47 protein-coding genes (1 of these 47 running past the window's edge) are annotated in these 57,671 nt (G+C 61.7%); 36 read left to right on the forward strand and 11 right to left on the reverse strand.

Translation table 11 applies throughout. The features are described 5' to 3' along the window. Positions 1 to 549: 549 nt before the first annotated feature. Positions 550 to 1,707, reverse strand: a complete 1,158-nt coding sequence (locus H7B90_RS12670) for an acyl-CoA dehydrogenase family protein (protein WP_185136251.1) — start codon at positions 1,705 to 1,707, stop codon at positions 550 to 552. Between the two features lie 133 nt (positions 1,708 to 1,840). Between H7B90_RS12670 and H7B90_RS12675 the strand changes: the two genes are divergently transcribed. From H7B90_RS12675 to H7B90_RS12715, 9 genes are all read left to right on the forward strand, one after another. Continuing rightward, positions 1,841 to 2,629 (forward strand): glycerophosphodiester phosphodiesterase, encoded by a 789-nt coding sequence (locus H7B90_RS12675; RefSeq protein WP_376701731.1) that lies wholly within the window; start codon positions 1,841 to 1,843, stop codon positions 2,627 to 2,629. Beyond that, positions 2,626 to 3,825 carry an SLC45 family MFS transporter gene (locus tag H7B90_RS12680; protein WP_185136252.1) on the forward strand — a complete coding sequence of 400 codons (1,200 nt, stop codon included), beginning with the start codon at positions 2,626 to 2,628 and terminating at the stop codon, positions 3,823 to 3,825. Before H7B90_RS12675 ends, H7B90_RS12680 begins: the two co-directional genes overlap by 4 nt. A gap of 253 nt (positions 3,826 to 4,078) precedes the next feature. Beyond that, on the forward strand, positions 4,079 to 5,473 hold the full coding sequence (locus H7B90_RS12685; protein WP_311772724.1) for a spore germination protein: 1,395 nt from the start codon (positions 4,079 to 4,081) through the stop codon (positions 5,471 to 5,473). Continuing rightward, on the forward strand, positions 5,466 to 6,557 hold the full coding sequence (locus tag H7B90_RS12690) for a GerAB/ArcD/ProY family transporter (protein WP_185136253.1): 1,092 nt from the start codon (positions 5,466 to 5,468) through the stop codon (positions 6,555 to 6,557). Before H7B90_RS12685 ends, H7B90_RS12690 begins: the two co-directional genes overlap by 8 nt. Then, positions 6,541 to 7,602: a Ger(x)C family spore germination protein gene (locus H7B90_RS12695; protein ID WP_185136254.1), complete on the forward strand. Its 1,062-nt coding sequence runs from the start codon at positions 6,541 to 6,543 to the stop codon at positions 7,600 to 7,602. Before H7B90_RS12690 ends, H7B90_RS12695 begins: the two co-directional genes overlap by 17 nt. Positions 7,603 to 7,765: 163 nt before the next feature. After that, positions 7,766 to 8,347 (forward strand): TetR/AcrR family transcriptional regulator, encoded by a 582-nt coding sequence (locus tag H7B90_RS12700; protein WP_185136255.1) that lies wholly within the window; start codon positions 7,766 to 7,768, stop codon positions 8,345 to 8,347. Between the two features lie 113 nt (positions 8,348 to 8,460). After that, a complete protein-coding gene (locus H7B90_RS12705) occupies positions 8,461 to 10,212 on the forward strand; it encodes an ABC transporter ATP-binding protein (RefSeq protein ID WP_185136256.1) in 1,752 nt (583 codons plus the stop codon). Further along, a complete protein-coding gene (locus H7B90_RS12710; RefSeq protein ID WP_185136257.1) occupies positions 10,209 to 12,113 on the forward strand; it encodes an ABC transporter ATP-binding protein in 1,905 nt (634 codons plus the stop codon). Before H7B90_RS12705 ends, H7B90_RS12710 begins: the two co-directional genes overlap by 4 nt. 1,208 nt (positions 12,114 to 13,321) lie before the next feature. Continuing rightward, the gene (locus tag H7B90_RS12715) at positions 13,322 to 14,206 is read left to right on the forward strand and encodes a hypothetical protein (RefSeq protein WP_185136258.1); all 885 of its coding nucleotides are present in this window, start codon (positions 13,322 to 13,324) and stop codon (positions 14,204 to 14,206) included. 231 nt (positions 14,207 to 14,437) lie between these two features. Here the strand turns inward: H7B90_RS12715 and H7B90_RS12720 are convergent, their stop codons facing one another. Next, positions 14,438 to 15,301, reverse strand: a complete 864-nt coding sequence (locus H7B90_RS12720) for a helix-turn-helix domain-containing protein (protein WP_185136259.1) — start codon at positions 15,299 to 15,301, stop codon at positions 14,438 to 14,440. Positions 15,302 to 15,454: 153 nt separating this feature from the next. Here H7B90_RS12720 and H7B90_RS12725 point away from each other — a divergent pair, with 153 nt between their 5' ends. From H7B90_RS12725 to H7B90_RS12760, 8 genes are all read left to right on the forward strand, one after another. Beyond that, entirely contained in the window at positions 15,455 to 16,285 is an 831-nt protein-coding gene (locus H7B90_RS12725; RefSeq protein WP_185136260.1) for an amidohydrolase family protein, read from the forward strand. After that, positions 16,282 to 17,760, forward strand: coding sequence for a tagaturonate reductase (locus H7B90_RS12730; protein ID WP_185136261.1), 1,479 nt, complete (start codon positions 16,282 to 16,284; stop codon positions 17,758 to 17,760). The genes H7B90_RS12725 and H7B90_RS12730 overlap by 4 nt, the downstream gene beginning before the upstream one ends. Then, positions 17,753 to 19,246: a UxaA family hydrolase gene (locus tag H7B90_RS12735; protein ID WP_185136262.1), complete on the forward strand. Its 1,494-nt coding sequence runs from the start codon at positions 17,753 to 17,755 to the stop codon at positions 19,244 to 19,246. Before H7B90_RS12730 ends, H7B90_RS12735 begins: the two co-directional genes overlap by 8 nt. Before the next feature lies 1 nt (position 19,247). Beyond that, on the forward strand, positions 19,248 to 20,201 hold the full coding sequence (locus H7B90_RS12740) for an aldo/keto reductase (protein ID WP_185136263.1): 954 nt from the start codon (positions 19,248 to 19,250) through the stop codon (positions 20,199 to 20,201). Next, positions 20,198 to 21,217 (forward strand): zinc-binding alcohol dehydrogenase family protein, encoded by a 1,020-nt coding sequence (locus tag H7B90_RS12745; protein ID WP_185136264.1) that lies wholly within the window; start codon positions 20,198 to 20,200, stop codon positions 21,215 to 21,217. The genes H7B90_RS12740 and H7B90_RS12745 overlap by 4 nt, the downstream gene beginning before the upstream one ends. Before the next feature lie 34 nt (positions 21,218 to 21,251). Beyond that, on the forward strand, positions 21,252 to 21,890 hold the full coding sequence (locus H7B90_RS12750; protein WP_185136265.1) for a bifunctional 4-hydroxy-2-oxoglutarate aldolase/2-dehydro-3-deoxy-phosphogluconate aldolase: 639 nt from the start codon (positions 21,252 to 21,254) through the stop codon (positions 21,888 to 21,890). Continuing rightward, a complete protein-coding gene (locus H7B90_RS12755; protein ID WP_221482028.1) occupies positions 21,887 to 22,876 on the forward strand; it encodes a sugar kinase in 990 nt (329 codons plus the stop codon). Before H7B90_RS12750 ends, H7B90_RS12755 begins: the two co-directional genes overlap by 4 nt. Positions 22,877 to 23,097: 221 nt before the next feature. Continuing rightward, a complete protein-coding gene (locus H7B90_RS12760; RefSeq protein ID WP_185136266.1) occupies positions 23,098 to 23,748 on the forward strand; it encodes a hypothetical protein in 651 nt (216 codons plus the stop codon). 37 nt (positions 23,749 to 23,785) lie between these two features. On the opposite strand, the gene H7B90_RS12765 is transcribed toward H7B90_RS12760, so the two are convergent. Further along, a complete protein-coding gene (locus H7B90_RS12765) occupies positions 23,786 to 24,613 on the reverse strand; it encodes an AraC family transcriptional regulator (protein ID WP_185136267.1) in 828 nt (275 codons plus the stop codon). A gap of 118 nt (positions 24,614 to 24,731) precedes the next feature. Here H7B90_RS12765 and H7B90_RS12770 point away from each other — a divergent pair, with 118 nt between their 5' ends. Further along, positions 24,732 to 26,762, forward strand: a complete 2,031-nt coding sequence (locus H7B90_RS12770; RefSeq protein ID WP_185136268.1) for a beta-galactosidase — start codon at positions 24,732 to 24,734, stop codon at positions 26,760 to 26,762. A gap of 6 nt (positions 26,763 to 26,768) precedes the next feature. Continuing rightward, on the forward strand, positions 26,769 to 29,138 hold the full coding sequence (locus tag H7B90_RS12775; protein ID WP_185136269.1) for a glycoside hydrolase family 95 protein: 2,370 nt from the start codon (positions 26,769 to 26,771) through the stop codon (positions 29,136 to 29,138). A 1,146-nt stretch (positions 29,139 to 30,284) separates the two neighbouring features. On the opposite strand, the gene H7B90_RS12780 is transcribed toward H7B90_RS12775, so the two are convergent. Then, entirely contained in the window at positions 30,285 to 31,112 is an 828-nt protein-coding gene (locus H7B90_RS12780) for an AraC family transcriptional regulator (protein ID WP_185136270.1), read from the reverse strand. A gap of 114 nt (positions 31,113 to 31,226) precedes the next feature. On the opposite strand from H7B90_RS12780, the gene lacZ reads away from it, so the two are divergent. The 13 genes from lacZ to H7B90_RS12845 all read left to right on the forward strand — a co-directional run bounded on the left by lacZ (position 31,227) and on the right by H7B90_RS12845 (position 49,692). Then, positions 31,227 to 34,364, forward strand: a complete 3,138-nt coding sequence (gene lacZ, locus H7B90_RS12785) for a beta-galactosidase, LacZ type (protein ID WP_185136271.1) — start codon at positions 31,227 to 31,229, stop codon at positions 34,362 to 34,364. Between the two features lie 65 nt (positions 34,365 to 34,429). Next, complete coding sequence (locus H7B90_RS12790; protein WP_185136272.1) at positions 34,430 to 34,675, forward strand: DUF3892 domain-containing protein; 246 nt, start codon at positions 34,430 to 34,432, stop codon at positions 34,673 to 34,675. A 215-nt stretch (positions 34,676 to 34,890) separates the two neighbouring features. Beyond that, on the forward strand, positions 34,891 to 36,384 hold the full coding sequence (araA, locus tag H7B90_RS12795) for an L-arabinose isomerase (protein ID WP_185136273.1): 1,494 nt from the start codon (positions 34,891 to 34,893) through the stop codon (positions 36,382 to 36,384). Positions 36,385 to 36,603: 219 nt separating this feature from the next. Beyond that, positions 36,604 to 37,518, forward strand: coding sequence for an NAD(P)/FAD-dependent oxidoreductase (locus H7B90_RS12800; protein ID WP_185136274.1), 915 nt, complete (start codon positions 36,604 to 36,606; stop codon positions 37,516 to 37,518). A gap of 171 nt (positions 37,519 to 37,689) precedes the next feature. Continuing rightward, positions 37,690 to 38,961: a methyl-accepting chemotaxis protein gene (locus H7B90_RS12805; protein ID WP_185136275.1), complete on the forward strand. Its 1,272-nt coding sequence runs from the start codon at positions 37,690 to 37,692 to the stop codon at positions 38,959 to 38,961. Between the two features lie 268 nt (positions 38,962 to 39,229). After that, entirely contained in the window at positions 39,230 to 41,140 is a 1,911-nt protein-coding gene (gene glgB, locus H7B90_RS12810) for a 1,4-alpha-glucan branching protein GlgB (protein ID WP_185136276.1), read from the forward strand. A gap of 45 nt (positions 41,141 to 41,185) precedes the next feature. Next, a complete protein-coding gene (locus tag H7B90_RS12815; RefSeq protein WP_185136277.1) occupies positions 41,186 to 42,352 on the forward strand; it encodes a glucose-1-phosphate adenylyltransferase in 1,167 nt (388 codons plus the stop codon). Continuing rightward, positions 42,349 to 43,461 carry a glucose-1-phosphate adenylyltransferase subunit GlgD gene (gene glgD / locus H7B90_RS12820; protein WP_185136278.1) on the forward strand — a complete coding sequence of 371 codons (1,113 nt, stop codon included), beginning with the start codon at positions 42,349 to 42,351 and terminating at the stop codon, positions 43,459 to 43,461. Before H7B90_RS12815 ends, glgD begins: the two co-directional genes overlap by 4 nt. A gap of 165 nt (positions 43,462 to 43,626) precedes the next feature. Then, positions 43,627 to 45,063 carry a glycogen synthase GlgA gene (gene glgA, locus H7B90_RS12825; protein WP_185136279.1) on the forward strand — a complete coding sequence of 479 codons (1,437 nt, stop codon included), beginning with the start codon at positions 43,627 to 43,629 and terminating at the stop codon, positions 45,061 to 45,063. Positions 45,064 to 45,080: 17 nt separating this feature from the next. Next, positions 45,081 to 47,087 carry a glycoside hydrolase family 15 protein gene (locus tag H7B90_RS12830; protein WP_185136280.1) on the forward strand — a complete coding sequence of 669 codons (2,007 nt, stop codon included), beginning with the start codon at positions 45,081 to 45,083 and terminating at the stop codon, positions 47,085 to 47,087. A 22-nt stretch (positions 47,088 to 47,109) separates the two neighbouring features. After that, on the forward strand, positions 47,110 to 48,093 hold the full coding sequence (locus tag H7B90_RS12835; protein ID WP_185136281.1) for an aldo/keto reductase: 984 nt from the start codon (positions 47,110 to 47,112) through the stop codon (positions 48,091 to 48,093). A gap of 232 nt (positions 48,094 to 48,325) precedes the next feature. After that, positions 48,326 to 49,048, forward strand: coding sequence for a DUF1361 domain-containing protein (locus H7B90_RS12840; protein WP_185136282.1), 723 nt, complete (start codon positions 48,326 to 48,328; stop codon positions 49,046 to 49,048). 107 nt (positions 49,049 to 49,155) lie between these two features. After that, complete coding sequence (locus H7B90_RS12845) at positions 49,156 to 49,692, forward strand: zinc ribbon domain-containing protein (RefSeq protein ID WP_185136283.1); 537 nt, start codon at positions 49,156 to 49,158, stop codon at positions 49,690 to 49,692. Between the two features lie 869 nt (positions 49,693 to 50,561). Here the strand turns inward: H7B90_RS12845 and H7B90_RS12850 are convergent. Continuing rightward, positions 50,562 to 51,491 (reverse strand): transposase, encoded by a 930-nt coding sequence (locus tag H7B90_RS12850; protein ID WP_185136284.1) that lies wholly within the window; start codon positions 51,489 to 51,491, stop codon positions 50,562 to 50,564. Between the two features lie 800 nt (positions 51,492 to 52,291). On the opposite strand from H7B90_RS12850, the gene H7B90_RS12855 reads away from it, so the two are divergent. After that, positions 52,292 to 53,986, forward strand: a complete 1,695-nt coding sequence (locus H7B90_RS12855) for a PucR family transcriptional regulator (RefSeq protein WP_185136285.1) — start codon at positions 52,292 to 52,294, stop codon at positions 53,984 to 53,986. Between the two features lie 63 nt (positions 53,987 to 54,049). Here H7B90_RS12855 and H7B90_RS12860 read toward each other — a convergent pair whose 3' ends face one another. The 6 genes from H7B90_RS12860 to H7B90_RS12885 all read right to left on the reverse strand — a co-directional run bounded on the left by H7B90_RS12860 (position 54,050) and on the right by H7B90_RS12885 (position 56,177). Then, entirely contained in the window at positions 54,050 to 54,169 is a 120-nt protein-coding gene (locus H7B90_RS12860) for a sporulation protein YjcZ (protein ID WP_185136286.1), read from the reverse strand. Between the two features lie 101 nt (positions 54,170 to 54,270). Further along, complete coding sequence (locus H7B90_RS12865) at positions 54,271 to 54,672, reverse strand: spore germination protein GerPE (RefSeq protein ID WP_185136287.1); 402 nt, start codon at positions 54,670 to 54,672, stop codon at positions 54,271 to 54,273. Further along, positions 54,669 to 54,878 carry a spore germination protein GerPD gene (locus H7B90_RS12870; RefSeq protein WP_281421304.1) on the reverse strand — a complete coding sequence of 70 codons (210 nt, stop codon included), beginning with the start codon at positions 54,876 to 54,878 and terminating at the stop codon, positions 54,669 to 54,671. The genes H7B90_RS12865 and H7B90_RS12870 overlap by 4 nt, the downstream gene beginning before the upstream one ends. Beyond that, the gene (gene gerPC / locus H7B90_RS12875) at positions 54,875 to 55,672 is read right to left on the reverse strand and encodes a spore germination protein GerPC (protein WP_185136288.1); all 798 of its coding nucleotides are present in this window, start codon (positions 55,670 to 55,672) and stop codon (positions 54,875 to 54,877) included. Before gerPC ends, H7B90_RS12870 begins: the two co-directional genes overlap by 4 nt. 29 nt (positions 55,673 to 55,701) lie before the next feature. Next, a complete protein-coding gene (locus H7B90_RS12880) occupies positions 55,702 to 55,944 on the reverse strand; it encodes a spore germination protein GerPB (RefSeq protein ID WP_185136300.1) in 243 nt (80 codons plus the stop codon). Next, positions 55,944 to 56,177 carry a spore germination protein gene (locus H7B90_RS12885; protein ID WP_185136289.1) on the reverse strand — a complete coding sequence of 78 codons (234 nt, stop codon included), beginning with the start codon at positions 56,175 to 56,177 and terminating at the stop codon, positions 55,944 to 55,946. Before H7B90_RS12885 ends, H7B90_RS12880 begins: the two co-directional genes overlap by 1 nt. Positions 56,178 to 56,337: 160 nt before the next feature. Between H7B90_RS12885 and H7B90_RS12890 the strand changes: the two genes are divergently transcribed. From H7B90_RS12890 to H7B90_RS12900, 3 genes are all read left to right on the forward strand, one after another. Next, positions 56,338 to 56,796 (forward strand): hypothetical protein, encoded by a 459-nt coding sequence (locus H7B90_RS12890; RefSeq protein WP_185136290.1) that lies wholly within the window; start codon positions 56,338 to 56,340, stop codon positions 56,794 to 56,796. A gap of 79 nt (positions 56,797 to 56,875) precedes the next feature. Further along, on the forward strand, positions 56,876 to 57,076 hold the full coding sequence (locus H7B90_RS12895) for a hypothetical protein (protein WP_185136291.1): 201 nt from the start codon (positions 56,876 to 56,878) through the stop codon (positions 57,074 to 57,076). 227 nt (positions 57,077 to 57,303) lie between these two features. After that, on the forward strand, positions 57,304 to 57,671 hold the 5' portion of the coding sequence (locus tag H7B90_RS12900; RefSeq protein WP_185136292.1) for a stalk domain-containing protein. 1,585 nt of this gene lie beyond the right edge of the window; 368 of the gene's 1,953 nt are visible here — the first part of the coding sequence; it begins with the start codon at positions 57,304 to 57,306; the stop codon falls past the right edge of the window.

Genomic DNA, 57,671 nt, shown 5'->3' on the forward strand with positions numbered 1-57,671 from the left:
AAAAAGTAGAACAACAGCCCGCTAGAGAGCCTCAAACCTGTGGAGATACTCGAAAAAGTAGAACAACAGCCCACTAAAGAGCCTCAAATCGGTGGAGATACTCGAAAAAGTAGAACAACAGCCCACAGAGAGCCTCAAACCGTTGGAGATACTCGAAAAAGTAGAACAACAGCCCGCCGAAGAGCCTCAAACCGGTGGAGATACTCGAAAAAGTAGAACAACAGCCCACCAAAGAGCCTCAAACCGGTGGAGATACTCGAAAAAGTAGAACAACCGCTCGCCGAAGAGCCTCAAACGGCCAGTGTTGCTCGATGATCTAGAACTACGGACCCTTGAAGTCTCTATTCTCCTATAGCGATGCCCGTCCTGGAAGCCGGGACTCACTAAACGGGGATCTAGCTCAATCGCCCGACTCATTGCGGCGCGGCCAGACAATTCCGTTCTGACCAAAGTGCCGACGGGCGAACCTCTCCCCGCGCAGCGACGCTGGAGGCTTGCTCATGCTGCCGCGATGCTCCCTTCGCCGCACTGCCGCACCGCTCCCGACGATCAGGACCGCTCGCCGAGAGCATCGGAGGCCAGCATCTGGAGGACGGAGCTGTCCATCGGCGGGTTGTGCAGGCCGGCGCGCACGTCCCGGTAGTACCGCTCCAGCGGGTGCTTGCGCGACAGGCTGGCGCCTCCGACGACGCGCATCGCCAAGTCGACGACCCGAATCGCGCCGTTGGTCGCGACGTACTTGGCGAGGCCGAGCTCCGGCTTCATCGCGGCCCGGCCTTCCTCGTCGCGGTCCCAGCGTTCAGCCGCCGAATAGAGGATCGACCGGGCCGAGCGCAGCTCGACCTCGATCTCCCCGAACGTCTGCCGCACGGCGGGCAGCGACGCGATCGGCTCGGCGAGATGATTGGGCCGGTACCCGCGGGCATAATCAAGCGCGTAATCGCGCGCAGCCAAGGCGATGCCGAGATAGCACGCAGGGATGTGCAGCAGCCAGCCGCCGCCGTCGTCGATGCCTTGGCCGGCGGGCAGCCGCATCTCCTTCTCCGTCCAGGCGCCGTCCAGCACGACGTCGTGGCTGCCGGTCCCGCGCATGCCGAGGGAATCCCACGTCTCCTCGACGGCGACCCGGTCCGACTTCCGGACGAGGAAGTCGGCCGTGCAATCCTCCTCCGGGACGTAGGCCGACACGACGAACCGGTCCAGGATGGGCGACAGCGTGCTGAACGTCTTGCGCCCCGTGATCCGCCAGCCGCCGTCCGCGGCGACCGAGGTCGTCTCCGGCTTGCCGCCGCGGCTGGGGCTGCCGGAAGCCGCCTCGCTGGCGAACGTGTTGATCATCGCGCCCTCGCTTACAATGTCCCGGCATAAGCCGGCGAAGAGCTCCTCCGGCCACTTCCCCGCCGTCCGCAGATGCAGCACCTGCCCGACGTGCCAGCCGACGGCCAGCGCCGTCGAGCCGTCCCCGTACGCGATTCTCTCCTGCAGCTGGACGAGCTCGTACAGCGAGATCTCGTCGCCCCCGTAGCGGCGGGGGACGGTCAGCTTCAAGTACCCGGCCGCCTTCAATTCCTCGAAGTTCTCGAACGGGAACGACCCTTCCCGGTCGTGCTTGAACGCTCTCTCCGCGAAGCGGACGGCGAGGGCTTCCGCCCGGTCGGCCCGGTCCCGCTCCTCCGCGGTTCGAATGTATCGATCCAGAATACGCATGTCCACCGACTCCTTTCCATCCTCTGCATTATACCAAAGGTTCGGGCCCGAAGCCGCGCCGAATGCGGAGATTTCGCCGGACGGATTTTACAAATCTTGTACAATCGGCCGAACCTTCTAAGGTATAATGGGGATGTTCGCGATTTTATCTATCCCGCATAGGAGGCTGGCCGATCTGAATACCGTGCTGAATATCGCCCACAGAGGCGCGTCCGCTTATTGTCCGGAGAATACGATGGCGGCGTTCAAGCGCGGCCTGGAGCTTGGAGCGACGGCGATCGAGACCGACGCGCAGATGACCTCGGACGGCCATCTCGTCCTCATTCACGACGAATGGCTTACGAGGACGACCGGACTGAACAAGCTGGTCAAGGACGTGACGCTGGAAGAGCTTCGGCGGCTCGACGCCGGTTCTTGGTTCGATCCGGCGTTCGCGGGCGAGAAGGTGCCGACGCTTGCGGAACTGCTCGAACTGGCCAAGAGCGCGGGAATTCAAGTGAACGTCGAGTTGAAAAACGGGATCGTCCTCTATCCTAGAATAGAGGAAGCCGTCATCGAAGAGATCCGCCGGCACGGCATGGCGGACCGGGTCATCCTCTCCAGCTTCAACCATTACTCGCTGGCGAAGTGCAAGCAGCTGGCACCCGACATTCGGACGGGCATTCTGTACATGGAAGGCCTCTACGAGCCGTGGGAATACGCTTCGCGCATCCAAGCGGAGGCGCTTCATGCTTACCACTATGCCGTTCTTCCGGAATGGGTCGCCCAAGCGGCCGAACGCGGCGTCGTCTATCACCCGTTCACGGTCAACGAACCGGCCGAGATGCGAAGGCTGCTGAAGGCCGGCGTGGCGGGCATCATCACCGACTACCCGGACCGGCTCGGCGAATTGCTGAAGGAAGGGGAGGACTCGCGCGGATGAAGCGAACGTGGCTGCTGGGCTTCGGTTTTTTCAGCATCAGCATCACCTGGGCGCTGTACAACGCCTTCGTCCCGTTCTTCCTCGACTCCTTCGTGAGCAGCGCCGCCTTGATCGGCTTCATGATGACGATCGACAACTACTTCGCCCTGTTTCTGCAGCCGTGGATCGGCAACCGCAGCGACAAGACGTCGACCCGCTTCGGACGGCGCATGCCTTATCTGCTGATCGGCATGCCGCTCGCCGCCGTATTCGTCGTCCTTATTCCGTTCCATACGAGCTTCTTCACGCTGGTGCTCTTTATGGTGCTCATGAACCTCTCGATGAGTCTCTACCGATCCCCGACGATCGCGCTTATGCCCGACTTGACGCCGGAGAACAAGCGGACGAAGGCGAACGGCATCATCAACTTCATGGGCGGCATCGGCGGCATCTTGGCGTTCGGAGCGGGTTCGGCGCTGTACGACAGGCACCGCTCTCTACCGTTTCTGGCGGCCGCGGCGATCACGCTGCTCTCCCTGTTTATCTTGTTCCGGTTCATTCGGGAGAAGCGGGATTCGGTCGTTCCGATCGCCGAAGGGACTCCGAGAATCCGGCTGCGCGGGGAGCTGGACCGGACGACCGTCCTGCTCTTGCTCGCGATCTTCTGCTGGTTCGTCTCCTACCAAGGCGTCGAAGCGTTGTTCACGCTGTACGGCAAACACCATCTGGGGCTGAGCGAAGACGCAGCCGCGTTTTCTCTTACCTTTTTCTCTCTGTTCTTCGTGCTGTTCGCCATCCCGAGCGGCTGGCTCGGCAACCGATTCGGCAAGAAAACCGTCATTCTGATCGGCATCGGAGGTCTCTTCGCCGTCTTCGCCGCCGTTCCGTTCGTCGAGGCGCTGGTCGCGCTTCGGGTGCTGCTGGCGCTCGGCGGCATATTCTGGGCGTGCATCAACATCAACTCCTATCCGTTCGTCGTATCGACGGGGGAGGAGAGGAGCATCGGCACGCGGACGGGGTTGTACTACCTGGCTTCGTCTCTCGCTGCGATCACGTCGCCGCCTCTGCTCGGTCTGGTCATCGACCGCTTCGGGTACGGCTCGCTGTTCGTCTGCGCCGCCGGCGGCCTCGCGCTCGCGTTCCTGTTCCTGCTCCTCGTGAAGCACGCCGGCAAGACCGCGACCGTTCGGCCCGGCTCCGCCACGTTGAGAGGCTAAACGCGGGCGCCGCACCTCCAGCTCTCGATCCTATCGTCGCTGAGGCCGGGTCATCCGGCCTCTTTCGCGTATTTAGCGGCGTCGATTCCAGCTTTGACCAGGTATTTTCCGAAAACAAGATTTCCCGTGTCCAGAAACAACTTGGCCGTCATACTCGATTCTCCGACGAGGCGGATCTCTCCGTCGGGGCCTTGCTCGAATGCGATTCGCTCCAGAGGTTCTCTCGCGCTTGCGTTGCCGGGATCCGCCCTCCGTGTCGTATAAAAAAAGCGGCCAGGGCAAAAACTGGAACCAAATCACGGGGAAGGACGCGGCGCGGATGGAATCGTTGTTGGAGGAGCTTAAGCGCAAGCTGGGAAGCGACGCCGACTGGTACTGCGAGAACGACGAGCTGTCGGGCGAACCCGTCACGCTGCTCGGCCTCGGTTCGCTGATCGACGTCTTCGAGACGAAGGAATCGATCCGGAAATACTTGACGTCGGCTCCCGGCCGCGAACGGCCGGAGAACCGGTTCCTCGGATTCTCGGAGGAGGCGAGAACGGCCGAAGAGGCGATCGAGGCGATTCTGAGCGGCAAGCTGCTCGTCTTCCGCGCCCGAACCGGGGAATGCTGGATCGCGGAGCCGGTCGCGAAGCCGCTGATGCGCCAGATCGGCACGCCGAACATCGAGAACGTCGTGCCCGGGCCGGTCGCCGCCTTCACCGAGGACATCCGGTCCAATATCGGGATCGCCCGGCAATATCTCCAATCCGGGAATCTTCGGGTGGAGATGAAGGCGATAGGTGCCGCGCACCGCATCGATGTGGCCGTCCTGTATGTCGAAGGGCGGGCCGATACGGTCTTCCTCGGGAAGCTGAACGAGCGGCTGCAAGAGGGCAAGAACGGGGACGTCTCCACGCTGCAAGGCCTGATCCGGGTGCTCGGGTTCCCGATGCGGTCCATCGTCTCCCGTCTCCAGTCGACCGAGCTGCCGGCCGAGGCCGTCGGCGCCTTGAAGAAGGGCAGAGTCGTCTTGTTCGTCGACCGGATGCCGTACGCTCTCGTGCTTCCGACGCAGCTGTGGGACTTGTTCGCGCTGGAGAGCGATTTGAATTTTCCCCGCCCGATCATGTACGCCCTGCGCGCTCTGCGTCTGATCGGAGCGCTGATCACGATCCTTCTGCCCGCGCTCTATGTCGCTCTCGTCGCGGTCAACCCGGAGGCGCTTCGCATCCAGCTCGCGCTGTCCGTCGCCCAGAGCCGCGAAGGCGTTCCGTATCCGGCTCTGCTCGAGACGCTGCTCCTGCTTCTTATCATCGAGCTTATTCTCGAAGGCAGCATCCGACTGCCGAAAAGCGTCGGGCCGACCATCACGATGGTAGGAGGCATCGTTCTCGGCCAAGCGGTCGTTACCGCCAAGCTCGTCAGCAACCTGCTGATCATCATTCTGGCCGCCACGACGATCGCCAACTCCGCGATCGCGGGATTTCAGAATTCGTATACGATCCGTTCGTTGAAGTACGTCACGCTTTTGCTTGCCGCCGTTTTCGGCGTCTTGGGCATTTTCGCCGGCTTCCTTCTGATCTGCGCCTATTTCGCCAGCCAGCATACGTACGGAGTCTCTTACGTCCAATTGCGGTTCGCGAAGGATGAGCTGCCCCATGGCTAGAAGCCTGCATGTTCTGCTCGTTTACGTCGTCACCCATCTCGGGCTCATCTTCTTCATGTACCCCGAAGACATTATCGCCAGCGCGGACGAAGGTCACTGGGTTCCCATCCTGACCGGGTTCGCGTTCCATTTCGCGTTCCTGTGGATTTACATGAAGGGGTTAAGCCGCGGCGGGGGCAAGGACCTGACAAGCCTGTACCTCGAATTGGGCAAAGTCGCGGCGGCGCTCCTGCTGCTGCCCGTCTTCGTATATTTTCTGATGGTCAACATCATTACGATCCGGTCGTATTCGGAGATTATCACGATCGTCTTCCTGTCGAACACCCCCCTATGGGCGATCATGCTTCTCCTGTTCCTCATTCCCGCGTGGATGGCGTCTCTCGGCATTCGGACGATCTTCCGCGCGACGTTCCTCGTCGCCGCCGTCTGCTTGCCGCTTGTGCTCTTTATCTTCGTCTCTTCGTTCCAGAACGTCGATTGGCGGTACGTCTACCCGCTTCTGGACAAGCACTATACGTTCTGGAACCGGATCTCCTTCTACAAAAGCTTCTTCGCGTACGCGGGCAGCTTCCTGTTCCTGGGGTTCGTTCAACCGTACTTCTCCTACCGGATTCGCACCGTTCTGTGGACGGCCGTCGGGATACTGCCTCTGTTCCTGTTCTCCGTCTACGTTCCTCTGCTGACGTTCGGAGAATCGACGGCGTCGACGTTTTTTTTCCCTTACGTCGTCACGCTGGACATGATCCAGATCAACTGGCTCATGTTCGAGCGGATCACCGTTTTTTTCCTCATGAGCCTGATCATCTTCGTCATGCTGTTCGTCTCCCTGGTGCTCTGGCAATCCTCCCAGATCGTCGGCCGATTCTGGCCGAAGGCGAAGACGAACTGGATAATCGGAGGGCTGTTCGTCGTCATCTTCGCAGGCTGCCTGACGGTCCGAAGCTGGAACGAAGTCGAACGATTGTTTATATGGAACACGTGGATCCGATGGTACGTCCTGATCGTCGTTCCGCTCACGGTCTACGCGCTGGGGCGGCGCGCCGAACGGGACGCGGGAGGGGATCGCTATGCGGCAGGCCGTTAAATGGATCGTTCTGTTCGGCATCCTGACCGCGTCGTCCGGCTGCTGGGACAACAAGGACATCAACCATCGCTCCCTTCCGGTCGTCATGGGCATCGGCGACGCGGCGGGCGATTACGAGGTGTTCCTGCAAATTCCCGAACCGGTGGACAGCAAGATGAGAGTCAAGATCGTCTCCGAGAAGGACAAGACGATCACCAAGGCTGTCGACAAGATATCGGAAAATCTGGAGACCCAAGTGGATCTGCTTCATCTGAAGCTCATCCTGATCCATTCCCGGTGCGCGGAGCGCGGATTGGATAATTTATTCGATTTTTTCATGCGGGTTCGGGACATCTCTCCCAAGGCGCTTGTCGTCATCAGCGACGAGGAGCTGGGAAGCTTCTTCCGCAACGTCCAGAGGTCGATGAAGCCGACGGGTACGAACCTGAACGACTTCTTCGAGAAAAACGCCGGGTGGAATCCCCAGATCGCGCTCACCCGAATCTGGCAAGTGTACCGTAGCGTTCACTCGTTCACCCGCGACGTCGCCGTGCCGATCGTGAAGTCCGGCAAGTCGACGCTGATCGAGCATATGGGCTCCGGCGTCATCCGCAACGGGAAGCTCGTCGGCCGGATCGACCCGGACGAGACGCTGCTGTTCAACACCTTCACCGGGCAGAGCGGGCAGGGGAAGATCGAGGTGCTCAATCGCTCTAGCGTCATGATCGACCAAGTCCGCGTCCACCGGCGCAGCGGGATAATAGGGGGCGTCCCTTGGATGAACGTCCGGATGGACATTACGGTGAATCTTCTGGAGCTCCGGCAGGGCACGACGATCGAAGAAGTCAAGAAGGAGCTCGCCGAGCTGCTCGACCGCCGGTTCGAGCGGATGTTCGCCCGGGTCCAGGCGGAGCGGTCGGATATATTCGCCCTGGGGCAGCATTTCCGCAATCTGCTTCCGAGAGATCGTCTGCGGGAATGGAGAGATCGGGATTATCCGCGGCTGAAGGTCGACTTCAAAACCTATGTCGTCATCGAGGACTACGGCCACGTGAAGGCGAATTGATCCGCCGAACTGACGGGCAACTCCGATGAATACGAAGAGCTGGCCGGAAGGGTCAAGCTCTTTTTTTTAATTGGGGATATTGACGTAGTGAGTCCTCACTACATATAATAAGCGCATGGATACGAACAACTCGCAACCATCGAAGAGGAAGAGGGCTCCCGGCATGAACGTCGAGGAGCGTAGGGCGATGATCGTCCGGGCCGCCTTGCGCTTGCTGGCGGAGGAAGGGCCGAACGTCACCACGCTGCAGATCGCGCGGGCGGCGGGCATCAGCGAGCCGACGATCTTCCGGGCGTTCGCCGACAAGAACGAAGTTCTGCTGGCCTGCCTGGACGAGGTGACCAAGCCGGAGAATCTAGCGATTGAGTTGGAGGCAATCGCACTCGAAGCCGACTTGGAAGTCCGGTTGGCCACGCTGATCGACGTCGTACGCGCCCATTCCGAGAAGACGGGGAAGGTTCTGAACGCGATCCGACTGGCGGCGCCTCCGGAGCCGCGAGCGACCGGGAAGCACGCAGAGATTATCGGGCAACGCTGGATGAAGAGTTACGCGGCCGTTCATGCGGGAGTGCAGAGCGTCCTGAAGCCGGATGAGGATCGTCTCCGGCTGCCGTTAGCCGATATGGCGACTCTCGTCCTGACTATAGTTTTCGCGATGGGACGCGCCGGAGGCTTGAATGCCGCTCTGCCCAACGTCTCGACGAAGCAGCTCGCGGACTTGATTTTGCACGGCGTCATGAAGTGATCCGAACGGAATCGGGCCATCGCGATCGGACCGGCGGTTCATATTCAGTTCACAAACGGGAGTTACATTACTGAGGTTGAATGAGAGAGTAACCACATGGAGATGATGCGTCGATGCTGAAGTTATTTCGGTTTTTGCGGCCGTATCGGTGGGGCGTCGCGCTGGTGATGGCGCTCGTGCTGCTGCAATCGCTGGCGGAATTGTATTTGCCCACGCTGATGGCCGACATCGTGAACAAAGGCGTCGTGACGGGCGACAACGCCTACATCTGGCGAATCGGCGGCTTCATGCTGCTCGTTACGCTCGGAGGCACGCTCGTCTCGATCGGCGCCAGCTACTACTCGTCCCGAATCTCCGCCGGCTTCGGCCGGGACGTTCGGGGCAAGGTGTTCTCGCACGTCGAGAACTTCTCGCTTCAGGAATTCGACAAGATCGGAACGGCGTCGCTCATCACGCGGACGACGAACGACATTAACCAGGTTCAGCAAGTGCTCGTCATGATGATGCGCCTGATGGTCATGGCTCCGATGATGTGCATCGGCGGACTCATTATGGCGCTGTCGAAGGACGCCAAGCTGACGCTCGTGCTCGTCGTCGCCGTCCCGGTGCTGACGCTGACGATTCTGCTCGTCGCGCGCAAGGGACTGCCACTCTTCCGCGCCATCCAGAAGAAGCTGGATAAGCTGAATCTGGTGTTGCGCGAAGGGCTGACCGGCATCCGGGTCATTCGGTCCTTCAACCGGCTCGAGCACGAGCAGGGACGCTTCGTCGAAGCGAACCGCGACCTGACGGAGACGTCGGTCAAGGTCAATCAGATTATGGCGCTGCTCATGCCGCTTATGATGCTGATCATGAACTTCTCCTCGATCGCGATCATCTGGTTCGGCGGGATCCGCATCAGCGAAGAGCATATGGCGGTCGGCGATCTGATGGCGTTCCTTCAATACGCGATGCAGATCATGTTCTCCCTGCTGATGCTGTCCATGATGTTCGTCATGGTGCCGCGGGCTTCCGCGTCGGCCGTCCGGATCAACGACGTCCTGCTTCAGGACGCGGTGATCAAGGACCCGGCGAAGCCGGCTTCCAAGAGCGGTCGCCACGGCGACGGGAAGACGATCTCCGGCGGCACGGTGGAATTCGACAACGTGACGTTCAGCTACCCGGGAGCGGAGCAGCCGGCCGTCGAAGGCATCTCGTTCCGGGCGATGCCCGGCGAGGTGACGGCGATCATCGGGGGAACGGGCTCCGGCAAGTCCACGCTGATCAACCTGATCCCGCGCTTCTACGACATCGATTCCGGCTCGATCCGGATCGACGGGGTCGACGTCAGGGAATATACCCAGGAGCAGCTTCGGGCGAAAATCGGTCTCGTGCCGCAGAAGGCGGTGCTGTTCACCGGCACGATCGCGGACAACATCCGTTACGGCAAGGAAGAGGCGACGGACGAAGAGATTCGCCGCGCCGCGGACATCGCCCAGGCGACGGACTTCATCGAGGGCATGCAGGACGGCTTCGGATCGATGATCGCCCAAGGCGGCACGAACGTGTCCGGCGGCCAGAAGCAGCGTCTGTCGATCGCCCGGGCGCTCGTGCGCAAGCCGGACATCTACCTGTTCGACGACAGCTTCTCGGCGCTCGACTACAAGACCGACGCCCGCCTTCGCGCGGCGCTTCGCCGGGAGACGACTGCGTCGGCCGTCATTATCGTCGCCCAGCGGGTCAGCACGATCATGGACGCCGACCGCATCATCGTTCTGGACGAAGGTCGGATCGCGGGCATCGGCAATCATAGAGAATTGATGGCGACATGCGAAGTGTATCGCGAGATCGTGTCTTCGCAGCTGTCGGAGGAGGAGATCGCATGAGCGGACAACCGAGAGGACGCCAGGGCGGTCCGGGCGGTCCGATGCCCGGCGGCCCGAGACCCCCGGGTCCCGGCTTCGGCCCCCCGGGAATGATGATGCCCGGCCAGAAGGCCAAAAACTTCAAAGGCTCGTTCCGCAGGCTGCTCGGCTATTTGCGGCCGTACCGGTTCAAGCTGCTGACCGTGTTCATTACGGCGATCGCGAGCACCGTTTTCTCCATCCTCAGTCCGAAAATCATGGGGAAGGCCACCGACAAGCTTTTCAATGGCATTATGGATAAAATAAAGGGCGTTCCCGGAGCGTCGATCGACTTCTCCGGCATCTGGCAGATCGTCGTCCTGCTGGCGGGTCTGTACGTCGTCAGCTCGCTGTTCAGCTACCTGATGCAATATTTGATGGCGGGGGTCGCGCAGCGGACGGTGTACCACCTTCGCAACGAAGTGAACGACAAGCTGTCCCGGCTGCCGCTCAAGTTTTTCGATTCCCGCACGCACGGGGAGATTCTGAGCCGCGTCGTCAACGACGTGGACAATATCAGCAACACGCTGCAGCAGAGCTTGACGCAGTTGATCACCTCGATCGTGACGCTCGTCGGCGTCATCGTCATGATGCTGACGATCAGCCCGCTGCTCACGCTGATCCTCGTGTTGACCTTGCCGCTCAGCTTCTTGGTCATCAAGGCGATCGCCGGCCGCTCCCAGCGGTATTTCAAGGGCCAGCAGGAGCAGCTCGGCCGGTTGAACGGCCACGTCGAAGAGATGTATACGGGGCACGCGATCGTCAAGGCGTTCGGCCGCGAACGGCAGTCGCTCGAAGCGTTCGACGAGATCAACGGGAAGCTGTACCAGTCCGGCTGGCGCGCCCAGTTCGTCTCCGGCATGATCATGCCGCTGATGAACTTCATCGGCAATATCGGCTACGTCGCGATCAGCGTCGTCGGCGGCGTGCTCGTCACGAGGCAGGCGATCAGCGTCGGCGATATCCAGGCGTTCATTCAATACGCGCGGCAATTCACGATGCCGATCACGCAGACGGCGAACATCGCGAACATCATCCAGTCGACGATCGCGTCGGCGGAGCGGGTGTTCGAGCTGCTGGACGAACCGGAGGAGGTTCCGGAGCAGCCGGGCCGAATCTCTTCGGAATCCGTCAAGGGTGACATCGCCTTCCGCGGCGTTCGGTTCTCGTACAAGGAAGACGAACCTCTTATCGAGAACATGAACATCGATGTGAGGAGCGGCCAGACGGTGGCGATCGTCGGTCCGACCGGAGCGGGCAAGACGACGCTCGTCAACCTGCTCATGCGCTTCTACGAGGTGAACGGGGGATCGATCACCGTCGACGGCACGGACATCACGAAGCTCAGGCGCGGCGATCTGCGAAGCCTGTTCGGCATGGTGCTGCAGGACACGTGGCTGTTCAACGGCACGATCCGCGACAACATCGCCTACGGCCGGGCCGGCGCGACGGACGCGGAAGTCGTGGAGGCGGCCAAGGCGGCGTATGCGGACCACTTCATCCGCACGCTGCCGGACGGCTACGACACGGTGCTGAACGAAGAAGCGTCGAACATCTCGCAGGGCCAGAAGCAGCTGCTGACGATCGCGCGGGCCATCCTCGCCGATCCGGCGATTCTGATCCTCGACGAAGCGACGAGCAGCGTCGACACGCGCACGGAGATCCACATCCAGCGGGCGATGAACGAGCTGATGGAAGGACGCACGAGCTTCGTCATCGCGCACCGTCTGTCGACGATCCGCGAGGCGGACCTCATCCTCGTCATGAACAAGGGCACGGTCATCGAGCAGGGCACGCACGAGGAGCTGCTGGCCAAGGGAGGCTTCTACGCCGACCTGTACAACAGCCAGTTCTCCGAGGAAGCCCAGCCGAGCGCGGTGTGAGTCTGACGACGGATCAAAATTCATATTTCGAAAGACGGCTGCCGGGTTTCGGCGCCGTCTTTTTTTTCTATGTCGCGCTCCATTGCGCGTCTGAACCCGCCCCCCGCCCCGTTCTACGCATTCTCCGTTCGGCAATGAGACGCCAATTTCACGGACTGCACGAGGCTGAAGCGGGTGGCGATAAATTCCTTTTCATGGGAAATTATGATTTCTATTTAGAATCTACGGTGCTCATGCCACTATCCCCTTCGATCAGTACGGTTGGATTATCTGGCCTTTGTGCCACTATCCCGTTCGCTCAGTGTGATTGGTTTATCGGCCTTTGTGCCACTATCCCCTTCGATCAGTGTGATTGGCTTATTTGGCCATTATGCCACTATCCCCTTCGATCAGTGTGATTGGCTTATTTGGCCATTGTGCCACTATCCCCTTCGATCAGTGTGATTGGCTAATCTGGCCTTTGTGCCGCTATCCCCATCGATCAGAACGGTTGGCTTATCTGGCCCTTGTGCCGCTATCCCCATCGATCAGTGCGATTAGAATATCGGCCATTGTGCCACTATCCCCATCGATCAGTACGATTGGATTATCGGCTCTAATGCCACTATCCCTTCAACTCAGCCTGATTCTGGCGTCGACTCGAATTCACTATCGACTATGGCTCCCTGATTCTTTTTAATAGGCGTGCAGGATTTCCGACACCCGGCCGATTGATTCTTTTCCTGATTCAAAGGGATAGTAGTCTGTGGTCTAGGGAAGGCGATTTCCTGAATCGAGGGGATAGTGGACAATCGTGCAGTGAAGCAATTTACTGATGCGAGGGGATAGTGGTCTGTAGGCGCAGCCGGCAAATTACTGACGCAAAGGGATAGTGGACTAAAGTTATAAAATCCGAAATTCCTGAGGGGAAGGCCCCTACTGAAGCAATGGGATAAGAGGCTGCGGGGGGCGAGAGAAGGTGCATTTCCTGAAGTGTGGGGATAGTGGTCGGATGCGTTGGAGAGAGAGTTGACTGAGGCGATGGGATAATGGCGGTAAGGCGCAGTTTGGATGTACCTGATTCGAGGGGATAGCAGTCGGACAGGCGGCGGGAGAAGGTGTATGAGGCCAGCGTCAACGACTTCATCCGGTTTTCAGCTTCCGTTCATCGTCCGTTCATTTGGACATGGTAATTTTCCAATAGTCGGAATGACGGAAGGAGAGTTGCGATGAACAGGAGATGGAACTTGGCGCTGTGCGGAGCGCTTGCTGTGGTTATGCTGGCCGGATGCGGAAGCAAGGCGGACGGCAGCGACGCGCTGGCGAACGGGCAGGCGCAGGTCGATGCCGGGGCGGGACAGAACGGACAAGGCGGCGGCATGCGAGGCGGCATGGGGATGACGGACGAGAACGGCAACGCAGCCAACTTGATCGGGAAGGTGAAAAGCGTAAACGGCCAGACGATTACGGTATACAAATCGTCGATCGACCCGGGCCAGATGGGACGGGGCCCGGGCGGCCCGAACGGCGGCGGGGGCCAGCCGCCAAGCGGCGCGCCGAACGACGGTAGCGGCCAGGCCCAGAACGACGGGCGGGCTTCGGGCTCGGCGGGCGCGGGTACGGGAAGCGCCGGAACGGGAAGCGCCGGAACGGGAAGCGCCGGAACGGGAAGCGCCGGAACGGGGGGCACGGCCGGCAGCGACGGTGTCGGTAACGGCAACGGTGGAGGCGGTGGCGGCAACGCAAACGGCAACGCAAACGGCAACGGCGACGGAGCCGAAACCGGAGCTGGAGGCAATCGGCCGCCGGGCGGGAGCATGGCCAACCTGTTCACGGACGAGACCGTGGACATTACCGTGACCGACGCGACGAAGATCGAGTCGACGAGCTTCGAGAACGGACAGGCGTCGACGAAGGAAGTGGCGCTTGCGGACTTGAAGGCGGACGATGTGATCACCGTCTGGCTCAAGGACGGCACGCAGGAAGCGACGACGATACGGCTCGGAGGATTCGGGGGCGGACGCGGCGGCCGGGGAGGACCGCAAGGCGGGCAGCAAAGCCAACAAGGTCAGCAAAGCCAGCAAGGGCAGCAAAGCCAGCATAGCCAAGGCTAGACCGGCTAGCAGCCAGACAAGCACCAAGCCAGCTGCCAGACAAGCACCAAGCCAGAAGCCGAGCCAGTATTCAAGCGGCGAAGCAAGCGGCCGGCAGAGCCCGTCCGCGAACTCGGCCGGTCAAGCGGCTGCGGCGCATGGATAAGTTACGTTTACACATTTTCAACAACATAGATAGACAGCAAGAAGCCGTCGGGAAGGAGACGATCTCCTCGCCCGGCGGCTTCTTGCTTAACCGGCTCCCGAGCGTCTGTAGGCAGCGGGAGTCGTGCCGACGAATCGCTTGAACGAGCGATGGAAGTGGGGCAAGCTCTCGAAGCCGCAGGCGGCCGCGATCTGGCCGACCCCGTCGCCGGTCTGCAGCAGCAGCTCCTTCGCGCGGATGAGCCGCTTGGCGGCGATGAAGCCGGTGACGGTCATCCCGGTCAGCTGCTTGAACAGGCGGCTGAGGTGGGCCGGGCTGACGGCGGCATGAACGGCGAGCTCGGCCAGTCCGATCGGCTCGCAGAACCGCTCGTCGATATAGAGCAGCAGGCTCTTCATCCAGTCGGGCGCGGCGTCGGACGATTCTCCCTTGGGGGAACCGGCGGCGGTCTCCCGGTTGATGCGCAGCAGAAGCTGATGGACGATCAGCATGACCGCGTGGCGGAAGCCCGGCTTCTGCTCCTTCAGCTCGGCGTCGATCCGGTCGACGAGAGCCTCGATCCCTTCTCGCAGCGAATCCGTACAATCCAGCTTAAAGCTCTTGCGCGCGCGACCTAATTCGAAGCAGCGCAAATAAGAGAACGACTCCCCGAGCGACGACGGTTGGATGAGAACCGGACTGAAAAAGACGGCCGTCGAAGTGACCGGGTCGTCGCGGTCGGGGAAGGAACGGTGAATCGTATTGCCGGGAATGACGAACAGGTCTCCGGCCCGCATGTCGTAGATCGTCTGGTCGATGAAGAAGACGCCCTTCCCGCTGTGGACATAAACGATCTCGTACCAGTCGTGCAGGTGATCGGGCAGCTCGGTGCGGTAGTTCTTCAGATCCCGGTGCATGATCGAGAACGGGAACGCCGGATCGGCGTTGAACTGCTTGCGAAGCGGGTTCACGAGCGCGCCGCCTCCTTCCGTTTCGGTTCGTCCTGCCCCGAGGATATCAAAAAAGGGTACAAAATTGCAAGAGAAGGCTATTTTAGGATTCAAAATAGCTGTTAAAGTAAAGGTATAGCGTTTGCAAAAATGCGCATATAAGGAGCCGTCAAGATGAGAATCGACGCCCATCAGCATTATTGGAAGATCGCCAGAGGCGATTACGGCTGGATCGGGCCGGAGCTGCCGATCCTGTACCGGGATTATGGCCCGGCCGACCTGAAGCCCCACCTGGACCGGCACCGGCTGGACGGAACGATCGTCGTGCAGGCCGCGCCGACGCTGGAGGAGACCGAGTATCTGCTGGAGCTGGCGGAGAAGGACGAGACGATTCTCGGAGTCGTCGGCTGGCTCGATCCGAACGATCCGAACCATCTGGAGCATTACGAGCGATTCGCGGGTTATCCGAAGTTCGTTGGCTTCCGCGTCATGATTCAGGAGATGCCGGACGCGAACGCGGTTCTGGAGCCCGGCTTCGTGGAGGCGCTTCGAATCTACGCGGACATGGGCGTCCCGGTCGATCTGCTCGTCAAGTCCCATCAACTGGACCCGCTGGTCCGGCTGATCGACCTCGTTCCCGACCTGCGCGGCGTCATCGATCATCTGGCGAAGCCGAGGATCGCGGCCGGGGAGCTGGAGCCCTGGCGTTCGCGGATGAGCGAGCTGGCCGCCAACCCGAACCTCTATTGCAAAATATCGGGTCTGGCGACGGAAGCGGACCATCCCCGCTGGAAGACGGAAGACTTCCGTCCGTATATTCGTCATGCTCTCGAAGCGTTCGGACCTAAGCGGGTTCTGTTCGGAAGCGATTGGCCCGTCTGTCGCCTGGCGGCGGAGTACGATCAGGTCGTCGACATCGTGGAGAAGGCTCTCCCGGACGGCTGGGGCGAGGAAGAGAGAGCGAGGTTGTACGGATTAAACGCGAAGGAGTTCTATCGGATATGAAGACGTTGAACCGGAATTCGCTGAACGAATCGGAGAGAAGCCAATTCGAACAGACGCTTGCCGCTCCCGTCACGGTGCTGCAGATCGGGGAAGGCAACTTCCTGCGCGGCTTCGTCGATTGGATGCTGCAGCGCTGCCGGGACCAGGGGCTGTTCCATGGGAGCGTCGCGGTGACGCAGCCGAGGCCGTCGGGCCGGGCGAAGATCGAAGCGCTGGCCGCGCAGGACGGCATCTACACGCTCGTGACTCGAGGTCTGGAGAACGGGGAGAAGGTGGAGCGCAAGGAGACGATCTCGGTCTTCGCCGAAGCGTTCGACCCGTATTCGGACTGGCCGCGGCTCGCGTCGCTCGCGGAGAGCCCGGACCTGCGGTTCGTCGTCTCGAACACGACCGAAGCGGGTCTCGCTTACCGGCCCGAGCCGTACGAGGAAGGGAAGCCGATCCAATCGTTCCCGGGGAAAATCGCCTGGCTGCTCTACCGAAGATACGTAGCCTTCGGCGGGGCCGCGGACAAGGGGCTGATTTTCCTTCCGTGCGAGCTGCTGGAACGCAACGGCGACGAGCTGAAGCGCTGCGTCCTTCGCTATAGCGAAGATTGGGCTCTTCCGCAGGCGTTCCGCGATTGGGTGGAGGCTCGCAACCGGTTCCTCAACTCGCTCGTCGACCGCATCGTAACCGGCTACCCGGCCGATCAGGCGGACGCGTGGTTCGCGGAGTGGGGCTACGAGGATCCGCTGCTGAATACGGCGGAGCCGTACCACTTCTGGGCGATCGAAGCCGAGCCCGAGCTGGGCGGAGAGCTGCCGCTCGGCCAAGCGGGGCTGAACGTGAAGTGGGTAAGCGACCTGAAGCCGTATCAGCTGAGAAAAGTGCGTATTCTGAACGGCGCGCACACGCTGATGACGCCGCTCGCGCTCCTGCACGGTCTCGAATACGTGCGCGAGACAATGGAGGATTCCCGGTTCGGGCCGTTCGTGAAGGAAGCGGTGGAACGGGAGATCGTTCCGGCGGTCCCGCTGCCCGAAGAGGAATTGACGGCGTACGCGGCGACGACGTATGAGCGGTTCCTGAATCCTTTTATCAACCATCGTCTGTCCGACATCGCCATGAACAGCCTGAGCAAGTTCCGGACGCGGGTGCTTCCGTCTCTCCTCCATTACCCTGAGCGCGGACTGCCGCTTCCGGACCGAATCGTCCGGTCGCTGGCAGGACTGCTCCGGTACTGCAAGGCCGAGCGGGAAGGCGAGGAATTCCGCGGCCGCACGCTTAAGGGGACGGCCTATACGCTGCGGGACGACGCCGCGCTGCTCGGGACGGTCGCTTCCGTCTGGGCGGAGGGACTGCCTCTGGAAGGGACGGTCGGCAAGCTGCTGGCTTTATCCGAGATTTGGGGCACCGACCTGTCGGCCGTGGAAGGGTTGGCGGAGAAGGCTGCCCGATACATTCGCGAGATGGAGGAAGCAAGCGATGAATAGCTGGGTGAGGCTGCATCCGAGCGATCACGTCGTCATCGCCCTTCGGCCCCTGAGCGCGGGGGATGCGCTGACGCTGGAGGACGGCGCGGCGCTTACAGTGAGGGACGACGTGCCGAAGGGCCATAAGGTGCTGACCCGGCCGGTCGAAGCCGGGGAGCACGTGCTGAAGTTCGGCTATTCGATCGGCCGCGCGAAGGAAGCGCTGAAGCCGGGAAGCTGGGTGCACACGCACAACCTCGGAACGGGGCTCAAAGGAATTCTCGACTACAAGTACGAGCCTTCCGCCAAGGCCCCGCTGGACGAATCGGCCGTCGGGACGACATTCCAAGGCTACGTTCGGGCCAACGGGGACGTCGGCATCCGCAACGAGATCTGGATCATCAACACGGTCGGCTGCATCAACAAGACGTGCGAGACGATCGCGCGCCGGGCCGAGGCGATGTACGGGGACCGGGTGGACGGGATCCATCACTTCGCCCACCCGTTCGGCTGCTCCCAGCTCGGCGACGACCTGACGCACACGCAGAAGCTGCTCGCCTCGCTCGTCCATCACCCGAACGCGGGCGGCGTGCTCGTCGTCGGCCTCGGGTGCGAGAACAACCGGATCGACAGCTTCAAGGAAGCGATCGGCGACTTCGACCCGCGGCGCGTCAAGTTCATGAAGTCGCAGGACGAGGAGGACGAGCTGGAGGCGGGACTCGAGCTCGTCGGGGAGCTGGTCGAATACGCGTCCGGATTCGAGCGGGAGCCGGTTCCGGTGTCGAAGCTGAAGCTGGGCCTAAAGTGCGGCGGCTCGGACGGCTTGTCCGGCATTACGGCGAACCCTCTCGTCGGCACGGTGTCCGACCGGCTGATCGCCGCCGGAGGGACGGCTATCCTGACCGAGGTGCCCGAGATGTTCGGCGCCGAGACGATTCTGATGAACCGCGCCGCCGACGAGCGGGTGTTCGGCCAGGTCGTGAACCTGATCAACGACTTCAAGAACTACTTCGTCCGGCACGGCCAGGAGATCTACGAGAACCCGTCGCCGGGCAACAAGGACGGAGGCATCAGCACGCTGGAGGAGAAGTCGCTCGGCTGCACGCAGAAGGGCGGGCAGGCGACCGTCGCGGACGTCGTTCCGTACGGCGGGCGGACGACGGCGCCGGGGCTGAACCTGCTGGAGGCGCCGGGCAACGATCTCGTGTCCGTCACCGCGCTGTCGGCGGCCGGGGCGCATATCGTCCTGTTCACGACGGGACGGGGAACGCCGTTCGGCGGGCCGGTCCCGACCGTGAAGCTGTCGACGAACAGCGAGCTCGCGGGCCGCAAGAAGAACTGGATCGACTTCGACGCCGGCCGGCTGCTGGAGGACCGGACGATGGCCGAGCTGACGGACGACTTGTGGGAGCGCATCGTCCGCATCGCCTCCGGCGAAGAGAGAACGAAGAACGAGAAGAACGGGTTCCGCGAGATCGCGATTTTCAAGGATGGGGTGATTCTGTAGCATGAAGTACCGCAAGCTAGGACGCACCGGCCTGACGGTGTCGGCGCTCGGGTTCGGGGCGTCGTCTCTCGGCTCCGTGTTCCGCGACACGAACGACGAGGAAGGCATCCGCGCCGTGCATGAAGCGTTCGACGCCGGCATCAATTACGTCGACGTGTCTCCCTATTACGGGCTGACGAAGGCGGAGACGGTGCTCGGGAAGGCGCTCAAGGACGTGCCGCGCGACCGGTTCCTGCTCTCGACCAAGGCGGGACGCTACGGCGCCGACGAGTTCGACTTCCGGGCGGAGCGCATCGCGAGCAGCCTGGAGGAGAGCCTGAGAAGGCTTCACACCGACTACGTCGACCTGATGTTCCTGCACGACATCGAATTCGTCCCGGCTTCCATCATCGTCGAGGAAGCGTACCCGGCGCTGCTGAAGCTGAAGGAGCAGGGCAAAATCCGCTTCGCCGGCATCTGCGGCCTGCCGCTCGAGCTGTTCGAGAAGCTCGTTCCGCGGCTTGAGCCGGACGTCGTCATCTCTTACTGCCACTACTCGCTGAACGACTCCTCGCTGCTCGAGCTTCTGCCTCTGCTCGAAGAGAAGGGCGTCGGCCTCGTCAACGCGTCGCCGCTGTCGATGGGACTGCTCGGCACGCGGGGGACGCCCGATTGGCATCCGGCGAGCCCGCGGCTGAAGGCGGCGTGCCGGGAAGCGGCGGAGCTGTGCGCCGCGAGAGGCGCCGACATCGCGAAGCTGGCCGTCCAGTTCTCGACGTCGAACGAGAGAATCCCGACGACGCTCGTCAGCACGGCGAATCCGGCCAACATCCGGAACAACGCCGCTTGGGTAGACGAGCCGATCGACGAGGAGCTTCTGGCGGACGTGCTCCGCGTTCTCGAGCCGATTCAGGGCGAGACGTGGCCGAGCGGCCGGCCGGAATACAACGGGAAGATCGGAGGGGAGCCGGCATGAAGGGCATCGTCTGCCGGGAGGTCGGCCGCTTCGAGGCGACGGACACCCTTCCCGAGCCGGAAGCGAAGGAAGGACACGCGATCGTCGGCGTGAAAAGAATCGGAATTTGCGGAACGGATTACCACGCTTTCCGCGGCAACCAGCCGTTTTTCGAGTACCCGCGCATTCTCGGCCACGAGCTGGCGGGCGTCGTCGAGGAGGTCGGCGACAACGAATCCGGCCTGCGCGCGGGCGACCGGGTAAGCGTCATCCCGTATCTTCATTGCGGGACGTGCGTCGCCTGCCGCGCGGGCAAGACGAACTGCTGCACCGACATGAAGGTGCTCGGCGTCCATGTCGACGGCGGGATGCGCGAGCGCATCTCCGTCCCGGTCACGCACCTCATCCGGGCGAACGGGCTCACGCTCGACCAGGCGGCGATTCTGGAGCCGCTCGCGATCGGCGCGCACGCGGTGCGCCGCTCCGAGCTCGCGGCGGGCGAGACCGCGCTCGTCATCGGCGGCGGACCGATCGGGCTCGGCGTCGCCGCGCTCGCGAAGCGGCGCGGGGCGAAGGTGATCGCGATGGACCTCGACCCGGGCCGGCTGGAGTTCTGCCGCGATTGGGCGGGCGCGGACGAGCTCGTGCTGCCGTCCGGGGACGACGCGTTGCGGCGGATCGCGGAAGCGGCCGGCGGCGAGCTTCCGACGGTCGTATTCGACGCGACGGGAAGCGCGAGATCGATGACGGATTCCTTTCAATATGCGGCGCATGGTGGTAAACTGGTATTCGTCGGGCTGGTCAAGGCGGACATCGCGTTCAGCGACCCGGAGTTCCACAAGCGGGAGCTGACGCTGATGGGAAGCCGCAACGCCACGAGGGAGGACTTCGACGACGTGATGGAAGCGGTTGCCGCGGGCGCGATCGACGCGGACGGCTACATCAACCGCCGGGCTCCGTTCGGGGAGGCGACCCGGGCGTTCGAAGAGTGGCTGAAGCCCGAATCCAAAGTCATTAAAGCGATGGTCGAGTTGTAGAACGGCGGCTTGGCCGGAAGGGGAAGATGAGCCTATGTCAACGAACTTATTGCAATCCTTGTCCCAAGAGAAAATCGTGGCGATCATCCGCGGCATCTCCGCGGAGCACGGAGACGCGACCGCGAAGGCGCTTGCCGACGGCGGCATCGTGTTCCTGGAGGTCACGCTCAACACGGACGGCGCCCTCGGCATGATCTCCCGGTTCCGGGAGCAATACGAAGGACGGATGCGCATCGGGGCGGGCACGGTGCTCGATATCGGCCAAGCGAAGGAAGCCGTCAAGGCCGGTGCCGAATATATCATCTCGCCGAACCTGGACGAGGAAGTCGTCTATTACGGCGTGGAGCAAGGCGTCGACGTCTGGCCGGGAACGATGACGCCGACTGAGATCGTCCGCGCTTACAAAGCGGGCGCTTCGGCGGTCAAGGTGTTCCCGATGGGCGCTCTCGGCGTCAACTACCTGAAGGAAGTGCGCGCGCCGCTGAACCATATTCCGATGATCGGAACGGGCGGGGTGAACCTGTCCAACATCCGCACCGTGCTGGAGGCGGGCGCGATCGCCGTCGGGCTCGGCGGCAACCTGGTGGACAAGCAGCTCGTCAAGGAAGGCAAGTTCGAAGAGCTGACGAAGCTGGCCCAATCGTTCGTCGCGGAGGTCAAAGGAACGAAATGACGATAAGCCCGATTCGTCCGGCCGACGTCGTCACGATCGGCGAGAGCATGGTGCTGCTGCAGCCGATGAACGACGGGCCGCTCGCTTACGCGCCGTTGTTCACCCGTTCCATCGCGGGCGCCGAGTCGAATCTCGCGATCGGCCTGTCCCGCCTCGGCCTGCAGGTCCGATGGATCAGCCGTCTCGGGGCGGATCCGTTCGGCGATCTGATCCTGTCCACGCTGGCCGGGGAAGGGATCGACGTCTCGCTCGTCGAGCGGGACCCCGCGTATCCGACGTCCATCTACTTCAAGGAGTTCAAGGGCTACGGCGATCCCAACGTCTATTACTACCGGAAGGGATCGGCGGTCAGCCAGTGGACTCCGGCGCACGTCGAACGCCGCTGGTTCGAAGGGGCGGGCCACCTGCACGTGACCGGCATCACGCCGGCTCTCGGACCGGCGACCGCCGATACCGTCCGCGCGGCCATGATCGAAGCGCGCGAGCAGGGGCTGACCGTCTCGTTCGACCCGAACCTGCGCCGCAAGCTGTGGAGCGAAGAGAAGGCCCGCGAGACGCTGCTCTCGCTCATTCCGCTTTGCGATATCTTCATGCCGGGGCTGGAGGAAGCGGAATTCCTGTGCGGCCCGATGACGGAGGAAGCTTACGGGGCCCACTTCATCAGCCTGGGGGCCAGAGCCGTCGTGCTGAAGCTGGGCGAGGAGGGCTCCGTCGGGTTCACCTCGATGGCGGCCGTCCGGGCGCAGCCCCACGTCGTGAAGCGCGTCGTCGACACGGTCGGCGCCGGCGATTCGTTCGCGGCCGGCTTCCTGTCGTCGTGGCTGAAGAACGAAGAGGAGACCGACGAGAACCGGCTGCGCGCCGCGCTGGAGCGCGCGAACCTGATGGGCGCCTTGGCCACCCAATACAAGGGCGACTGGGAAGGGCTGCCGAAGCTGGACGAAGTGCAGCGGCTTCTATCCGGCGGACGGGAGACGACCCGGTAACCGGCTAATCGGCATAGACGCATACGATGGACCGCCGTTCGAGCTTGCTCGGACGGCGGTTTTTTACTTTGCACCAAAAAGGATTTACCGTCTAAGGACCAGCTTCACAAAAAATTAATGGCTCTCGATTATGCTGGAGCTATGGAGGACGAGCGGGGCGCGCTATCGCCGACGGAGCCGCCCGCTTGTTCTCACTCTTCGGCATAATCGGGGTGACCGTCATGAGCAATAGCCAGAAAGCATGGATACCGGCCATCCTTCTCCTTGCGGCGGCGGCGGCTTCAGTCGCTTATTTCTTCCTGCGGGCGAATCATGGACATACGGGAGAGCCTCCCCGGATCGGGCAGGCAGCCGGAATCGCAGGCCGCTTGGGGCATCCGCCCGGCGGGAGGGGCGAAGGCGCGGGCGGCCTCTTCAAGACGCTTGGCACCGTCTCCGTCTTCCTTGGCGCCGCGGGCTTCTCCTGGTTCTGGTTCCGCAGGAGGCTTCGTTCGACGTCGCTCCTCGTGCGCCGGGTCGGCAAGCTTCTGCACGCGTCGCACGCATGGCTAGGTTGGGCGACCGTCTTCCTGATCGCGGTCCATGGGATTTATTTTCTGATTGCCAAATCGCATGACGATAAAATCTGGACCGGCCTCGCTTGCTTCGCCATTCTGGCGGGACTGGCCGGGTACGGCTTCTTGATTCGGAGAATCCGCAATCGCTACATGAGAACCGTGCACCGCGCGCTCGGGGTCGCTTGGGCTCCGCTGCTGATCGCGCACGCCGGAGGCTCCGCCATCGCGGCCATCGCCGCCGCGATGGCGATCGGGGCCGCCGTCCGTCTCCTCGACCGGCCGTCCGGCAAGCGCGAGCTCGGCCGGTCCGCTTAATGGCGCAGGCCGCGGCCGCTGCGTCGAAGGCGGCGGCTCACTCGTACAGGCGCCGGAACTGCTCCGGCGGAAGCCCCGTCTTGCGCCGGAACGTCGCCACGAAGTGGCTGGCGTCGCGGAAGCCGACGAGCTCGGCGATCGCCTTGACCGGCGCGTCCGGCATGCCGATGAGCAGCTCTTTGGCTTTGCGAAGGCGCAGGTGGATCAGATACATGTACGGGGACACGCCGAACGCGTGGCGGAACAGGACGTTCATCGTGCTCGCAGGCATGTCCAGCACTTCCTTCATCTCGGCGAGGCCGATCTCCGCGTCGGCGTACCGAAGCTCCAGCCAATCGAGCAGCGGACGCAGTCTCTCGGAGCTGCGGACGATGGCCGAGCGATTGTCGAATTGCCCGTATTGGCGGAGCGCGAGGAGGAATCGGTAGGCGTCCGCGGACGCGTTCAGCCCGAACAGGTCGGAATCCTCCTCGATCCTATCGAGCATGTCCTCGATCGCCCGGTTAAGGGGCGTCGCGTCTCCCGGCTCCCAGCGAACGGGCTGCGATTCGAGCAGGTTGAGCGCCAGCAGAATCTCCGGGACGGCGGGTCCCCCGAACGTCAAATAAGCGGTCTCCCATCGTCCGCCCGCCGGCTCGTACGTGTGGGGGACGCCGGGATGAACGAGCACGCCGGAGTGGACCGGGAGGGAGAACGTCGCTCCGTTCGCCGTGAACGTGCCTTCCCCGGCCGTCGTCTGCAGCCAGTGGTAGTAGGGATAACCGTCGGGCCGAACCATCCTGCTGGGCTCGAGGGTCGTTCCGACCGTCTCGACGAACAGGGGGAGCGTCCGGCCGTGCGCCGGCGCGAGCACGAATCTTCTCATTTTTCGCCATACTTCCTTTGTTGGATTCTTATATGCGCCTACGCAATGATTATATTTTACCGCATTCCCCATTCCTTTAAAATAAGGATATCCTTATATCGACAAAGGAGTGGCCGATTTGATCAACGAGAAATTGCCGAAAATTTGGTACGGCGGAGACTATAACCCGGAACAATGGGAAGCGGATACATGGGCGGAAGACGATCGGATGTTCAAGCTGGCGGGAATCGACGTGGCGACGATCAACGTGTTCTCGTGGGCGCTGAGCCAACCGAGCGAAGACGATTATCACTTCGAGTGGCTGGACGAGACGATCGACCGGCTTCATCGCAACGGGGTCGGCGTCTGCCTGGCGACGAGCACGGGCGCGCATCCGGCGTGGATGGCGAAGAAGTACCCGGAAGTGACCCGCGTCGACTATCACGGGCGCAAGCGCAAGTTCGGAGGCCGCCACAATTCGTGTCCGAACAGCCCGGTGTTCCGCCACTTCTCCAAGCTGATCGCGGGCAAGCTGGCCGAGCGCTACAAGGACCATCCGGCGCTGCTCATCTGGCACGTCTCCAACGAATACGGCGGCTACTGCTACTGCGACAACTGCGCGGAAGCGTTTCGGGGCTGGCTGCGCAAGCGCTATGGTACGATCGACAAACTGAACAAGGCTTGGAACACTCGTTTCTGGGGGCATACGTTCTACGATTGGGACGAGATCGTGCCGCCGAACGCGCTCAGCGAAGAGTGGGACGGGAACCGGACGAACTTCCAGGGGATCTCTCTCGATTACCGCCGTTTCCAGTCGGACAGTCTGCTCGAATGCTACAAGATTGAATACGAAGAGTTGAAAAGGCACACCCCGAACGTTCCGGTGACGACGAACCTGATGGGCTTCTACCCGGAACTGAACTACTTCGAATGGGCGAAGCATCTCGATGTCGTCTCCTGGGACAATTACCCGTCGCTGGACACTCCGTTCAGCTTCACGGCGATGACGCACGACCTGATGCGCGGCCTGAAGCAAGGCCAGCCGTTCATGCTGATGGAGCAGACGCCGAGCCAGCAGAACTGGCAGGCTTACAACTCGCTCAAGCGCCCCGGCGTCATGCGGCTGTGGAGCTACCAAGCGGTGGCGCGCGGAGCGGACACGGTCATGTTCTTCCAGCTGCGCCGGTCGGTCGGCGCTTGCGAGAAGTACCACGGCGCCGTCATCGAGCACGTCGGCCACGAGAACACGCGCGTGTTCCGCGAAGTCGCGGAGCTGGGACGGGAGCTGCAGCAGCTCGGGGACAAGCTGCTCGATGCGCGTTCGGCGGCGAAGGTCGCCATCGTCTACGACTGGGAGAACCGCTGGGCGACCGAGCTGACGAGCGGCCCGACCGTCGCGCTGAAGTACGTGGACGAAGTGCACAAGTATTACGACGCGCTGTTCAAGCTCGGCGTCCAGACCGCCATGATCGGAGTCGAGACCGACCTGAGCGGCTACGACATCGTCATCGCTCCGGTGCTCTATATGGTGAAGGAAGGATACGCCAAAAAAGTGGAAGCCTTCGTCGAAGCCGGCGGCACCTTCGTCACGACCTTCTTCAGCGGCATCGTTAACGAGAACGATATCGTCACGCTGGGCGGCTACCCGGGCGAGCTGCGCAAGGTGCTTGGCATCTGGGCCGAAGAGATCGACGCCCTGTTCCCGGACGCGCGCAACCAGGTCGTCATGAAGGGCGAGCAAGGCGCGCTGAGCGGCACGTACGAATGCGGCCTGCTGTGCGATCTTATTCACTCGGAAGGCGCCGAAGTGCTGGCGGAATACGGCTCGGACTTCTACAAGGGAATGCCGGCACTGACGGTCAACCGCTTCGGACAGGGCCAGGCCTGGTACGTGGCGACAAGCCCGGACGCCCGGTTCATGAGCGACTTCCTGGCGAATCTGGTCGCCGACAAAGGCATCCGGCCGCTGGCGAAGGTGCCGGCCGGCGTGGAAGCGGCGGAGCGGGTCAAGGACGGCAAGTCGTTCCTGTTCCTGCTGAATCACAACGCGGAGGAGGCGACAGTCGACCTCGGGGACCGGGGCGGAGTCGACTTGCTGACGGGGAGCCAAGTGTCGGGAACCGTCGCGATCGGCGCCAAGGGCGTCGTCATCGTCGAGAGAGGGGAGTAAGGGCGCTTGAAGCTGCACTATTTTAAGCCCGCGAAGGAGTGGACCGAGGCGCTTCCGATCGGCAACGGCCGGTTGGGAGCGATGGTTTACGGCGGCATCGAGACCGAGAGGCTGCAACTGAACGAGGATACGCTGTGGTCGGGCGGCCCGAAGGACGGGAACAACCCCCGGGCCCGGGAGGTTCTTCCCGAAGTGCGCCGCCTGCTCGCGGAAGAGAAGTACGTCGAAGCGAACGAGCTGTGCAAGGAGATGATGGGGCCTTACACGCAGTCCTATTTGCCGCTCGGACATTTGACTCTGTCGTTCGAGCACGGCGACCACGCCTATCCGCTTTATCGCAGGGAGCTCGATCTTCGCGAGGCGGTCAGCCGCGTCGAGTACGACATCGGCGGCGTCCGGTTCGTCCGCGAGACGTTCGCGTCGTACCCGGACCAGGTCATCGCGATGCGCCTGACCGCCAGCCGTCCGGGAGCGCTCAGCTTCGCCGCGAAGCTGGACAGCCCGCTGCGTTCGCGGACGTCGGTCGCGGACGGCCAGCTCGTCCTTCGCGGCCGGGCTCCCGGGCACGTCGATCCGAACTATCATACGATGCCGCATCCGGTCGATTACGACCGGGACGGCATGCGCTTCGCCGCCCGTCTGGCCGCCGTCTGCGAAGACGGCTCGGTCGAGGTCGACGCCGGCGGCTTGTACGTGTCCGGCGCTACCGCGATTACGTTGCTGTTCAGCGCGGCCACCTCGTTCAACGGCTTCGACCGGTCTCCCGCCTCCGACGGAGCCGATGAAGAGGCTCTCGCGGCCGAGCGGCTGCGGGCGGCGTTCGCCAAGCCGTACGAGGAGCTGCGCGCCGCGCACGTCGAGGACTATCGCCGCCTGTTCGACCGGGTGGAGCTGGACCTCGGGGGCTCGATCGCGCCCGACGACATGCCGACGGACAAGCGGATCGAGGAATTCGGGGCTCGCGATCCCGGTCTTGTCGAGCTGCTTTTCCACTATGGACGATATTTGATGATTGCAAGCTCGCGTCCGGGGACGCAGCCGGCCAACCTGCAGGGGATCTGGAACGCCGAGACGCGGCCGCCGTGGAGCAGCAACTGGACCTTGAACATCAACGCCGAGATGAACTATTGGCCGGCGGAGACGTGCAACCTCGCGGAATGCCACGAGCCTCTCCTGTCCTTCATCGGCAACCTGGCCGCGAACGGCGCGGGCACGGCGGCGACCAACTACGGAACGCGCGGCTGGACCGCCCATCACAATTCGGACATCTGGGGGCATAGCGCTCCGGTCGGCGCGTTCGGCGAAGGCGATCCGTCGTGGGCGTACTGGCCGATGGGCGGCGTCTGGCTGAGCCAGCACCTGTGGGAGCATTACGCGTTCGGCCGGGATGCCGGCTGGTTGCGGGACCATGCTTATCCGGTCATGAAGGAAGCCGCTTTGTTCTGCCTGGACTGGCTCTATGAGGATACGGACGGCCGTCTCGTCACGGGGCCTTCCACTTCGCCGGAGCACAAATTCCGCGATCCCAAGAGCGGGAAGCTGGTCGCGGTCAGCGTCGCTTCCACGATGGATCTGTCGCTCATCTGGGATTTGTTCACCAACTGCATCGAGGCGTCGGAGGAGCTCGGCTTGGACGAAGCGTTCGCCGCGGAGCTTCTGAGCGCCCGCGAGCGGCTGCTGCCGCTGCAGATCGGCCGGTACGGCCAGCTGCAGGAGTGGTCCCGCGACTTCGAGGACGAGGACGTCCACCACCGCCACGTCTCGCACCTGTTCGGCGTCTACCCGGGCCGCCAGTTGACCGAGCAAGCGACGCCGGAGCTGTTCGCGGCCGCGAAGCAGTCGCTCGAGCGCCGAGGCGACGCCGGAACCGGGTGGAGCCTCGGCTGGAAGATCGGCCTCTGGGCAAGGTTCCGCGACGGAGACCGCTCGCGCTCTTTGATCTCGAACTTGCTGAAGCTCGTCCGGATCGGCGACGAACGCTACGAAGGCGGCGGCGTCTATCCGAACCTGTTCGACGCCCATCCGCCGTTCCAGATCGACGGCAACTTCGCCGCGACGGCCGGCATCGCCGAGCTGCTGCTGCAGTCTCACGAGGGCTATCTCGAGCTGCTCCCCGCGCTTCCGTCCGCCTGGCCGAACGGCTCTGTACGCGGGCTGCGGGCGCGCGGCGGGTTCGAAGTCGCCCTCAGCTGGCAGGACGGCAAGCTGAAGGAAGCGGAAGTCTTCTCGGCCGGCGGAGGCGCCTGCACCGTTCTCGCGGCTTCTTCGCTTGCCGTTGAATCGTCGGGCGGCTCCGTCGATGCCGAGCGGACCTCGGACGGCAAGCTTCGCTTCGCCGCCGCGCCCGGCACCCGTTATACGATTCGCCCGTTGTAATGCAGCAGTCCCGCCACGGCGGCTCTGTCTCTCCGATCGAGCCTCCGTGGCTTTTTTCGCTTTTCTAGCGCCTATTATGCCATTATCCCCTTCCATCAGGACCTGCCCAATCTAGATTTTGATACACAAACCTCGTGACACTATCTCCACGCCACAGTATGAATATTGCGTATAGGTACCACTATCCCCGCGCCTCAGTACGAGTTTTGCGCAATAGTAACACTATCCCCACTCCTCAGTACGAGTTTTGCGCAGTAGTGCCACTATCCCCGCTCCTCAGTTCGAGTTTTGCTCAACGGTACCACTATCCCCACGCTTCTGTACGAGTTTTACGCAATGGTACCTCTATCCCCTCGAATCAGTACTTAAACCAGCATGCTCATGAGAATCCCGGAAGGGGGCCATATCACTAACCCCATCGATCAGTTGAATAGAGGTTAACCTATATCAGTGCCACTATCCGATGCCTAAGTTTAATAAAGTGGGGAACCTGAGCGGGTGGGATAGAGGCACGGGAGTGGGAATCGATTACGGAGTAGTCGACTGAGCGGGCGGGATAATGGCACGTATTGGCCAGCAACCGACATGGAACCTGACCGGATGGGATAGTGGCACGGGCGTGGGGAATCGAATATGGGGGGAGTCGACTGAGCGGGCGGGATAATGGCACAAAGCATGGGGAATCGAAAACGGGGTAGTCGACTGAGCAGGTGGGATAGTGGCACGGGGGGAAGGAATGAAATTATGGGAGCCGTCCGACCAATGGTAGAAGGCGCTAGGAATCGAATATGAAGCAGATGGCTGAACGGGTGGGATAATGGCACAGGGCTTGACGGCAGGGAGCAGCAGACTAAGCGAATGGGAGAGCGGTACAAAGTTCAAGAAAAATGAAGGCAGAGGGGATGTGGTACTGAACGAAGGGGCGATACCTGAACCTGAGCGGAAGGGATAGGGGGACGAGGCAAGGAGAAATGTAGACGGAACAGCCAACCTGAGCGGACGGGATAATGGCGGGAGTACAGAGCAGATGGGATAAGAGCCACGGACTGAACGAACGGGATAATGGGAGGCGACACGCCGGCTGGACAAGGGACAGGGGCCGGGAAGCCGGAAATGAACGAAGGAAGCCGGCTCGGCTTCCTTCGGTTAGTGGGTCCGGTGCATGCGGCGGAATTGCTCCGGGCTGACTCCCTCCATTTTTTTGAAGACGGAGCCGAAATAGCTGGGACTCTCGAACCCGACCAGAGCGGCGATGTCTTGCATCTTGAGGCCGGGGTCGCGGATCATGAGCTCCTTGCTCCGGTTCACGCGCTGGCGGTTGACGTATTCGATCGGCCGCATCTTGATTGTCTGCCGGAACAGCGCGCACAAATGCTGGGGACTGACCCCCGCCTCCGCCGCCAGCTCCCCGATGGCGATCGGACGGTGAGCGTTCCGTTCGATATAATCGAGCACGGGCCGAAGGCGGGAGTAGTTCTGTTCGGCGGAAGGGGACGAGACGTAAACGCTCTTCATCAGGTCGAGCAGGAACTGGTACAGCAGCTTGGAGCTCTCGATCCCGGAGAACGGCCGGCCGGACATGGCGCAGCCGAGGAGACTCCGCAGATGGGAGAGAAGCAGCTCCCGATCCGTCGTCGAATAGACGCCCGACTGCGCGATTCCCGCCTGGGCGAGCAGCTCGCCGGACAAGTTCCCTCCGAACGCGGCCCAGGTGAGCTCCCACCTTTTGGACAACGGCCCGTAAGAATGAGCCTCGTGAGGGAACAGGCACATCGCCTGGCCCGCCCGGACGACGTATCTCCGCCCTCCGACCGTCAGCTCGCCTTCCCCCGACTGCACTTGCAGCCATTGATAGTCGGGGAAGCCTTCGGGCCTCGCCATTCGCTCCTGGTGGTCCCAGTGACCGACGCTGGTCAAGTAGAGGGGCAGCCTGACGTCCGTCTCGGTCAAGATCGGGAAGATCAATTCGTCCACGGCGCCCATTCCACCTTCATATTGTGATAGAGAGACGAAAATACTGCGATAGGAAAAGAAACACCCTCATTTTATAATCAAAATATATTAATATCAAGCAAAGAGGTGCCGCAATTGTCCAAATCGAAGTTCGTCTATACGCCGCCCGCCAACGGATATCCGGAATGGAACCATAACCCGGACATTTTCCAATTGAACCGGCTGCCGGCTCACGCCACGATGATCGCTTACGACTCCCTCGAACAGGCTCTGAACCGGAGCATGGAGACGTCTCCCTACTACCAGTCTCTTAACGGGAAGTGGAAGTTCGCCTGGGCCGAAAATCCGGACAAACGAATTCGAAACTTCTACGAACTCGGCTACGATCACGGAAATTGGGACGAGATCGAAGTCCCCTCCCATTGGCAGCTTCAAGGCTACGACTATCCGCAGTACACGAACGTGAACTACCCCTGGATTCATCAGGAGGAGCTGCTGCCGCCGTTCGCGCCGACGAAGTACAACCCGGTCGGTTCTTACGTGCGGACGTTCTCCGTTCCGGAGAACTGGAAGGGCCAACCCGTTTTCATCAGCTTCCAAGGGGTTGAATCCGCTTTCTACGTCTGGCTGAACGGCGAGCTGGTCGGCTATAGCGAAGATACGTTCACGCCGGCCGAGTTCGACCTGACGCCGTACCTCGTCGAAGGGGAGAACAAGCTGGCGGTCGAGGTGTACCGCTGGTGCGACGCGAGCTGGCTGGAGGACCAGGATTTCTGGCGGATGAGCGGCATTTTCCGGGACGTATACCTGTATTCGGCTCCCGGCGTCCGCCTGACGGACTTCTTCGCGCATGCGGAGCTGGACGACGACTATACGAACGGTCGGCTTCGGCTCGAGGCGAGCGTCGAGGACTACAACGGGGGCTATGCCGGGGACGTGACCGTGGAAGCCCAATTGTACCGGGACGGCCAGCCCGTTCTGGACCGGCCGCTCGTTCTCTCCGGCGGGCTCGGCGCGGACGGAACCGTCAAGCTGGACGGGGCCGTCGCCGTCGACCGGCCGCTGCAGTGGAGCGCGGAACACCCGAACCTGTACACGCTCGCGCTTGAGCTCAAGGGTGCGGACGGCCGCAGCCTGCACTGGGCGAGCTGCCGGGTCGGCTTCCGCCGCTTCGAGATCAAGGACGGCCTGATGAAAATAAACGGGAAGCGGATCGTGTTCAAAGGAACGAACCGTCACGAGTTCTCCTGCGACACCGGCCGCGCCCTCGGTTACGAGGAGATGGTCGCCGACGTCAAGCTGATGAAGCAGCACAACATCAACGCCGTGCGCACGTCCCACTACCCGAACCATCCGAAGTGGTACGACCTGTGCGACGAATACGGGCTGTACGTCATCGACGAGACGAACCTGGAGACGCACGGCAGTTGGCGCTACGGCCAGGACGAGAACGACGAAGGCCACACGGTGCCGGCCAGCAAGCCGGAGTGGACGGACAACGTGCTCGACCGCTGCAACTCGATGCTTCAGCGGGATAAGAACCATCCGTCGGTCGTCATCTGGTCGCTCGGCAACGAGGCGTGGGGCGGAGACAATTTCGAGAAAATGCACGATTTCCTGAAGGAAAACGATCCGTCGCGGGTCGTCCATTACGAGGGCGTGTTCCACTGCCGCAAGTCGGAGCGGGCCTCGGACATCGAGAGCCAGATGTACACGAAGCCGCAGGACATCGAAGCGTACGCCAAGTCCGCTCAACAGAAGCCGCGGAAGCCGTTTATCCTGTGCGAGTACAGCCACGCGATGGGCAATTCGTGCGGCGGCCTCCACAAATATACGGAGCTGTTCGACCGCTACCCGATTTTGCAGGGCGGCTTCATCTGGGATTGGATCGACCAGGCGATCCGGGTGAAGGCGGCGGACGGAAGCTCGCATCTCGCCTACGGAGGAGACTTCGGCGAGTCGCCGCACGACGGGAACTTCTGCGGGAACGGGCTTATTTTCGCCGACCGGACCGTGTCGCCGAAGCTGCTGGAAGCGAAGGCGTGCTACCGGAGCATCGACTTCGCGGCGGAGGATCTCGCGAAAGGCGTGTTCTCGCTGCGGAATAAGTTCCTGTTCTCGAATCTGGACGAATTCGATTTCGCGTGGGAGCTGACGGCGAACGGCGTCCGGATCGGCGAAGGCCGCTTCCGCGCGGCGGCGGCCCCGGGCGAGAGCGTCGCCGTCGACTTGGGCGGCTCCTATCCGAAGGAAGCCCGCCCCGGCGAAGAATGCGTGCTGACGCTGAGCGCCCGCCTTCGCGAGGGAACGACTTGGGCCGAAGCCGGCCACGAGCTCGCCTTCGCGCAGTTCGCGCTGCCGGCCGGCCGCACGGCCCCGGAAGCGGAGCCCGCCGCCGGAACGCTCGAGACGGCGGAGGAAGCCGCCGCGCTCGCCATTCGCGGCGAAGGCTTCTCCGTTCGCTTCGACAAGGCGAACGGGGAGCTGGTCTCGTACCGGGCCGGCGAGACCGAGCTGCTGAAGGGGGCGCTCGCGCCGAACTTCTGGCGGGCATACACGGACAACGACCGCGGCAACGGGCATCACGAGCGGTGCGCGGTCTGGCGGGAAGCGGGAGCGGGCAAGAAGCTGGTGCGCTTCGCCTGGAGAAGCGGGGAGGGCGAAGTCGTCGTCTCGGCCGACTACGAGCTGCCGACGAACCCGGTCTCCCGCTGCGCGATGGAGTATTCGGTACGCGGAGACGGGCAGATCGGGATCGGCCTGCGTCTTACGCCCGGAGAGGGCTTGCCGGAGATCCCGGAGGTCGGCGTCCTGTTCGCCATGGACGCGAGCTTCGACCGCCTCGAGTGGTACGGCAAGGGGCCGAACGAGAGCTATTGGGACCGCAACGTCGGGGCGAAGCTCGGCCTTCACGAAGGCCGGGTGAAGGATCAGGTCGTGCCGTACTTGCGCCCGCAGGAATGCGGCAACAAGACCGAGGTCCGGTTCGCGACGGTGACGGACGAAGAAGGCCGCGGCGTTCGCGTCGAAGGGCTGCCGACGGTGGAATTCAGCGCGCTTCCGTACTCGCCTCAGGAGATGGAGCGGTACGATCACCATCACCTGCTGCCGGAATCGGACGACACCGTCGTCCGGGTCCGCTACAAGCAGATGGGCGTCGGCGGAGACGACAGCTGGGGAGCGCCCGTTCACCCGGAATATACGTTGTTCGCCAACCGGACGTACGAATTCGGGTTCAAGCTGTCCGCAGCCGGCATCGGCGCGGGGCGTTGACGCTTCCGCCTCCTGCATAGGATTTCCAATCCTAGGGAAGGATACCGGCAGGAGGTGGAACAGTCATGACGCCAGAATCGAATAACCAAGCCCCCGAGGTCGTCGCGGTGCGCAAGAACGGCGACGGAGACATCGTCGAGCTGCAGCTGTCGTCCGGCCAGGTCGTCGACTACAAGCAGGCGCAGGCGATGGCCAAGCAAGGCCAGATCGCGAACGTCAACGTGTTCCGCGGCCGCGACGGAGACGAGCATCTTCGCTCCGACGCCGACGGCAATCCCGACAACAACCTGGACAACTTGCCGACCTTCTGAACGGAAGGGACGGCGGAAGCGGCTTCGCCTTTTACCGGGGCGAGGCCGTTTCTGCTTGTACGGATGTATGGTTGTCTTGTATTTACAAGTTAAGAGCGTTTTGCTTGTAAAAGCGCCATTTTCGCCGGATAGTCTTGATAAGTCTCGATAAACGGAGTAGAATGAGGAGGTAATTATGTACGTACAAGTGAATCGAAGATTCGGGAGGAACGACGATGATTCAATTGAAACCTTACGTGTTCTGGTTCGTTACGGGGAGCCAGCATCTGTACGGTCCGGAGACGCTGGATGAAGTGAATGCGCATTCAAAGGAGATCGCCGAAGGGCTGTCCGCCGACGCGTCCATCCCGTTCCCGGTCGTCTTCAAGCCGGTCGTCACGACGCCGGAAGAGATTCTGAAGCTGGTCAAGGAAGCGAACGCCGACGAGCACTGCGCCGGCATCATCACCTGGATGCACACGTTCTCGCCCGCGAAGATGTGGATCGCCGGCCTGACCGAGCTCCGCAAGCCGCTTCTTCACCTTCATACGCAATATAATCGCGACATTCCGTGGGATTCCATCGACATGGACTTCATGAATACGAACCAGGCCGCTCACGGCGACCGCGAGTACGGCTTCATCGGAGCGCGCCTCGGCATCGCCCGCAAGGTCGTCGTCGGCTACTGGGAAGACAAGGCCGTCCGCGCGCGCATCGGCGCCTGGACGCGCACGGCAGTCGCCTGGAGCGAGAGCCGCACGCTGAAGGTCGTCCGCTTCGGCGACAACATGCGCCAAGTGGCCGTCACCGAAGGCGATAAGGTCGAAGCCCAGATCAAGTTCGGCTGGTCCGTCAACACGCACGGCGTCGGCGACCTGGTCGCGTACGTCAACGCGGTGTCCGACGCGGACGTGGAACGCCTGCTCGGCGAGTACGCGGAGAAGTACGACATCGCGCCGGAAGGCCGCGCGGCCGGCCCGGTCCGCGACGCCATCGCCTACCAGGCGCGCATCGAGATCGCGCTCAAGCGCTTCCTCGACGAAGGCGGGTTTACGGCCTTCACGACGACGTTCGAAGACCTGCACGGGCTGGAGCAGCTGCCGGGTCTCGCCGTTCAGCGCCTGATGGAGCAGGGCTACGGCTTCGCCGGCGAAGGCGACTGGAAGACGGCGGCGCTGACCCGTCTGTTCAAGATCGTGGCCGGCAACGTCGGCACGTCGTTCATGGAAGACTACACGTACCACTTCGAGCCGGGCAACGAGATGGTTCTCGGCGCGCACATGCTGGAAGTGTGCCCGACCGTGGCCGAGACGAAGCCGCGCATCGAGGTTCATCCGCTCGGCATCGGCGGCAAGGCCGATCCGGCGCGCATCGTGTTCGACGGGCAAGCGGGCTCGGCGATCAACATCTCGGTCGTCGACCTGGGCAACCGCTTCCGCTTCATCGTCAACGAAGTGGAAGGCGTCAAGGTCGAGAAGCCGATGCCGAAGCTGCCGGTCGCGCGCGTGCTGTGGAAGCCGCAGCCGTCCCTGCATGAAGGAGCCGAAGCCTGGATTCTGGCGGGCGGCGCTCACCACACCGTCTTCTCGCTCGTCGTCACGACCGAGCAGGTGCTCGACTTCGCCGAGATCGCCGGCGTCGAAGCCGTCGTCATCGACAAGGACACGAACATCCGCCAGTTCAAGAACGAGCTGCGCTTCGGCCAAGTCGCTTGGTCGCACTTGCGCTAAGCCGTTCCTATACGCAACGCGGAACCCCGCAGCCGGTCGATCCGGTCGCGGGGTTTCGCCGTTTCGGCGACGTTGGCGGAGGGTAATGCGTTGAAGCGAGGCGGAACGTCCGGGAGCGATCGGTTCGAATGCGCGAATTCGGACGCGAATGCCGAAGGCCGGAAGGAACCATACTGAAGGGATCGAACCCAATCCGGCCATAAAAAGGAGGTTCTGCGCATGAGCTCTCTGCTCGAGTGCGCGATCATCGGCGGCGGGCCGGCGGGCCTGAGCGCGGCGCTCGTGTTGGGCCGGGCCCGCCGGCGGGTCGCGCTGTTCGACGAAGGCGAGCCGCGGAACGCGGTCACGCGCGAGGCGCACGGCTTCCTCACGCGCGACGGGATCGCGCCCGCGGAGCTGCGGCGGGCGGCGCACGAGGATATCCGGAAGTACGGGAACGTGTCCGTCCATCGGATGAAGGTAGCCGAAGTCGCGAACGAACGAGGACTGTTCCGGCTTCGGACGGAAGAAGGGGAGCGCTTCGAGGCGAAGAAGCTCATCGTGGCGACGGGCCTCAAGGAGCGGCTTCCCGCCATCGACGGCCTCCGGGAGCTGTACGGACGAAGCTTGTTCAGCTGTCCGTATTGCGACGGCTGGGAACTGCGAGACCAGCCGCTCGTCGTCATCGGCGAGCAGGAGGAGAAGGCGTACCACCTGGCCAAGACGGCGTCCCAATGGAGCCGCAATCTGCTCCTGTGCACGAACGGGTCGGCGATCGCCGAAGGGCGCAAGCGCGCGCTCGAGGCGAACGGGATTCGCTGGAACGAGAGCCGGATCCGCGTTGCGCTCGGCACGGACGGCATACTGAGCAGGGTGATCTTCGAAGGCGGGGAGGAAGAGCGGAGGCGCGGCGGATTCGTCGTCAGCGAGTGGTTCCAGGGTTCGGCCATCGCCGAATCCCTCGGCTGCAAAATGAACGGGAAAGGCGGCATAGAGACCGACGAGTTCGGACGTACGAGCGTCGAGGGGGTGTTCGCGGCGGGCGACGCGTCCGTCATCTCGCCGGCGCAACTGATCGTGGCCGCCGCCGAAGGCAGCCGCGCCGCGATGGGCGTCAACGGGGATCTCATCCATGAGAGCTTCCTCCCGGGCTAGAATCGGCCGATCGGCTCTGATCCTCTCCAATACGGCTTCTAACCGCGCGAGGGCGTCATTTCGCGCGGTTTTTGGCTTGGTGTGATTTATATCACACTGGAAAAAGGTGCCGTATGATAGGATGAACCCTAGCGGGCATTCGCCTTCATTCGACAACGCGGAGGGAACGAAATGGTGGTCAAGTTCGGCATCGTCAAAAAAATGGTTTTCGGCATTACCGCGGTCTCGGCCGTGACATACGGAACGAGCGCCTTCTTCCTGCTCGTGCTCAAGGATTGGTTCGACTTCATGCCGAACGGGCTGTTCGTGCTGCTGACGTTGATCGTCGGGGTGTTCTGGACCGGGCTGTTCGGCTTGCTCTTCTCGAAGTGGCTGCTCCGCCCGCTGTTGTCGCTTACCGCGGCCGCGAAGCAGGCGGCGGACGGGAACCTGAGCGTGCAAGTGAGCGTCGGAAGGACGAACGACGAGCTCGCGATGCTTAGCCGCGCGTTCGACGACATGCTGAAGCGGCTCGTCTCGATCATTCACGGGATCCGGGACAATTCCCGGCTGACCGACCAGCACGTGGCGGAGCTGCAAGGGGCGATCGGCGAAGCGGCACTTCGGATCGAGGCGATGTCGCGGCAGGCCGAGGAGATTACCGCGGGAACCGGGAGGCAGTCGGCCTCCGCGCTGACGATGCGGTCGTCCGTCGAGCAGCTGTGCGCCGCGGCCGCCGAGATGAACGCCGAAGCGGAAGGCGCCCGCCGGCGAGCGCGGACGATGAACGCGTCCGTCGAAGAGAGCGAGACGGTGTTCCGGTCGATGGCGGACGGCATGCGGCAGCTCGCGGAGCTGAACCGCGAGGCGCTGGAGGTGGTTCGCCGGCTGAGCGAATACGCGGACAAGATCGGCTCGATCTCGAACGTCGTCGGGGACTTCGCGGAGCAGACGCATCTGCTGGCCCTGAACGCTTCGATCGAAGCGGCAAGGGCCGGGGAAGAGGGCCGCGGCTTCGTCGTCGTGGCCCAGGCCGTGAAGACGCTCGCCGGGCAGAGCGGCAGCGCCGTCAAGGACATCCGCCAGCTTCTCTCGCGCATTCAGGCGGAGGTGGCCAGCGCCGCCAAGCATATCGAGCGGCAGGCGGAGGTGGCCGACCGCGAGGCGCGGCACGGCGAGCGATCGGCCGCTTCGCTCGAGGTCGTCGTGCGCGAGGCGGCGCTCGTCGGGGAGACGGTGGATGCGATCGCGGCGAGGCTGTCGGAGCAGGCGGAGCAGATCGATGGAGCGCTGGACGAGGCGACGAAGGTAGCCCAGGTGGCCGAAGCGATCCGTCTCGGCGCGCAGGAGGTCAGCTCCGCCTCGCAGGAGCAGACCGCCGTCATGCAGGAGATCGCCGCGTCCTCGGAAGCGCTTCGAGCCAAATCATCCGATCTGCAAGAGCAAGTCTCGTTTTTCAAATAAGGGAAGTCCGTTGTGAGTTTAAGTCATCGAATTGGAAGGAATCCTGTCGAAGGATGTAAAGAGGCTCCTTATCGGGCCTCTTCTTTTTGTTCTCAGAACCGAATTTACAAAATAAATTTGAAAATTCAGATGAAAATAAGGGATTTTTCCTCTATAATAAGGATATTATCCGCGTTAATTGTAAGGAATGTTGACAAATTGTTAACTCTGCGTTAACCCAATGTCAATCGACATTCCTTGCTCCCCTGGCGAAGGAGGTGCCCCAGGCATGACCGCAGTCACCCCGCTTCTTGCTCCGGACATTCTGTATTTATTCAATCACGGCCGGCTTTTCCACGCGTATCGGACCTTGGGCGCGCATATGCATGTATCCGACGGCGTCGCCGGGGTGCGGTTCGCGGTGTGGGCTCCGAATGCTCGCGACGTCCGCGTCGCCGGGGACTTCAACGGGTGGGCCGGCGAAGGCTGCTCGCTGGCCCGGCTCGGCACGACCGGCGTGTGGGCCGGCTTCGTTCCCGGCGTCGGCGAAGGCGCCGCCTACAAGTACGAGATCGTCGGCGCCGACGGCCGGACCCGGCTCAAGGCCGACCCGTACGCGTTCCGCTCGGAGCTGCGGCCGGGGACCGCCTCGATCGTCGCCCGGCTGGACCGCTACCGCTGGCAAGACGGGGAATGGGCCGAGAGGAAGCGGCGCCATCCGCCTTACGAGAGGCCGATGCTCGTCTACGAGGCGCACCTGGGCAGCTGGCGGCTGGACGCCCCCGAGCGGTTCCGGACGTACGCCCAATTGGCGGACGAATTGGTCGACTACGTCGCGTCGATGGGCTACACGCACATCGAGGTGCTCCCCCTGACCGAGCACCCGCTCGACCGGTCCTGGGGCTACCAGGCGACCGGCTACTTCTCGGCCACGAGCCGATACGGGCCGCCCGAAGGGCTGCAGGCGCTCGTCGACCGCTGCCACGCCCGCGGGATCGGCGTCATCCTCGACTGGGTGCCCGGCCACTTCTGCAAGGACGACCACGGCTTGCGCCTGTTCGACGGCACCCCGCTCTACGAGCCCGCGGACCCGCGGATCGCGGAGAAGCCGCTGTGGGGCACGCTCGCCTTCGACTTCGGCAAGGCCGAGGTCCAGAGCTTCCTCATCTCGGACGCGATATTCTGGCTGGACGTCTTCCATCTGGACGGCCTTCGCGTCGACGCCGTCGCCAGCATGATCGACCTTCATTTCGACAAGCCTCCTTCGATGCACGTTCTCAACCGGCACGGAGGAAGCGAGAATCTCGACGCTCTGGATTTTCTTCGCAAGCTTAACGAGACGGTCTTCCGCTACTTCCCCGACACCTTGATGATCGCGGAGGATTCGTCCGCCTGGCCCGGCGTCACATCTCCCACCTACCTCGGCGGCCTCGGCTTCAACTACAAATGGAACATGGGCTGGATGAACGACGCGCTCCGCTATATGGAGACCGATCCCTCCCAGCGCTCCGCCAAGCATTCCCTGTTGACCTTCTCATTGCTGTACGCCTTCTCCGAAAATTACGTCTTGCCCCTGTCCCACGACGAAGTGGTCCACGGCAAACGTTCCTTGTTGAACAAGATGCCCGGATCGTACGAAGAGAAATTCGCCAACCTGCGTTTGTTTTACGGCTACTGGATGACGCACCCCGGCAAGAAGCTCCTGTTCATGGGAGGCGAGTTCGGCCAGTTCGACGAATGGAAGGACGCCGAAGGGCTGGATTGGGTCCTGCTGCAATATCCGCTTCACGAGGCGATGCAGCGATACGTCCGGGATTTGAACGCCCTGTACGCGGCTGAAGACGCGCTCTGGGAGAGGGATCACGCCCCCGACGGCTTCGAGTGGATCGACGCGGACAACGCGGCGCAATCGGTGCTCTCCTACGTGCGCAGAGCCCGCGATCCGAGGCGTCACCTCGTCGTCGTCTGCAACTTCTCCCGGCAATCGTATCCCGCCTTCCGGATCGGCGTGCCGACGGGCGCGGTCCACCGCGTCATCCTGAACAGCGACGCCCCCGGCTACGGAGGAACCGGCTGCCGGGTTCCGAGACAGGCCAAGGCGGCGCGGAAGCCGCTGCACGGACAGCCGTTCAGCCTGGAGATCCCGCTTCCCGCGCTGTCCTTCCTGCTGCTGGAGCCCGAGCGGCTTGCGGTCGAGTAAGTCCCCAGGCAAGCACGGAATTACCGTAGAGAGAGGAGATAATCTATGCGCCGCAACGAATGCATCGCCATGCTGCTGGCGGGAGGGGAAGGCCGCCGGCTCGGCGTCTTGACCAAGGACCTGGCCAAACCGGCCGTTCATTTCGGAGGCAAGTACCGCATTATCGATTTTACGCTCAGCAATTGCGTGAACTCGGGCATCGAGACGGTCGGCGTGCTGACGCAGTACCAGCCGCTCGTGCTGAATCAGTATCTCGGCATCGGAAGCCCATGGGGGCTGGATCGCCGGGAAGGGGGGATGCACGTGCTGCCTCCCTACGTCAGGCAGAAGGGCGGCGTCTGGTACAAGGGGACGGCGAATGCCATCTACCAGAACATGGGCTTCATCGAGAGGTACGATCCCGAGTACGTGCTGATCATATCCGGCGATCACATCTACAAGATGGATTACGGCAAGCTGCTGGATTCGCACAAAAGCAACCGGGCGGACGCCACCATCGCGGTCATTCCGGTGCCGTGGGCCGACGCGAGCCGCTTCGGCGTCTTGAGCGTCGACGAGGAAGGGCGCGTCGTCGAGTTCGCGGAGAAGCCGAAGCAGCCGAAGAGCAATCTCGCTTCGATGGGCGTGTACATGTTCTCCTGGCCGGTGCTGCGCGAAGCGCTGGTCCAGGATGAAGCCGACGGCCATTCGGCCAACGACTTCGGCAAGAACGTCATTCCGAAGCTGCTCCGCGAAGGGGCGAGGCTGTTCTCGCATCGCTTCGAGGGCTATTGGAAGGACGTCGGCACGATCGAGAGCCTGTGGGAAGCGAACATGGATCTGCTCGAGGAGGAGCCGGCGCTGAACCTGAACGACCGCGAGTGGCGCATCTTCTCGGTCAACCCGAACCGCCCCGCGCAATATTTGGCTCCCGGCGCGAGCGTGAAGGACTCGCTCGTCAACGAAGGGTGCGTCATCGAAGGAGACGTCAACCGATCGGTGCTGTTCCACGGAGTGAAGGCCGGAGCCGGGTCGCTGATCGAGGACTCGGTTATTATGCCGAACGCGGTCGTCGGGCCGGGCGCCCGCGTCATCCGCGCGATCGTCGGGGAGGGCGCCGTCGTCGGAGGGGGCTGCCGGGTCGGCAGCGTCGATTCGGCCGAGATCGCGGTCGTCGGCAGCGGAGACGTCGTGCAAGCCGAGAATCCGATACTGGAGGCGAAGCCGCTATGAAGCTGCCGATGATGGGCGTCATCAACCTGATCCACGAGACGGAGGAGATGGGGTCCTTGACCGCCGGGAGGTGCCTCGCGACCGTGCCGTTCGGAGGGCGGTACCGGCTCGTCGACTTCGTGCTCTCCTCGATGGTCAACTCCGGCATTCCGAAGGTGGCGATATTCGCTCACACCAAATATCGCTCCCTGATGGACCACCTCGGCTCGGGAAGCAACTGGGACCTGCACCGGAAGCAGAGCGGCCTGTTCGTGCTGCCTCCGGCGCTGGAGGACATGACGGACTTCGGCAAGGGGGATCTGTACCAGTTCTACCGCCACCGGGACTACTTCGCGCGCAGCCCGCTCGAGTACGTGGTCGTCGCTCGCAGCCACATGGTGTGCAACCTCGACTTCTCCCGCGTGCTCGAGGAGCATCGGGAGCGCGGGTCCGACATTACGGTCGTCTGCAAGCCATGGCCGCAAGCCCGGACGGGGCTGACCCGCAAGGTGAAGACGGACGCGAACGGGCGGATCGTGGAGATGCAGGACCACTTCGGGCGCCTGGCCAGCGATCTCGTCTCGATGGAGATGTACGTGATGCGCAAGGAACTGCTGATCGACCTCGTCGAGACGTCGCTCGCGCAAGGCAGGGACCACCTGGTCCGGCATGCGATCCTCCCGCGGCTCGGCGAGCTGAACGTCGGCGCGTACCTGCACGAAGGCTTCCTTGGAGTGGTCAACACGGTGCCGTCGTATTACCGCCACAGCATGGAGCTGCTCGATCAGGAGGTATGGAACGGGCTGTTCTTCCGTCCGGGGCCGATCTTCACGAAGGTGAAGGACGAACCGCCGACCCGGTACCGAGGCGGCTCGGTCGTGAAGCACTCTCTCGTCGCCAACGGCTGCGAGATCGAGGGCGAGGTTCACGACAGCATCCTGTTCCGCGGGGTGAAGGTGCGCAAGGGGGCCGTCGTGCGCAACAGCATCGTCATGCAGAACGGGATCATCGGCGAGGGCGGCTCGCTCGAGAACTGCATTCTCGACAAGGAGGTCGAGATTCGCCAGTTGCAGACGCTGCGCGGCTCGTCCGACCAGCCGTATCTCGCCTTCAAGCGGAATGTCATTTAACGGAGCGGAGCGACGTTTCATACTGCAATTCATACTGCAATTCATACTGCAATTCATACTGCCGATTCATACTGCTTTTTCATACGGCCGCTTCACCTGCCATTTTATATGGCCGATTGATACCGTCGTTTCGAGAAGTCCATTCAATTGCTTGGGAGGGATTCGATGAAGGTCTGGTTCGCGGCGTCCGAGGCGGTGCCCCTCGTCAAGTCCGGAGGGCTGGCGGACGTCGTCGGCTCGCTGCCGAAGGCGCTGGCGGAACGGGGGGTGGACGTGACCGTCGTGCTGCCCAAGTACGGGGCGATTCCCCGCGAGATCACGGAAGGAGCGGTCCCGAAGGACGTCTTCGACGTCCGTCTCGGCTGGCGTGCGCAGTACTGCGGGCTTCAGGAGACGATGGTAGACGGGGTGAAGTTCCTGCTCGTCGACAACGAATATTTTTTCAAAAGAGGGTACTTGTACGGCTACGGGGACGAAGAGGCGGAACGCTACGCCTTCTTCTGCTTCGCCGTTCTCGAGGCTCTCGTCCGCCTCGGGAAGGACGAGCTGCCCGACATCGTTCACTGCCACGACTGGCAGACGGGGCTTATACCGCTGCTGCTGCGGACGCGGTATTCGCATTATCCCGCGCTGCGCGGCGTCCGTACCGTGTTCACCGTTCATAATCTTCAGTACCAAGGCGTCTTCTCGCGCGAGCTGCTGAAGGATCTGCTGTCCGCGGGAGACGAGCTGTTCACGGAGGACGGCATGGAGTTTTACGGCGCGGGCTCGTGCATGAAGGCGGGCTTGCGGTACGCGGACAAGCTGACGACGGTCAGCCCGACCTATGCCCGCGAGATCCAGACTTGGGAGTACGGCGAGAAGCTGGACGGCGTGCTCCGCCAGCGGGCGGGCGATCTTAGGGGGATCCTGAACGGCATCGACACGGCGAGCTACGATCCGATGACCGATCCCCATCTGGAGGTGCGCTACCGCCATTCGCTCGCGAAGAAGAGGCGCAACAAGCTTGCGCTGCAGAGGGAATTCGGGCTGCCGGAGGGCGAGAGCATCCCGATGCTCGGCGTCGTCTCCCGGCTCGTCTCCCAGAAGGGGTTCGACCTGATCGGGGAGGCGCTGCCCCAGCTGATGGCCGAGCCGGTTCAACTGGTCGTGCTAGGCTCGGGGGATCCGCACTTCGAAGGCATGCTGCGGGACGCGGCTTCCCGGTATCCGGGCAAGCTGTTCGCCTGGTTCGGCTTCAACGAAGGGCTGGCCAGGCGCATCTACGCCGCGTCGGACATGTTCCTCATGCCGTCGCGCTTCGAGCCTTGCGGGCTGAGTCAGCTCATCTCCCTGCGCTACCGCACGGTGCCCATCGTTCGGGAGACCGGAGGGCTGCGGGACACGGTCGAACCCTACAACGAATACACGGGGGAGGGCAACGGCTTCAGCTTCGGGCCCGCTTCGTCGCACGATCTCATGTACACCGTCCGGAGGGCGCTGGCCTTCTACCGGGACGAAGAAGCCTGGGCGCGCATCGTCGCCAACGGAGCCAAGAAGGAATACGGATGGGATGAGTCGGCCCTCGAATACGAACGGCTGTACCGCGAGCTCGCCATATAAGGAAGGGGAAGGTCATAATGGCACGTCACCTCGTCATCGGCAACGGCAAAATGTTGATGAATCTGGACCAACACTGCTTCTTGAGGGATCTCTATTTCCCTTATGTCGGACAACTGAACCATATCGGAGGTCAGATTTGCCGTTTCGGGGTCTGGTGCGGAGGCAAGTTCGTCTGGCTCGACGATCCGGGCTGGACGATCGAGCTCGGCTACATCGACAATTCGCTCGTCACGAACGTGATCGCCCGCCACGACGAGCTCGGCCTCGAGCTGCACATCAACGACGGCATCCACCAGCGGGAGACGATCTACATCAAGCGGGTCGTCGTTCGCAACTTGACGGGGGAGACCCGGGAGGTGCGGGTGTTTTTCCACCAGGACCTGATGATCGACGGGAACGAGGTCGGCGATACCGCCGCGTTCTATCCGGGCAACCGGACCGTGTTCCATTACAAGCGGTCCTCCTACTTCATGTTTAACGGTCGATCCCAAGGAGGAGGGATCTACCAGTTCTCCACCGGGATCAAAAGATTCCACTCCGCCGAGGGCACCTGGAGAGACGCCGAGGACGGGGAGCTCATGGGCAACGCGATCGCCCAAGGGTCGGTCGACAGCACGATCAGCTTCCGCGCGGACGTTCCGGCCGGAAGCGACAGCACGTTCTATTACTGGATGTCGGTCGGCACCGACCTGGAGGAAGTGAAGCGGCTCGACCAGTATGTGCAGGAGAGCCATCCGGAGAAGCTGCTCAGCCGGATCGTCATCTATTGGAACAATTGGCTGTCCAAGGTCGGCTCCGACTTCGGCGATTTGCCGCCGGACGTCGTCCGGCTGTTCAAGCACAGCCTGCTCATCGTGCGGACGCAGATCGACGAGCGGGGCGCGATTCTGGCGGCGAACGATACCGACATCCTGCAATACAACCGCGACCATTACAGCTACATGTGGCCGCGGGACGGGGCGCTCATCGCGGACGCGATGTCGCTGGCCGGCTACCATGGGACGATCGCCCCGTTCTTCGACTTCTGCAACCGGGCGCTCTCGCCGGAAGGGTACCTGTACCACAAGTACAACCCGGACGGGACGGTCGGCTCGAGCTGGCACCCCTATGTCGTCCAGGGAAGCCCGCGCCTGCCGATTCAGGAGGACGAGACGGCTCTCGTGCTGTTCGCGCTCTGGAAGGATTACGAGCGGCAAGGAGAGATCGAGCTGTCGCAGGCCCTTTACCCGACGCTCGTCCGCAAAGCGGCGTCGTTCCTGTGCGACTTCGTGGAGCCGTCGCTGGGGCTGCCCTTGCCGAGCTACGACCTGTGGGAGGAACGCTACGGCATCTGGACGTATACGACGGCTTCCGTATACGGCGGGTTGATGGCGGCGGCTTACTTCGCCGACCTGTTCGGGGATTACGAGCGGAGCGACCGCTATCGCAACGTGGCCGAGCGGATGAAGATGGGGATGATCAACCATCTGTGGGACGAAGAGGCGGGCCGGTTCGCCCGCGGGCTCGTGCAGCGGGACGGCGTCTGGACGAAGGACATGACGCTGGAGAGCAGCCTGTTCGGCTTGTTCGAGTTCGGCGTGCTTCCCGCCGACGACGAGCGAGTGACGCGCACGATGAACGCGATCGCCCAAGGCCTCGCCGTGCAGACGGAAGTGGGCGGCATCGCCCGCTACACGAACGATTATTATTTCCAGCAGAGCGCGGACGTCGACCGGGTGCCGGGCAACCCGTGGATCATCTGCACGCTCTGGGTGGCGAACTTCCAGATCGAGACGGCGAAGAGGCTGGAGGATCTGGAAGCTCCGCGGCTCGCGCTCGAGAAGGTAACGCGGCATACGCTTCAAGGCGGCAACCTGCCGGAGCAGCTCCATCCGCTCGACGGAACCCCGTTGTCCGTCGCGCCGCTCACTTGGTCGCACGCCACGTACGTCAGCAGCGTGTGCAAGTATGTTCGCAAGCGGGAGCAGTTGGCGTCGGGAGCCGTATCTCTGCTAGAATGGGAGAAGAATAGCGCTTCCATATGATTGCAGAGGAGACGAAGACGACATGAAGTATCGGCCGCTGGGAAGAACGGGATTGCAAGTGAGCGAGATCAGCTTCGGCACGTGGGCGATCGGCGGGTCGTGGGGACAGACCGACGAAGCCGAATCTCTTCGCGCTTTGGATAAGGCGATCGACGAAGGCGTCAACTTCTTCGATACGGCCGACGTATACGGCGACGGTCGCAGCGAGAGGCTGCTGGCGAAGGCGACGAAGGGCAAGGAAGACCGGATCCACATCGCCACGAAGTTTTGCCGGGCCGGCGATATCCATGACCCCGCGACCTATTCGGAACGCCAAGTGAGAGAGTGGTGCGAAGCGAGCCTGAAGCGGCTCGAGCGCGAGACGATCGATCTGTATCAGATTCATTGCCCGCCGCTGGCCATTCTGAAGGAAGGCTCGATCTTCGGCGTGCTCGACAAGCTGCAGGCGGAAGGCAAGATCCGCGCCTACGGAGTCAGCGTCGAGACGGTGGAGGAAGGCTTGTTCTGTCTCGAGCAGCCGGGCGTGCAGGCGCTGCAGATCATCTTTAATCTTTTCCGGCAGAAAATGATCGACGAGCTGTTCCCGAGAGCCCGGGAACGCGAGGCGGGGCTGCTCGTTCGGCTCCCGCTGGCGAGCGGCTTGCTAACCGGCAAGTTCACTGAAGGCTCCACCTTCGAGGCTGGCGACCACCGCAGCTTCAATCGCAACGGCGAGCAATTCAACGTCGGCGAGACGTTCGCCGGACTGCCGTTCGAGAAGGGCGTCGCCTTGGCGAGAGGGCTGGCGTGGATTGCCGAAGGCCGAGAGAGCCTGACGCGCGCGTCGCTGCGCTGGATTCTCGACTTCCCGGAGATCTCTTGCGTCATCCCCGGCTTCAAGAACGTCCGGCAAGTCGAAGACAACTTGGCGGCCCGTAACGTTCCTTCATTCACGAATGAGGAGAAGGACCGGATTCGCGCGTTTTACGAGGAAGAGGTACGGGAGCATATCCGCGGCGCCTACTGAGGAGCATAAGGCGCGATCGAGCGGGGGCGAGAGGGCGAAGAGCTTCTTCGCCTTCTTTTTTTTCGCCGATTACGCAACTTTTCTCTTTGTAATCCTGTATTTACAGAAGAGAAATCGCTCCGAGCCATTCAAAGCTGCGACCCTTCCCCTCTCGATCGCGGGTCGGCGACGTTGGCTCGATCCAACCATGCATTTTTCCGCGATGAGGCGGTGAAATAAAGGAGGCACTCTATTGGAACGTCGCAATCCGGCTCCGGCCGTGCCGTCGCTGTTCGTACCCGTCTTTTTCGTGTTATGCGGCATGTCCGTTCTGTGCGTAATACTGCTCGCGGTGCGGGCTTACCGGTTGGATTTCGTAAGCTACGGATTTCTGCTCTGGAACTTGTTCTTGGCTTGGTTGCCCTTGATCGTGTCGATGGCGGCATCCGGATTGTCGAAGGTGCTTCGGGGAGCGGGTCTGGCGGTCTCGCTCGTCATCCTCGGGGTCGCCTGGTTGCTTTTGTACCCGAATGCGCCATATTTGACGACGGACTTTATTCATCTTATCGTCGACTCCCCATATGATTGGGTAGGGGCTCAAGATTCTCTCGTCCTCTGGTACGACTTGATTATCTTTTTCTTGTTTTCGTGGTGCGGGCTTCTGCTCGGTTACATCTCTATGTTTCACTTTCACTCGATCGTTCGGCATTACGCTGGCGAAGCTTTCGGCTGGCTGTTCATCGTCGTCGTCTCGTTTCTGGGCGGCTTCGGCGTCTATTTAGGCCGGGTCATTCGGCTTAACAGTTGGGATGCGCTGTTCAGCCCGTTCCGGTTAATCGACGGAGTGTTGGAAGGCTTGGGCCGCCACGGCGCCATCTTTACGGCCTTGTTCGGCATGCTGATTCTGATCGTTTACTTGTCATTGAACAGCCTGCGGCTGATTCGTCACGGAAGTCCGGCGCGGCAGGAAAGTTAGAGCTTTATGTAGCCTTGTTATCGGAAGAAATTTGAATATAAGACCTTCGGAACCGTGACGAATGAATCGACGTATGGGATAATAGAACGTGAATGGAGGCGGAGCACATGAGTTTTCTGAAGAAGCTAACGGAGACCGTGAGCAAGGGGGTTTCGACGGCTACGGAGAAGGCGCAGCAGACAGTGGAGATTACGAAGCTCCACACGCAGATCTCCGGCAAGCGCAAAGAGATCGACAAGCGATTCGCGCATATCGGCGAAGCCGTTTTTGAAGCATACTTGAAGAAGGATTTGTCGCTGGCGGAAGGGATGGTTATCCCCGAATGCGAAGCGATCGCCGGCATCCGGAAGGAGATCGCGGGATTGGAAGAGCGCATTCGCGAGCTGCGCAACGAGAAGGATTGCGAATGCGGGCAGACGGTCCCCTACGACACGAAGTTCTGCCCTTCCTGCGGCAACAAGTTCCCCGAACCGGTTCCCGTCCCGGTCGAGGTTCTTCCGGATCCCGAAGAAGAGAAGGCTTCCGAAGAAGCCGAATCCGTCGTGGTCGACGTGGAAGTCAACCATGTCTGCGAAGGGTGCGGATCCGCGCTGCAGCCGGAATCTCGCTTTTGCCCGGATTGCGGCCGCCCGGTTCATTCCTGATCGGTATTACGACACGCATAACGCCGCCCTGGTTTGCCCGGGGTGACGTTATTTACCATTTTTTAGCACCACGGCTGGCGGGCTATATCGCTTTCCCCTCTCGCGTGCCATTATCCCCTTGACTCAGGCGCAGGCTTTTTATTAAAAATCCTACTAACACATTACACACCCGAACTGCCCATTACCGACTTACACTAACTCAAGTACTTACACACTTACAGTGTCTCGCGTACTTACACTAATAGAATCTCGCGTACTTACACTAACAGAATCCTCCGGCACTAATACTCTCGAACAGAACGTTCCACACTTTCCGTACTAGCAGAGTAATTTCGAACCTACAAGTTCTAACAGAACATTTCCCGCACTTTAATTACGCTTTAACAGAAAGTTCCCTCGTCTACATCCCCGAAGCCAACTCGCTCTATCCAGACACTTCCCGCCTGCACGTACTAACTGAATATTCGTTCACCTGCTCGCGCTTACTACATCGCCATACTCTTGCGCCGATTGCCCATCCTGCTATCCCATCGCTACAGGCTAAATTTGCATTTGTAATTCATTTACAATTCCTGCGCTGTCCTCCACGCAATTTTGTGCCATTATCCCAATCATTCAGGGAATGAGGGATGTGCTATTAGCGGCAAGTTGACACTGCATTCGTTCGCGACAAAAGTGCAGTCTAAACGAAGTTGATGGCAATCGATTAATCTTCGTGATACGTGTCGGGATTTCTAAGCTATCTTATCTCGTTCGTTCAAGGTGATTGCTTAACGGATGGTTATATAAGAGAGCCCGGTTGCTTGGAGAAGGGAGATGAATTGATGGGAACAAGTGCGGGAAAAAAAGTTATAAAACATCCGAATCGATTAAGCCGTCCAGAGTCGGAGATGCCGGCCCCTCCACTTCGAGCGGCTGCCCCACATCCGCCACGGAACGGGGAGAACCGGCCGGTCCTTGGTCAGTTCCTTATAAATAATCGTCGGCGTTGAGGCGCACCAACCGAGCAAGGCGTCGAACGCTGGAACGCTGCGAAGCTTCAGATTGACCCGGAAGGCGAACTCGTCCAAATACGCCTGCAGATGCTTGGCGCCGATGCCGTTGAACGTGTCGTTCAGCCAAGCCCCGACGAACCATTGAAGCCGCTTGAACACGGGGAGGGATTTGTCCGCGCGCGTGTGGTGCGTCACCTGTTGCCTGTCGGTATGAACCTTCTCGAACGCGTCCAATCCGAACCTAAGAACCGATCTTTGCTCGTTGTCGACGTGGTTCGGGTGGGGTTGCTTGATTTTCACATGGGTGGGTTCGTTCTGCTCGTTAACCGAAGCTCCCAGGATCAGAGGCTGGCGGCTGTCGAGGAAGAAGAGCGATCCGTAATGAAAGGGTTGAACGCGTACAGTCCCCGCGAGCGTCTCGCTTGCATCGGCCCGCTGCATGGCGTGGCGGAGCTTGTGGGAGATGAGCCAGGCGGTCTTGTACGTGACGCCGATGATCTTGGACAGGCGAAGAGAGCTGATCCCGGAGGGCTGAGAGAGCAAGAAAAGAGCCTGAAACCAGCGGGTAAGGGAGGTCGAGCTTCCTTCCATGGCGGTGCCGGCGATGATCGACGTCTGGAGGCCGCAATGGGCGCATTCATATAGAGGCAATCGGCGGGTCGAGATCCGATAGTAACGGGAGTCGGCGCAGGAGGGGCAGCGGAAGCCGTCGGGCCACCGGGCGTGGAACAGCGCGTCGGCGCAGGCTTGCTCGGTATCGAACCGCCGGCAAAAATCTGCGAAAGAGCAATCTTCCGAAATCACGAAAGCCACCTCCACGAAGAACGTATGTTCTTATTTCTATTTTAACGAACGTATGTTCTTTTGTCAAACACAAATACCAAAATAATGTAAGTTTTATGAGGAGTTCGACGTTGAAGGCGGTGGAAAAAGGGGGGGACTGAGGGGGAGGGATAATGACAGTGGCATCTGGGGGGCGAGACTGAGAGAAGGGGATAGTGGGGCGGGACAACGGAGTTGAGAGGGTGGAGAACGAGAATACTGAGTCGTTGGGATAATGGCATACGAAGTCGAAGCCGGAGCGGCGGAGAGTATGGCCGAACTGAGTCGTTGGGATAATGGTATAGGGAGTCGGAGTCGGGGGTGGCGGAGGGGCAACTGAGGCGATGGGATATTGGCGCCACTGACGAGGAGGCGAATCGCGCTCGAACGGGTGATTCTGAGCAGAAGGGATAACAGATATGCAGAGGGGGTGAAGAGGAGGGGGCAGGCGAGTGTCGGAAAATAGTGGGGTTTATCGAGGAAACGGTTGCTCCAATAAGGAGGAGAATAAAAGTCAAAACAGAATGAAGGTTGTTTGTGTGAGATTACGTCACTCAAATCGAAGGATACATAAGGGCAATACGGAGATAGGGGCAAAACATAATCATAAGTTTGGAAAAATGCCATAAAGACAATTGATTAAATATGTTATAAAATATTACATATAAAATGATCATCAATTGATGTACAAGAAATTCGTTATATTAATTGACGCGACGAAGTTGGCAGAGGGCGACACCGAGGGCCGCCGATATCAGCGACGTAAATAAGGAGGAATGGTCATGGCTGCTATACCGCGCAAAGAACCCGCATCCGGCAACCGCCCGGAGCCGAGCTTGTTTACCGTCAAGGATCTGTTGGATCTCCCCCATTTGGGGCATGCGAGACTGATCGCAGGGGATAAGGGCGTCCACGCGGCGATCGGCAGGGCGAACGTCATGGAGTCGACGGATCTGCTTCCGTGGGTTCGCCCGGGGGACTTGTTGGTCGCGGCGGGGTACCCCTCGTCCGACGAGCCGGAACGGGCCCGGCAGCTTATTCCGGAGTTGGCCCGGAGAGGCGTCGCGGCGCTGGGAATGACCGTGCGGAGCTTGGACGAGGTTCCCGCGGATGCGCTGGCGGAAGCCGATAAGCACGGATTGCCGCTATTGGCGCTTCCCTCCGACCTCTCGTTGTCCGACGTCGTCAGGGCGGTAATGGAACGCATTCTGGCTCTGGAAGCGGCTCAACTGGCCGAATTGCAGACCCGGATCCAGAGCATGAGCCGGCTCCTTCTGGAAGGAAGCGGGCTGTACGGCTTGCTGGACGCGCTGGAGACGACGCTCGGCAACCCGGTGGCGATCGTTCGCGAGCCGGATAAGCCATGGCTGTCCGAGGGACTTCGGACCGCGGATTCGATGGAGGCTTGGCCCGTCGTGCAGGCGCTATCGTTCCGCCAGGCAGGGCGGGGACTGTCCGACGGAGGGTTCGCGACGCTGCAGAACGGTTATCGCGCGTATGTATGTCCGATCCCGGCGAGGAGGGCGAAGGAAGCTTGTCTCGTTCTGCTCGAGCGCAACCGGGAGATCTCGCCGCTCGATATGTTAAGCGTCGAACGGCTGTCGGCCCTAATCGGCATGGAGCTTGCCAATATGGAAGCGGTGCGGGAGGTCGAAGGCAAATACTTGGATCAATTCCTGCAAGACTGGTTGTCCGGCCGTATCGTGTCCGAGCACGATTGGAAGCTGCGCGCGGAGGTATGCGGCTGCACGCTGCCGGAACAGACGCCGCTCTGCGCGGTGTTGGTCGGTCTTGGGGAGCGGACCGAGCAGACTCCCGACAAGCTGCGCGAGCTGGCCCGCCGGCTCCGTTCGGAACGGCTGCGGTCGCTTGACGCCTGGATGGCCGCTCCCATCGGCGGCGATCTCGCTCTTATCGTTCCGGTGCCGGAGACGGTCCGGCTGGACTATCAAGCCGAATCCTCGGCGTCCGGCATTCTGCAGAGGCTGCTCGCCGAACTGAGGGCGCTTCTCGGCGACCAGGAGCTGCGCCTGTTCGCGGGAAGGGTCGCCGACCGGCCGGAGCGGCTTCCCGCCAGCTTGTCCCAAGCCCGAAGGGCGCGACAAGTGGCCGAGGTGTGCGGGTTGGCCGGCGATACGGTCACCTACGACAGGCTCGGCGTGTATTCGTTGTTATACCTGATTCCGTCCAGCGAGGAGAGGGAGCAGTTCCTGCTGCGCTTCTCGGCTCCGCTCCAGCAAGCCGACCGGAAAGGGGGAGGCCGCCTCGTGGAGACTCTCGAGATGTTTTTCCGCTGCAACGGCAATATCAAGCTTACCTCGGAGAAGCTGTTCGCGCATTACAACACGGTCGTCTATCGACTGGATAAAATCCAGAGCATTCTGGGCGTCTCCCTGGACGATCCGGAAGACCGGCTGCAGCTGCAGTTATCGCTTAAGCTCGGTCAAATAACGCCGGGGTCTTCCGGAACGGGCTGAGAGGGTAAAACCGCCTTGCCGGCCGCCGCCGGCAAGGCGTTAGTCAGGGAAGCCGGATCTCGTTCAGATCCAGCCGGCGCGAAGGATGATAACCAGCAGGATAAAGAGAACAAGCGCGAAGGCAGCCGTGCCATAGCCGCCGTATACCGGACCGCAACCCGTGCCCGCAACCGGATAACCCATCGTGCAACCCTCCCGAGTCGATTGTGCGTGATGTCGTATCACAATGTCAGGATATGCGCGGTTAGACGGATCTCCTGTACGTTTATACCGGTTGCATAAACCTATTCGCGAAAATCAGCGGGTGCCCCGGCGTTAAAGTGCCGGATATTGACGATCCTCGATTCGGCCGCAACGGGGCCTCCTCCGTTGCCGTATCGGACGAGGCTGGAGCTGGAGGCGCCCGTGATCCGGCTCGATCCGACCTGGATCCGGCCGTTCCTCGAGCAGGACGAGAACCGGACCGGCGGCGAACTCGTCGGAACCAGCTTCGGCAAGGAAAACAGGCTATAAGAGGAGTACGCCAATTCGTCGCGGTAGAAGTTCGCCTTCCTCCGCTGGATGGCGAGGACCCAATCCTTCATGTTGACGGAGTCGATCGTGTCTCCGAATTGAAGGACGGACGAGGAGGACAACGAATTCAAGAAGGCGTAGCCGACGAAGACGTAACGATCCCCCGCGTTCATGTCTCTTCTTCCTCCGAAACTTCGGGCAGAGGCACCATAGGTCCGACGATAACGGATTCCGGGGGCGTATCGAAGAACGAATGCAGAACGAACGAATCGGAATCGCCGATCAGCATCGAGGAAGCGCTCGCCACGCCGGTTACTTTAATGACCCCTACGGTAACGGGGCCGTTGGTCACGTTCATCTCGAGGTATGGACTTCTCATCCGCTCGTCTCCTGTCCGGTGTCCGGCCGCCTGAAATTCCGCAAGTAGTTCGTGATGGCGATGCGGACGTCCTTCATCGTTTTGTCCAGAACGGTTCTCTCCCACGCACGCATCTCCTCGTCGCTGCCGTTCGCCGGATAAGGAACGGCCCGGCCGTAATGCTGCACCCTCCGGTTCAGCTGGGACCGGATGTCGTCGACCATCAACCGCCGGTGCTCGGCGTCGATCTCGACTTGAAGCTGCCCGCCCAGCCGATCCACCAGCTCGTGGCCGTTCCGCGCGAGATCGTCGTCGGCTTCCTGCTGAAGGCGTCGGATTCGGCCCGCTTGATCGGCCGTACCGGCTCCTTGGACGAACGGAATCTCCGTCGTCATCTGGCCTCCGGGCGCCATGCCCGTCGAACCAGCCGGCGAACCGGTCGGCTGGAAGAATGGCGAGTCGGCCAGGGAACCGGTCGGAGCGCCTGTCGGAGCGCCTGTCGGGGCACCTGTCGGAGAAGCGGGCGAAGAGGGCTCCGCCCACATTCCGGGAGCGGGCACCTCGAACGATTCGATGTCCTTCATCGCCTGCGGGGACAGTCCGATATTAAGCGTTCCGTCCAGCCTCGACACTTTCAGTTGATCGAAATGGTATTCGACGTGGATCGGCGGTTTGCTGCGAAGCTCCGCCAACTCCTTCTCCAATTGCTCGGTGCGTTGAATGGACTGCTCCAGCCTCTGCTCCAGCTCCTGAATCCGCTGGAACAGCAGCTGGGCATCCGGGGAAGCGGAATAGCCGTACCAAGGGTTGTTCACGGCGATCACCTCCTTCGTCCGTACCGGGACTACCGGTCAGGCAGCGTGCGGGTCGGGTTCGGAAAAGGAACGAGCGCCACGGCGTTGGTGCTCGTCTGGGCGATCTGCTCCCCGGTCAGTTGGGGAGCGGGGCCGGTAAACCCTCCCGTGTTGAACAGCTGGGACAACGACGAGATGCTGCCGGCGCTTCCGATCTGCAGGACGGAAGAGTTCGTTACGGCATCGACCCGCAGCTGGTTTATCGTGATCTGCTGATGAATATTCCATTGGATCATACGACACCGCCATCCATTTGATTGTCGTTCGCATCGAAGACATCGGGGTCGTTCGTGTTGGTGGCGCTGACCGCGTTATTCGACCGCGGCAAGTCGCCGGTCAAGAAGGAGCCTGCGCCGGCATACGATTTGTTGGTGCTGGAAGGATTCACTTGAAGGCAATCTCCGAAAAGAACGACTCCGCTTGAACCCACGCTGAGAATTTTGACGGCTCCGATAATGCTTGGCATAGGCGGGACGACTCCTTTGAATTGGCGTCATGCTTCAGTGTATGAAGGCGAACGCCCAGATGTTCTTCCGCGGGGGAGAGAACCGCCGCGGCGCTGCCGGCGCTCACCCGCGGCATAGGCGAAGCATATGCTGTCGCATGAAAAACAAAGGGTGAAAGCCATGACATCATTTTTCGACAGCGGACCGCTTCCGGACTTCAAAGAGATCCAGAAATGGCTCGGGAAGGAACTGCCTTGGAAGCTGGCCGAGCAATGGGAGCGGGCGAACGACAATTCCTGGCTGAACCAGTACGTTCAGAACATCCTCGAGAGCTCGAAGCGCCTGCCTCGCCGGGAAGAGGAGCGGACGATCCGGACGGAGACGTCGAAGGACGAGAAGCACGTCCTCGTCCGGCTCGCCCTTCCCCCGAACGCTTCCCAGAAGGAGATCAGGCTGTTCGCCACGGCGGACAGGCTGAAAATCACGGGACTTCCCGACGGCCGCAATAAAATCGTCCGGCTCCCCTGCCTGATTCTGCCCCGTTCCGGCAAGGCGGCCTGGAAAAACGGCCGAATGACCGTCAAATTCCGCCGGAGGCCGGTCGATCGGGACGAGGTGGAATTGTTCATCCGCTCCTGAATCCGTTATAATGCAAGAAGGACGGCGTCGTCCGCGGAAGAGCGGACGTTCGCCAAGCGGACAAGGGAGGATTCGGGAAGTGGAACTGACGGACGTATCGAACGTATCGCCCGGGCTGTTCGTGACGGGGGTCATCTTCATTCTGTTGGTCGGATCGCTGCTGAGCCTGGGCGTGCTGCGGTTCTTCCAGCAGCGCAAGCGGCAAGGAAGCTTGTTCATGGTCGGCTCGGTTCTGTCGTTCGTCGCGATGGTGCTCGTGGTCGATCGATGGTTCGCCTGAAGCCGTCCGGTCCCAACGATCGGACCTGAGAGCTTGGCATAGCGCGTCGAATGGGGCCGTCGGGGCAGTTCCCGGCGGCCCTTGTTTGCGTCTGCGGGCCTAATTTGTTTGCCGCGATACGGCTTTAGAACGCAACTTTTCATAGGGAATGTACGTTTATAATAGGGCCGTACGAAATTCCGACGCGCCAATAGCCCCCTTCTAACCGAACCAAAGGAGATGTACCGATGAGAAAATGTTTTACCCTGCTCTTATTATTATCTTTAGTCATTACTTCCGGCTCGTTGGCCCAAGCGGCCGGCGCCGGGGCCGGAGCGAATACGCTTATTCTGTATCTCAATAAAGCGAACGTGTCGCTGAACGGCGTCTCTTATCCGGCCGCCCAGCCGACCGTCGCGGTCAAAGGCGTCTCTTACGCCCCGCTCAGCATGCTGGCGGCCCGTTACGGCTACCCTATTCGCTTCGATAGCGCGACGAAGGAATCGATCGTCACGGCCAACGGCAACGAGATCCGCTGGAAGTTCGGCCAGGCCAGCTATACGGTGAACGGCGCGGCGACGATGATCGCGGGCGTTCCGTTCGTCCAGAAGAACAG

The organism is Cohnella xylanilytica (assembly GCF_014212175.1).
GTDB classification, from domain to species: domain Bacteria; phylum Bacillota; class Bacilli; order Paenibacillales; family Paenibacillaceae; genus Cohnella; species Cohnella xylanilytica.

Excerpts from the sequence above, each read along its gene's own strand:
- H7B90_RS12870 (WP_281421304.1), bottom strand. The coding sequence starts at position 54,878 with ATGAGAAGTCCATACCTCGAGATGAACGTGACCAACGGCCCCGTTACC.
- H7B90_RS12740 (WP_185136263.1), top strand. The coding sequence starts at position 19,248 with ATGAAGTACCGCAAGCTAGGACGCACCGGCCTGACGGTGTCGGCGCTC.
- H7B90_RS12680 (WP_185136252.1), top strand. The coding sequence starts at position 2,626 with ATGAAGCGAACGTGGCTGCTGGGCTTCGGTTTTTTCAGCATCAGCATC.
- H7B90_RS12835 (WP_185136281.1), top strand. The coding sequence starts at position 47,110 with ATGAAGTATCGGCCGCTGGGAAGAACGGGATTGCAAGTGAGCGAGATC.
- H7B90_RS12690 (WP_185136253.1), top strand. The coding sequence starts at position 5,466 with ATGGCTAGAAGCCTGCATGTTCTGCTCGTTTACGTCGTCACCCATCTC.
- H7B90_RS12725 (WP_185136260.1), top strand. The coding sequence starts at position 15,455 with ATGAGAATCGACGCCCATCAGCATTATTGGAAGATCGCCAGAGGCGAT.
- H7B90_RS12890 (WP_185136290.1), top strand. The coding sequence starts at position 56,338 with ATGACATCATTTTTCGACAGCGGACCGCTTCCGGACTTCAAAGAGATC.
- glgD (WP_185136278.1), top strand. The coding sequence starts at position 42,349 with ATGAAGCTGCCGATGATGGGCGTCATCAACCTGATCCACGAGACGGAG.
- H7B90_RS12735 (WP_185136262.1), top strand. The coding sequence starts at position 17,753 with ATGAATAGCTGGGTGAGGCTGCATCCGAGCGATCACGTCGTCATCGCC.
- H7B90_RS12750 (WP_185136265.1), top strand. The coding sequence starts at position 21,252 with ATGTCAACGAACTTATTGCAATCCTTGTCCCAAGAGAAAATCGTGGCG.
- H7B90_RS12755 (WP_221482028.1), top strand. The coding sequence starts at position 21,887 with ATGACGATAAGCCCGATTCGTCCGGCCGACGTCGTCACGATCGGCGAG.
- H7B90_RS12805 (WP_185136275.1), top strand. The coding sequence starts at position 37,690 with ATGGTGGTCAAGTTCGGCATCGTCAAAAAAATGGTTTTCGGCATTACC.
- H7B90_RS12675 (WP_376701731.1), top strand. The coding sequence starts at position 1,841 with ATGTTCGCGATTTTATCTATCCCGCATAGGAGGCTGGCCGATCTGAAT.
- H7B90_RS12860 (WP_185136286.1), bottom strand. The coding sequence starts at position 54,169 with ATGGGTTATCCGGTTGCGGGCACGGGTTGCGGTCCGGTATACGGCGGC.
- H7B90_RS12705 (WP_185136256.1), top strand. The coding sequence starts at position 8,461 with ATGCTGAAGTTATTTCGGTTTTTGCGGCCGTATCGGTGGGGCGTCGCG.
- H7B90_RS12765 (WP_185136267.1), bottom strand. The coding sequence starts at position 24,613 with ATGAGAAGATTCGTGCTCGCGCCGGCGCACGGCCGGACGCTCCCCCTG.
- glgA (WP_185136279.1), top strand. The coding sequence starts at position 43,627 with ATGAAGGTCTGGTTCGCGGCGTCCGAGGCGGTGCCCCTCGTCAAGTCC.
- H7B90_RS12715 (WP_185136258.1), top strand. The coding sequence starts at position 13,322 with ATGAACAGGAGATGGAACTTGGCGCTGTGCGGAGCGCTTGCTGTGGTT.
- H7B90_RS12790 (WP_185136272.1), top strand. The coding sequence starts at position 34,430 with ATGACGCCAGAATCGAATAACCAAGCCCCCGAGGTCGTCGCGGTGCGC.
- H7B90_RS12885 (WP_185136289.1), bottom strand. The coding sequence starts at position 56,177 with ATGCCAAGCATTATCGGAGCCGTCAAAATTCTCAGCGTGGGTTCAAGC.
- H7B90_RS12700 (WP_185136255.1), top strand. The coding sequence starts at position 7,766 with ATGAACGTCGAGGAGCGTAGGGCGATGATCGTCCGGGCCGCCTTGCGC.
- H7B90_RS12855 (WP_185136285.1), top strand. The coding sequence starts at position 52,292 with ATGGCTGCTATACCGCGCAAAGAACCCGCATCCGGCAACCGCCCGGAG.
- H7B90_RS12670 (WP_185136251.1), bottom strand. The coding sequence starts at position 1,707 with ATGCGTATTCTGGATCGATACATTCGAACCGCGGAGGAGCGGGACCGG.
- glgB (WP_185136276.1), top strand. The coding sequence starts at position 39,230 with ATGACCGCAGTCACCCCGCTTCTTGCTCCGGACATTCTGTATTTATTC.
- H7B90_RS12830 (WP_185136280.1), top strand. The coding sequence starts at position 45,081 with ATGGCACGTCACCTCGTCATCGGCAACGGCAAAATGTTGATGAATCTG.
- H7B90_RS12845 (WP_185136283.1), top strand. The coding sequence starts at position 49,156 with ATGAGTTTTCTGAAGAAGCTAACGGAGACCGTGAGCAAGGGGGTTTCG.
- H7B90_RS12815 (WP_185136277.1), top strand. The coding sequence starts at position 41,186 with ATGCGCCGCAACGAATGCATCGCCATGCTGCTGGCGGGAGGGGAAGGC.
- H7B90_RS12760 (WP_185136266.1), top strand. The coding sequence starts at position 23,098 with ATGAGCAATAGCCAGAAAGCATGGATACCGGCCATCCTTCTCCTTGCG.
- H7B90_RS12800 (WP_185136274.1), top strand. The coding sequence starts at position 36,604 with ATGAGCTCTCTGCTCGAGTGCGCGATCATCGGCGGCGGGCCGGCGGGC.
- H7B90_RS12745 (WP_185136264.1), top strand. The coding sequence starts at position 20,198 with ATGAAGGGCATCGTCTGCCGGGAGGTCGGCCGCTTCGAGGCGACGGAC.
- H7B90_RS12730 (WP_185136261.1), top strand. The coding sequence starts at position 16,282 with ATGAAGACGTTGAACCGGAATTCGCTGAACGAATCGGAGAGAAGCCAA.
- araA (WP_185136273.1), top strand. The coding sequence starts at position 34,891 with ATGATTCAATTGAAACCTTACGTGTTCTGGTTCGTTACGGGGAGCCAG.
- H7B90_RS12865 (WP_185136287.1), bottom strand. The coding sequence starts at position 54,672 with ATGAACGCGGGGGATCGTTACGTCTTCGTCGGCTACGCCTTCTTGAAT.
- H7B90_RS12695 (WP_185136254.1), top strand. The coding sequence starts at position 6,541 with ATGCGGCAGGCCGTTAAATGGATCGTTCTGTTCGGCATCCTGACCGCG.
- H7B90_RS12710 (WP_185136257.1), top strand. The coding sequence starts at position 10,209 with ATGAGCGGACAACCGAGAGGACGCCAGGGCGGTCCGGGCGGTCCGATG.